Below are 56363 nucleotides of genomic sequence, written 5' to 3'. Positions count from 1 at the left end.
GGCTGCCGCCCGCCTTCGACACCCTCCTGGAGGTCTGACCCCGATGGCCCGCAAGACCGACCGCGGCCCGGTGCGGAACCGGCCCGACCCGCTGGACCTGGCGGGGGTGACGTACATCGACTACAAGGACACCGACCTGCTGCGGAAGTTCGTCTCCGACCGCGGCAGGATCCGCAGCCGGCGCGTCACCCGCGTCTCCGCCCGGCAGCAGCGGCTGCTGGCCAGGGCGATCAAGAACGCGCGGGAGATGGCCCTGCTGCCGTACGGGACCGCGCGACAGAGCGGCACGGCTCTCCGGTAGCGCGCGGCACAGCCCTCCGGTAGGGCGGCACAGCTCTCCGGAACGTCGACGAGGCCGGTGCGCGGGTCGTAGCACGACCATGCACCGGCCTCGGTCGTGCCGCTTCCCCGGTGTCGTCGACGTGCCCGTTCCCGCCTACGGCAGGCGGCGTACACCGTCCCTGCGGCGGTCCGGTCCGGATCCGGCCGAACTCGCTCACCGGACCATCACACGGACGCTGGAACACCAGGGCCGGGGTAAGCGTCTTCTCTCAGTACATGAAGGATTCGATCCGGGCGATCCCGCGCAGATGGCGGCGCGCGATCATGGACGGGGGCTGGCGGTCGCATGTCCTGCGGAGTCTGGGGCAGACGCTGGAACGGGTTGAGTAAAGCAGACGTCAAAGCTGTAACCGTAGGAACACCCCCCGTGCACGTGCATCTGCTCATGCATCTGCACGTGAACAAGGTTATGATCCGGGTCAGTTGACCGCTGCATCAATGGTCACATCAGCCAGTTAGTGCACCACCGGGGAGCGACCTGTGGACCTCGACGTTGACGGCGTGTACGGGGGGTTTGACGTGTACAACGGCATGGCTGCCACGCGGCTGGACGGAGTCGCCTGGCAGAAGAGCAGGCACAGCAACTCGCAGGGCTCCTGCGTGGAGTTCGCCCGGCTGCCGGGCGGCGACGTGGCGGTCCGCAACTCGCGCTTCCCGGACGGGCCGGCGCTCGTCTACACGCGGGCCGAGATCGAGGCGATGCTCCTCGGTGTCAAGGACGGCGAGTTCGACCACCTGATCACGAGCTGACGGCGGCCGTATCCGGAGCAACCCGGTGCGTTTGGCGCATAACCGGCGGGTAACGCGCGTAGAAACCCGGCGTCCGAAGACGCCGGGTCCATCACTCGGCGGCCTGCAGCCGGAACAGCGCCCACACGACCTTGCCGCTGAGGCTGCCCGCCAGCGGGTGCCAGCCCCAGCCGTCGCTGAACGAGTCGACCAGGAACAGCCCGCGGCCCGACTCCGCGGAGAAGTCGTCGGAGTCGCGCGGGACGGGCGTCTCGTGGCTGGGGTCGCGCACCGCGCACACCAGCCGTCCGGTCCACCGCATCAGGTGCAGCCGCACCGCCGGCGCCTGGGGCGGCGCGAGGCAGTCGGTCTCGCCGGGCACCGCGTGCCGCAGGGCGTTGGTGACGAGTTCCGAGACGACGAGGCAGATGTCGTCGAAGCGGTCGCCGACGTCCCACTGGCCGAGCGTTCTGCGGGTGAACTGGCGGGCTTCGCGCACGGCTTCGTAGCGGGCGGGCAGGGCGCACGAGGCGGCGCTGGACACGGCCGCGGGATCAAGCGGCGGAAGGCCCTGCCGTAATGGCTTGAGCATGGTTGATCCATTCGTCCCCATGCGAGGCACTCCCGGGAATTCGCGGTCGTTGCGATGCAGCGGTGGCGCGGGACCATGGTTTCGGATGCGTAGAGCAGATGCAAGGGCAGATGCACGTGCACGCGACCGAATTGGACCCTCCCGTACCGCTTGTTGGCCATTTTTTCCGCCAACTTCCCGCCCTTGGCTTACTACCTGCTTGCAAGTTCCTGTGCTTAAACTTTGGCCGCTTGCCGTTTCCGTAACCGGACGAGTACTGCTCGAAGTGTTTTAGTGGCAGACTGCGGGCCCTGAAGACGGTTGGGGAGGCTGGCGAACGTGAGCGCGGGAGAGCCCGGATCGGTGGTGCGGCGAATGCTGCTCGGTTCGCAACTCAGGCGGCTGCGCGAGGCCCGGGGGATCACCCGGGAAGCCGCGGGGTACTCGATCCGTGCGTCCGAGTCGAAGATCAGTCGCATGGAGCTGGGCCGGGTGAGCTTCAAGACCAGGGACGTGGAAGACCTGCTGACGCTGTACGGCATCACCGACGAGGCCGAGCGCGAACAGCTGCTCTCCCTCGCCCGGGAGGCCAACGTCGCCGGCTGGTGGCACAGTTACTCCGACGTCCTGCCGACCTGGTTCCCCACCTATGTCGGCCTGGAGGGCGCGGCGCACCTGATCCGCGCCTACGAGGTGCAGTTCATCCACGGCCTGCTGCAGACCGAGGAGTACGCGCGAGCGGTGGTGCGGCGCGGTATGCGGGGGGCCAGCGAGGCCGACGTCGAACGACGGGTCACGCTGCGCCTGGAGCGGCAGAAGTACCTGGTGGCCGAAAACGCCCCCGACTTCCACATCGTCCTCGACGAGGCCGCCCTGCGCCGCCCCTACGGCGACCGCGAGGTGATGCGCGGTCAGCTCCAGCATCTCGTCGAGATCTCCGAGCGGCCCAACGTACGGCTGCAGATCATGCCGTTCAGCTTCGGCGGGCACTCCGGGGAGGGCGGCTCGTTCACCATCCTGAGCTTCCCCGAGTCGGACCTGTCCGACGTGGTCTACCTGGAGCAGCTCACCAGCGCCCTCTACCTCGACAAGCGCGAGGACGTCGCCCAGTACGAGCTGGCGCTCAAGGAGCTACAGCAGGACAGCCCGGGACCGGACGAGAGCCGGGACCTGCTGCGCGGGCTGCTGCAGCTCTCCTAGGGCGCCTCCCTTTCCCGGGGCTCTCCCCAGAAGTTCGCTCTCCGTCCCCAACTCGCGTGTCACACAAGTACGATGACGTGTGATCAGACCGTGATGTTGATCATGGCTGCTAGTGATTTGGGGATCACATGTCGTCGTACTTCACTGACCTGGCCCAGCAGTACATCGACGGTGAGTGGCGCCCGGGGACCGGCTCCTGGGACATCATCGACTTCAACCCGTACGACGGTGAGAAGCTCGCGTCGATCACCATAGCCGCGGTCGAGGAGATAGATCAGGCCTACCGGGCCGCCGCGCGCGCCCAGAAGCAGTGGGCCGCCACCAATCCCTACGCCCGCCGTGCCGTCTTCGAGAAGGCACTGCGCCTGATCGAGGAGCGCGAGGCGGAGATCACCGAGGCGATCATCGCCGAGCTCGGCGGCACGCATCTGAAGGCCGCCTTCGAGCTGCACCTCGCCAAGGAGTTCCTGCGCGAGTCGATCCAGTGGGCGCTGCGCCCCGAGGGCAGAATCCTGCCCTCCCCGGTGGACGGCAAGGAGAACCGCGTCTACCGGGTGCCGGTCGGTGTGGTGGGTGTGATCAGCCCCTTCAACTTCCCCTTCCTGCTGTCGATCAAGTCGGTCGCCCCGGCGCTCGCGCTCGGCAACGCAGTGGTCCTCAAGCCGCACCAGAACACCCCGATCGTCGGCGGCACCCTGGTCGCGAAGCTCTTCGAGGACGCGGGCCTGCCCGGCGGCCTGCTCAACGTCGTCGTCACCGACATCGCGGAGATCGGCGACGCCTTCATCGAGCACCCGGTCCCCAAGGTCATCTCCTTCACCGGCTCCGACAAGGTCGGCCGGCACGTGGCCACCGTCTGCGCCTCGCTCTTCAAGCGCTCGGTGCTCGAACTCGGCGGCAACAGCGCCATCGTGGTCCTCGACGACGCCGACATCGACTACGCGGTCGACGCGGCGGTCTTCAGCCGGTACGTCCACCAGGGCCAGGTCTGCATGGCCGCCAACCGCGTCCTGGTCGACCGCTCGATCGCGGACGAGTTCACCGAGAAGTTCGTCGCCAAGGTGCGGACCCTCAAGGCCGGTGACCCGAGCGACCCGCAGACCGTGATCGGCCCGCTGATCAACTCCCAGCAGGCGGAGTCGGTTTCGGCCACTGTCGCGCAGGCCGTCGCCGAGGGCGCCACCGCCCTGCTGCGTGGCACGACCACCGACAACCTGGTCGAGCCCTCGGTCCTCACCGGCGTCCCGGCCGACTCCGACCTGCTCCGCCAGGAGGTCTTCGGCCCGGTCGCCTTCCTCATCCCGTTCGACGGCGAGGCGGAGGCCGTACGCCTGGTCAACGACACCCCCTACGGCCTCAGCGGCGCCGTCCACACCGGGAACGTCGAGCGGGGCGTGGCCTTCGCCAAGCAGATCGACACCGGGATGTTCCACGTCAACGACGGCACCGTGCACGACGAGCCCGTCGTGCCCTTCGGCGGCGAGAAGCACTCCGGGATCGGCCGCCTGAACGGCGAGACGACCGTGGAGTCCTTCACCACCCTGAAGTGGATCTCGGTGCAGCACGGCCGGAGCGGCTTCCCGTTCTAGACGCCCGCTGAAACAGCTCGGCGCCCCGGGCCCTTTAGGACGCGACCTGTCCTAAAGGGCCCGTAGCTTCGGTCGTGTCAGGGAGACACCACCCGAGGAAAGGCAGCCGTCATGGTCACTCACGTTCCCGCGGAAGCACAGGGCGACGAGCGCGGAGCACTGCTCTCCTTCATCGAGGAGCAGCGCGGCGGCATCCGCCGGGCGCTGCTCGGCCTCACCGACGAGCAGGCCGCGAGCAGGCCCAGCGCGAGCGAGCTGTCCCTGGCGGGCCTGCTCAAGCACTGCGCCGAGGTCGAGCAGAGCTGGATCGCCCGCGCCAGGCAGGAACCGCCGGCGATCCAGCGCGACCAGTCCAACTGGCACGAGACCTTCCAGCTGGTCGGCGACGAGACGGTGGCCTCGCAGCTGGCGTACTGGGAGGAGGTCGCAGCCGACACGGAGAAGTTCATCCGCTCGGTCCCCAGCCTCGACGACACCTTCCCGCTTCCCGAGGCCCCCTGGTTCCCGAAGGGCAGCGTCTCCATGCGCTGGGTCTGCCTCCACCTGATCCGCGAGACCGCCCGCCACGCGGGCCACGCCGACATCATCCGCGAGTCCCTGGACGGCAGGACGGCCTTCGAACTGGTTGCGCTGGAAAAACAGGGCGCGTAAGCGCCCCGAAAGGGGCGCGGGGCTGCATCACCATGCGGCTCCGCCGCGTGGGCGCGACCAGCCACGACGGCGCCGCGGACGACACACGGCGCGCGCCACCTCGCGGCCCGACCCGCGGCGCGGTCAGTGGTGGAAGCTGGTGGCCGCCTCCTTGTCGTGGGTCAGCGGGTGCGGCTGCCGGCGCAGTCCGGGCAGCAGCCGGGTCAGGTCGCCGACGAACAGGTCCGCCAGGTCCTTCGAGAAGCCGTTGCGGCACACCACCCGCAGCACGGACAGGTCCTCCCGGTTCGCCGGGAAGGTGTACGCGGGCACCAGCCAGCCGTTCTCGCGCAGCCGCCGGGACACGTCGAAGACGTCGTACGCCGTCACGTGGTCGGCGGTGGTGAACGCGAACACGGGCAGTTCGTCGCCCCGGGTGAGGAGCCGGAAGTCGCCGAGCGCCTCGATGCGTTCGGCGAGCCCGGTCGCCACGTCCCGGGACGCCTGCTGCACCGCGCGGTAGCCGTCCCGGCCCAGCCGCAGGAACGTGTAGTACTGCGCGACCACCTGGGCGCCGGGGCGGGAGAAGTTGAGCGCGAAGGTGGGCATGTCGCCGCCCAGGTAGTTGACCCGGAAGACCAGTTCCTCGGGCAGCGCCTCCTTGTCCCGCCACAGCGCCCAGCCGACGCCCGGGTAGACCAGCCCGTACTTGTGCCCCGAGGTGTTGATCGACGCCACGCGCGGAAGCCGGAAGTCCCACACCAGGTCCTCGTCGAGGAAGGGCGCGACCATCCCGCCGGACGCGCCGTCCACGTGCACCGGGACGTCGATCCCGGTGCGCTCCTGGAGGGCGTCCAGGGCCGCGCAGAGATCGGCGACCGGCTCGTAGGACCCGTCGAAGGTGGAGCCGAGGATGGCGACGACCCCGATGGTGTTCTCGTCGCAGAGGTCGGCGGCGGCCTGCGCGTCCAGGTGATAGCGGTCGCCCTCCATGGGCACGAACCGCGGCTCCACCTCCCAGAAGTTGCAGAACTTCTCCCAGCAGACCTGGACGTTGATGCCCATGATCAGGTTCGGGCGGGCGCTGCCCGGATAGCGGTCGGTGTTGCGCTGCGTCCAGCGCCGCTTGAGCGCCATCCCGGCCAGCATGCAGGCCTCGCTGGAGCCGGTCGTCGAACAGCCGATGGTGTTCGCCGGATCCGGCGCGTTCCACAGGTCGGCGAGCATCGCCACACAGCGCCGCTCCAGCTCGGCGGTGCGCGGGTACTCGTCCTTGTCGATCATGTTCTTGTCGTCGCACTCCGCCATCAGGATCCCCGCCTGGGGCTCCATCCAGGTGGTGACGAAAGTGGCCAGATTCAGCCGGGCGTTGCCGTCCAGCATCAGCTCGTCGTGCACCAGCTGGTAGGCGGTCGAGGGCGGCAGCGGGCCGTCCGGCAGCCGGTGCGTGGGCGGGGCCTCGGCCATGCCGGCGACCGGGTTCGCCTCACCGAAGAACGGGTTGACGGACATGGGTCGCTCTTGGTGCTTCTGGGGGCCTTTGTGCAACGGCATGAGGAGTGCCTCCTGGACGACGCGAGGAAATTCACAAGGATCAGCGCAGGGCCGTACCGTCCGCCCGCAACTGCATTCTCGGCCGCCCGGTCACCAGCAGCCACGCGGGCAGCGACGCGATGCACAGCAGCGCGACGACGCTCCCCGAGGCCACCAGCACCGCGGCCGTGAACAGGCTCACCCAGCCCTGCCGGGTGATCGCCAACAGCATGCCCAGCACACCCGCCGCCACGCCCACCGAGGGCTGGACCGCGGGCACCAGGGCGTGGGCGCACAGCCCGAGGGCGGAGCCGATGAACACCGACGGAAAGATCCGGCCACCGCGGAAACCGCAGGAGGCGGCCACCAGCAGCGCGGCCAGCTTGACGACCGCCATCAGGGCGAACTGCCCGGCCGACCAGCCCTCCGGGTCCTTCGCCAGCTCCGCGACCTCGTCCAGCCCCTTGAAGAGCGTCAGATGGCCGCCCAGCGCCCCCAGGAGGCCCAGTACGAGCCCGCCGACCGGAAGGGCGGCCATCGGGTGCCCGAGGCGCCGGAAGGCGCCGTGGACGGACGGGAGGGCACAGACGGCGCACATGCCGAGCAGCGCGGCCGAGGGGGCGATCACCAGCGCCGCCAGCAGATCGGGCCAGTGCGGGTGACTGAGCGCGGGCAGGCCGAGGTCCAGGGTCGGACGGGCCACCAGGGCGGTCGTCATCGAACCCGCACCCGCGGCCATCAGCGGCCCGAAGAGGTTGTCCCACAGCGCGCCCTTCAGCGGCTTCCCGGCCAGCGCCTCGGAGATCACCAGGGCCGCTGCCACCGGGGTCCCGAACAGTGCGCCCAGCGTCGCCGCGTCGGCCAGCGCGGGCCACAGCGAGCCCGGCAGCCGGGGCATCGCCAGCCGCCCCAGCCACAGCGCCAGTCCGACGTTGACGGCGATGAGGGGGTTCTCCGGGCCGAGGCTCGGCCCGCCCGCCAGCATCAGCACGGTCGCCAGCACCAGCCCCGGCAGCACGGCCGGCGGCAGTGCCACCGCCTCCAGGCCCAGGGTGGCCGGATCGGGCCCCGCGTGCCCCGGCACCTTCCACACCACCAGCCCCACCGCGATCCCGGTGGCCGTCAGCATCACCAGCATCCACAGCACCGAGTACCGTCCGACGCCCAGCGCGTCCGGCAGGTTGTTCCACAGCACGTGCTGCAGCCGTTCGGCCAGCGAGCTCACCAGCAGGAACAGCAGGCTGCTGCCGACGCCGACGACGAGGGCGGGCAGGATCAGCGGCAGCAGGGCGCGCGCCGGGGCCGAGGGCGGGGTGGGGAGCGCCTGCTGCGCGGTGTCCTGGGCCACGGGCCCACGATAAGCGGGCAAAACGGACACAACATCCTGAACTTCGCGGCGGACGGCGTCCGCGGGCCTCCCTCCGGGACGGGCTTGCACCTCACGTGGCGTGAGGGCCCAGGGTGGAGCACGGAAAGGAGCGGAAGTGGACTACTCCGTAGGACAGGCCGCCGGGTTCGCCGGCGTCACCGTGCGCACCCTGCACCACTACGACGAGATCGGCCTGCTGGTGCCGGGCGAGCGCAGCACCGCGGGACACCGGCGCTACGGCGACGCCGACCTCGACCGGCTGCAGAAGATCCTGTTCTACCGGGAGCTCGGCTTCCCGCTCGACGAGGTCGCCGCCCTGCTCGACGACCCGGACGCGGACCCGCGCGCGCAGCTGCGCCGCCAGCACGACCTGCTGACCGCCCGGATCGAGAAGCTGCAGCAGATGGCCGCGGCCGTGGAGCACGCCATGGAGGCACGCAGGATGGGCATCGACCTGACCCCCGAGGAACGCTTCGAGGTCTTCGGCGACAAGGACCCCGAGCAGTACGCAGAGGAGGCCGAGCAGCGCTGGGGCGGCACTGAGGCCTACGCCGAGTCCCAGCGCCGCGCGGCCCGCTACACCAAGGCCGACTGGCAGCGCATGAAGGCCGAGGTCGACGACTGGAGCACGCGTTACGCCGCCCTGGTGACCGCCGCCGAGCCGGCGGCCGGCGAACGGGCCATGGACATGGCGGAGGAACACCGGCAGCACGTCTCGGCCTGGTTCTACGACTGCCCGCCCGAGATGCACCGCTGCCTCGCCGCCATGTACGTCTCCGACGAGCGCTTCAAGGCCTTCTACGACGCGATGGCCCCGGGCCTGGCCGAGCACCTGAAGGAGGCGATCGAGGCGAACGCGGCCCGGCTCACCGGGTGACTAGGCGGCCTTCTCGATGATCACGGCGGTCCCGTAGGCGCACACCTCGGTCCCCGTGTCCGCCGCCTCGGTCACGTCGAACCGGAAGGCCAGCACGGCGTTGGCACCACGCGCGCGTGCCTGCTCGATCAGCCGCTCCATGGCCTGGTTGCGGGTCTGGACGAGCGTCTTCGTCAGCCCCTTCAGCTCGCCGCCGATCATCGATTTCAGACCGGCGCCGATCTGACTGCCCAGGTGCCGGGAGCGCACGGTCAGCCCGAAGACCTCGCCGATGACCTCCCGCACCCGGTACCCGGGAACGTCGTTCGTGGTGACGACCAGCACATCGGCCTGCGGTCCCTGACCGCCGCCGTATTCTTCGATACCCATGTCCACAGCCATTCCCCAGGCCGGGCACAGTCCATCCAGGTTCCACCGGTGGAACCTGGGGCGGACACTTGACGTTGATAGCTTTGTGCGCCCGCACAAGGAACCCGACGTGCCTTCCCCCCTCAGGAGCCCGGAACCGTGACGACCGGAACCGCGATGACGCTCGCCCTCGGCCCGAGCTGGATGGATCCGAACACCCTTCTCGACCAGTTCGGCATCTGGGGCCTGCTCCTGGTGGTCTTCGCCGAGTCCGGCCTCCTGATCGGCTTCTTCCTCCCGGGTGACTCCCTCCTCTTCACCTGCGGCCTGCTGATCACCTCGAACCAGCTGGACTTCCCGCTCTGGGGCGCCATCGCCCTGATCTGTCTCGCCGCGATCCTCGGCGACCAGGCGGGCTACATGTTCGGCAAGAAGGTCGGCCCGTCGCTCTTCAACCGTCCGGACTCCCGCATCTTCAAGCAGGAGAACGTCGCCAAGGCGCACGAGTTCTTCGAGAAGCACGGCCCCAAGTCCCTGATCCTGGCCCGCTTCGTGCCGGTGATCCGCACGTTCACGCCGATCATCGCCGGTGTCAGCGGCATGGCCTACCGCTCGTTCCTGACGTTCAACGTCATCGGCGGTGTCCTGTGGGGCGCCGGCGTCACCCTGCTCGGCTCCTGGCTCGGCAAGATCGGATTCGTCAAGGACAACATCGAGCTGATCCTGATCCTGATCGTCCTCGTCTCGGTGGTCCCGATCGTCATCGAGTTCCTGCGGGCCCGCGCGAAGGCGAAGAAGGAGGCCGCGGCGACCCCGCCCGAGCAGCCGTTCCAGCAGCACCCCGCGGCCGCGGGGTCCCCGATGACGGACGACGCCACGACCCAGCTCCGCAGGATCGAGCCGACCTACACCCCGCAGCAGCCCCAGCAGCAGTACGGCCAGCAGCCCCAGCGGCAGTACGGTCAGCAGCCTCAGCAGCAGTACGGCTACGGCCAGCAGCAGCCGTACTACGACCAGCAGCAGCCGTACTACGACCAGCAGCAGTACCCGTACAACGAGGAGCAGCAGTACCGCCCCTGAGGGGCGCTGGGGGTCCCCCGGCCGAAGGCTGGGGGAGGAACTGCGCGACAAGCCACGACGCACCCGCACCCGCCGACGTACCTCACCGGCTCCCGCGGATGGCGCTCAGAACCCCCTCGTCCGCTTCGCGGCCCGCCGCTTCCCCGCCGACCCCACCCGCAGGGTCAGCCGGGAGATCTCCGACCCCAGGTTGACCCCGATGGCGATGGCCATGGCGAGCGACGCCGCCTTGGCCAGCGACACCAGCCCCTTGTCGACCTCGTTCTGAGCCATCGACAGCAGCCCGAAATAGGTCGCCGACCCCGGCAGCAGAGGTCCGATCGCCGCCGTCGTGTACGGCAGCGCGGACGCGAACCGGTACCGCGAGAGCAGCTGCCCGAACAACCCGACCAGCCCCGCCGCCACCGCCGTGGAGGCGACCGGAGAGATCCCCCCGGCGTAGTGCATCGCACCGTAGACGCACCACGCGACACCCCCGTTGAGGGTCACGGCCGGCAGGGTGGACCGTTCCTGCTGGAGCAGGACGGCGAAGGTCAGCGACAGCACCATCGACGCGGCGATCTGCAGCAGCGGCCGCTGGGAGCCGACCAGCGCCGCGTCGGGGTTGAGGCGGCCGCCCAGTTTCACGCCGAAGTACAGGATCGTCAGCACCCCGATGACGATGCCGACGAAGAAGTACATGACCTCCAGCAGCCGTGCGGAGGCGGTGATGTAGAAGCCGGTGAGCCCGTCCTGGACGCCCGCGACGAGGGCCCGTCCGGGCAGCAGGGCGAAGAGTCCACCGGTGACGACGGCGGACGCCGCGACGTCGATGTGGGCGAGCGAGAAGGCGACCCCGATCGCGGCCGGCGGCATCGCGGCGATCATGAACTGGTAGAACTCCGGCAGCCCCCGCCCCGCGCACAGCCACGCCAGCCGGTCGCCGAGCATCGCGCCGACCGCGGCCGCCACGAACACCAGCAGGTCACCGCCGACCAGCACGGATGCGGCCCCGGCGAGCAGCCCGCCGGCGGCGGTCAGCGCCCAGCCGGGGTAGGGGTGCCGGTTGCGGCGGATCTCCGCGAGCCGCCGGTAGGCCTCCTCCAGCGAGACATGGGTCTCGGGGTCGGTGAGATCGTCCACGAGCCGGAAGACGGCGGACAGGCGCGTGTAGTCGGTCCCGCGCCGCCGTACCGTCCGGGACGCGGTCACCGGGTCGTCGACGAGCGAGGGCTGGTACGAGATCGCCAGCAGCGTGAAGGTGACACCCGGCTCGCACCGGTCCAGCCCGTACGACCGGCAGACCGCGAACATCGCCGCCTCCACGTCCTCCGCGCCCTCACCGCCCGCCAGCAGCAACTCCCCGATACGCAGGGTCAGGTCGAGCACGCGCGGGACGGCGGGAGCGCCCTCCTCGGACTTCTGCACCGGCTCCACGGCCGGCCGCTCGGCCACCGGCATGCGCAGCATGGTGCGCATCCGGTCCTGCCAGGGCGCGTCCTTGACGAGGCTGACCGCGGGGAACCCGGAGGCGGGCGTGAAGACGGGCGGGGCGTCCTGGGAGCTGTAGGTGCTCGGCAGGCTGAACGCCGACCCCTCCGGCTCGGCGGCCGCCGGCTGCGGCGCCGCGAGCCCCTCCGGCACCGCGAACTCGGACGTCGTCTCCGGCTCACCGCCGCCGCCCTCGGGGACCTCGATGCCCTGAGGGACGGCGAACTCGGACGTCAGTTCCGGGTCGTACCGCGCCTCGTCCGACCTGGGCTTGCGGTCCTCCGCCTCCGTCACCTTCGCAACGCTCCCTGAACGACAACCTCACCTGAGCCTCAGTATGCGCATGACCGCTCCGCGGACACGAAAAACGGGCCCCACGCGTGCGTGCGGCCCGTTTCCCGGTGCTGTCCCGGGGTGGTCTCAGTGACCGCCGGACTCCTTGAAGCGCTTGTACGACCGCTCGATCTCGATCTCGGCGTCGGTGCGGCCGACCCAGTTGGCGCCCTCGACGGACTTGCCGGGCTCCAGGTCCTTGTAGACCTCGAAGAAGTGCTGGATCTCCAGGCGGTCGAACTCCGACACGTGGTGGATGTCGCGCAGGTGCTCCACGCGCGGGTCGGTCGCCGGGACGCACAGCAGCTTGTCGTCGCCGCCGGCCTCGTCCGTCATCCGGAACATGCCGATCGCGCGGCACTTGATCAGGCAGCCCGGGAAGGTCGGCTCGTCCAGGATGACCAGCGCGTCCAGCGGGTCGCCGTCCTCGCCGAGGGTGTTCTCGACGAAGCCGTAGTCGGTCGGGTAGGCGGTCGAGGTGAAGAGACGACGGTCGAGGCGGATCCGACCGGTCTCGTGGTCCACCTCGTACTTGTTCCGCGAACCCTTCGGGATCTCGATCGTGACGTCGAACTCCACCGGTGGCTCCTCCATGATCAACACATAGTTCTGATGGTTAAGTGTCCCCCACGCAGGTGTGTGATCGCGAAAGGGGCTGGTGGTCGTGCCAGAGCTGAGGCCTTGGCAGTCCGCGAAACCGCGTGTGCGGAAGATCGCGGGCGCCGTGCGACCGCGTCTGGCACACCTGGTGACCGCCACGAAACCGCAGGTCGCACGGTTGTGGCGAGCGGTGGGGCCCAGGCTCGCACGCGTCGCGCGCATGACGGGACCCCGGCTTGCCACCCTGGTCCGCCCCCCTCGGCCTCGGTCCCGGACCCTCAGGACCTGGCAGTACACCGCGGGCGCCGCCACGGCCGGGCTCGCGCTGGCCGCCGGTGTGGTGACCGCGGCGGGCCCCTGGGACGCCGACGGTCAGCGTACGGCCGAGCGGGACCGGGCCGCCGCCCTGGAGCGGGCGGGTGGCGCAGATCACGGCTCCGGTGCGGACTCCGTCACAGCCGACGGCGCGCCCAGCCCGGCGCCCAGCGCCGGACCCGTCCTCACGGGGCTGGACGGCGCCACGAACACCGTGAAGTCGGCGCCCGCCGGAAAGTCCGTCGGCATCTCCGGAACGGCCGTCACGAGCCTCCTGGGGCCCCTCCTGAAGGACCCGGCGCTCGGCAGCACCCGTACCGCGGTGGTCGTCGACGTGGCCACCGGCAGCCGCCTGTACGGCTCCGGTGCCGACACCGGCCTGACCCCCGCCTCCACCACCAAGATCGCCACCGCCGTCGCCGCCCTCTCCGCCCTCGGCCCCGACCACCGCATCACCACGCGCGTGGCCCTCGAACCCGGCACCAGGGAGGTCGTCCTGGTCGGCGACGGCGACCCCACCCTGACCGCGCACAAGGACGCGGCCGGCTGGGCCAGCCTGCGCACCCTCGCCACCGAGACGGCCAAGTCACTGACCGCGCGGGGCATCAGGCAGATCACCCTCTCCTACGACACCACGCTCTACTCCGGCCCCGACCTGCACTCCATCGGCGTCAACGAGAACCTCGCGCGCGTGACCCCGCTGACGGCCGACGAGGGCCGGACCAACGACTCCACCGAGGGGCCGGTGCTCCGGGTGGCCGACCCGGCGGCCGACGCGGCACAGAAGTTCGCGGGCTTCCTGGCGGACGCCGGCATCAAGACCTCCTCACCCGGCACCTCCAAGGCGAGCAGCCGGGCCGAGACCCTCGCCACCGTCTCCTCGCCGCCGCTGTCCGCCATCGTCGAGCGCATGCTGACCAACAGCGACAACGACATCGCCGAGGCCCTGGCCCGCCAGACGGCGCTCGCCGGCGGCAAGGAGGCCAGCTTCGACGGGGGAGCGGCCGCGATCGACGCCCAGCTGACCAAGCTGGGCCTGCCGATGACCGGCGCCGCCTTCCACGACGGCAGCGGCCTGAACCGCGACGACCGGCTGACGGCGAACCTCCTCACCGCCCTCCTCGTCAAGGCCGCCGACGTGGACCGGCCGGGCCTGCGCGCCGTCCTCACCGGCCTCCCCGTCGCCCACTTCACGGGCACCCTCACCGGCCGCTACACGGACGGCGCGGCAGGCGTCGTGCGCGCCAAGACCGGCACCCTCACCGGCGTCAACACCCTCGCGGGCACGGTCGTCGACAAGGACGGCCGCCTCCTGGCCTTCGCCTTCCTCACCGCCAACACGACGAACCCGGTAGCAGCCCAGGCGGCCCTGGACGAAACGGCGTCGGCACTGGCGGGTCTGTGACCCCACGACCCGCCGCCCACGGCCAACACGGCCCACATCGCCAACACGTGCCTGCCGACGCAAGCCCCCCAACCCGACCCCACCACACAAGTCACGCCAACCACACCAACCCCCACGGCCTGCCCCAAGCGGTAGCGCTAACGTACGGTTGACGCATGACGAGCATCGGTGGCGCTGCTTCATCTGGGATGGTCGACTGGAATCTCGCGGTGGCGACCGCGACCCGCCTCGTACGGCCGGGGCCCGAGGTGAGCCGCGACGAGGCCCGGGTCATCGTCGCGGAACTGCGGCGGCACGCGAAGGCCTCGGAGGAACACGTCCGGGGCTTCACTCGTATGGGGACCGACGACATCCACGACACCCCCGTTCTGGTGGTCGACAGGCCCGGCTGGGTGAAGGCGAACGTCGCCGGTTTCCGCGAACTCCTCAAGCCGCTGCTCGAAAAGATGCAGGAGCGGCGCGCGGGCACCCCCGGCGGCGCGGTCCTCGGCGCGGTCGGCGGCAAGGTCACCGGCGTGGAACTCGGCATGCTGCTGTCGTTCCTGTCGTCCCGGGTCCTCGGGCAGTACGAGACCTTCGCCCCCTCCTCCCGCGACCTCCCGGCGGACGAGAACGGCGGCGGCCGACTGCTGCTCGTCGCCCCGAACATCGTCCACGTCGAGCGCGAACTCGACGTCCAGCCCCACGACTTCCGCCTGTGGGTGTGCCTGCACGAGGAGACGCACCGCACCCAGTTCACGGCGGTGCCCTGGCTGCGTGCCCACCTGGAGGGCGAGATCCAGTCGTTCCTGTCGGAGACCGACGTCGACCCGATGACCGTCCTCGAACGCGTCCGGGACGCCGCCCAGTCCCTCGCCGGGGGCCGTCCCGAGGCCGAGGAGGACGACGGCGGACGGTCGTTCGTCGAACTCGTGCAGACCCCGGCGCAGCGCGAGATCCTCGGCCGGCTCACCGCCGTCATGTCCCTTCTGGAGGGACACGCCGACTTCGTCATGGACGGCGTCGGACCCGCGGTCGTGCCGACCGTCGCCGAGATCCGCGAGAAGTTCCAGCAGCGGCGCGCCAAGGGCGCCTCCCGGCTCGACATGACGCTGCGCAAGCTGCTCGGCCTGGATGCCAAACTCCGTCAGTACCGGGACGGCGAGCGGTTCGTGCGGGCCGTCGTCGAGCAGGTCGGCATGGACGGCTTCAACCGGGTGTGGACCTCCCCGAACACCCTGCCGACCAAGGCGGAGATCGCCAAACCGGCGGACTGGGTCGCGCGGGTGCACCGCAAGGCCGAGTCGTGAACCGACGGATGTGTGGTGAACGGAAACCGGCCGACGACAGGTGAACGCCCCTCCAATCACCCGTCCGAGGGACCGTGAGCGATGGGTAGGCGTGCGATGCTCAGGGAACGGCCCGTTTCTGTCACCATCTACACACTCTGAGTGACCGATCTCGGGTTCACCCCCCGAAAACTTCATGAAGGGAACCGGACATGGGTCCCCATCCTGCGGTCGCGGCGATACGCCTGGCGGTCCGCCGCGTCCTCCACGACATCCTCACCGACGACAGCCGCCACACCCGCACCACCGGTGAGTGCACCGGCGGACGGATCGGCGTGCGCCTCGCGCGCCCCACCGGCAGCCTCCCCGAGATCCCGGAGATCCCGGAGCAGACACCGAACGAGCGGCCCCCCTCCCCGCTCGTCCTCGTCGCGTGCTCCGGCGGCGCCGACTCCATGGCGCTCGCCTCCGCCCTCGCCTTCGAGGCCCCCAAGCTCGGCATCCGCGCGGGTGGCATCACCGTCGACCACGGCCTGCAGCCCGGCTCCGACCTGCGCGCCGAGGAGGTCGTCCTCAGGCTGCGCGAACTCGGCCTCGACCCGGTCGAGTCCATCACCGTGACCGTCGGCCGCGACGGCGGACCCGAAGCCGCCGCCCGCGACGCCCGCTACGCCGCCCTGGACGCCGCGCTCGAACGGCACGCCGGCGCCGCGATCCTGCTCGGCCACACCAGAGACGACCAGGCCGAAACCGTCCTGCTCGGCCTCGCCCGCGGCTCCGGCATCCGCTCCCTGTCCGGAATGGCCGCGGTCTCGGGGGCCGGCGGCCGTTACCGCCGCCCGTTCCTCCAGCTGGACCGGCAGACCGCCCGCAAGGCCTGCATGGTCCAGTCCCTGCCGGTCTGGGACGACCCGCACAACACGGACCCGGCCTACACCCGCTCCCGGCTCCGCCACGAGGGCCTGCCCGCCCTGGAGAAGGCCCTCGGCAAGGGCGTCGTCGAGGCGCTCGCCCGCACCGCCCAGCTCTCCCGCGACGACGCCGACGCCCTCGACACCTGGGCCAGCCAGGCCGAGGCCTCCGTACGGGACGCCACGGGCCTGCTGGAGTGCGCCAAGCTCTACGCCCTGCCCCCCGCGGTACGCCGCCGGATCCTGCGCCGCGCGGCCATCGAGGCGGGCGCACCGGCAGGTTCCCTGTTCGCCCGGCACATCGAGGAAGTCGACCGCCTCATCACCGGCTGGCGCGGCCAGGGGGCCATCAATCTCCCCGGCAAAGTCGTCGCCCAGCGCCAGGGTGGCAGACTGGTGATTCGGCAAGGCTGAATCCCGACCTCGCGGAGAGCTCCCCGGAGCTCCTCCGAAGGGCCGGGTAGGCCGGTGGGACGACCGACCGAAAGTGATGCGGGTGGACGCGAAAGACATGGGTGCCGACCTCCAGCAGGTGCTCATCACCAAGGAAGAGATCGACGCGAAGCTGGCCGAGCTGGCCGCGAAGATCGACGCGGAGTACGCGGGCAAGGACCTGCTCATCGTCGGCGTCCTCAAGGGCGCCGTGATGGTCATGGCGGACCTCGCCCGGGCGCTGTCCACCCCCGTCACCATGGACTGGATGGCCGTGTCCTCGTACGGTGCGGGCACCCAGTCCTCCGGTGTGGTGCGGATCCTCAAGGACCTCGACACCGACATCAAGGGCAAGCACGTCCTGATCGTTGAGGACATCATCGACTCGGGCCTGACCCTGTCCTGGCTGATCAACAACCTCGGCTCCCGCGAGCCCGAGACCCTGAAGATCTGCACCCTGCTGCGCAAGCCGGACGCGGCCAAGGTCGCCATCGACGTCGAGTGGGTCGGCTTCGACATCCCCAACGAGTTCGTCGTCGGCTACGGCCTCGACTACGCCGAGAAGTACCGCAACCTCCCGTTCGTCGGTACGCTCGCGCCTCACGTCTACGGCGGCTGAACCCCGGCTGATACGCCGGAGGTCCAGTTACGTAAGACGATCGGGAACCCCAGCGGGTTTCGCGCCGTTGGAGCATGCAGAGACGGGTTTCACCAGCCGTCCGAGCGGCTTCGTGCGGCTTCGGGCCACAATGCTGGGGTACCGTCAGAAGAACTGTCTTATCAAACTCACTATGGCAGGAGGGACGGGGCGACACCGCTCCGTATGGATGGACGTGAAGCGATACTTCCGTGGGCCGGTCATGTGGATCGTGCTGGCCGTCCTTGCCGTGGTCGTGTTGATGCAGGTCGTCGGCTCGTCCGGCGGCTACAAGACGGTGGACACCGGCCAGGTCGTGGCGGCGATCAATGACAACAGGGTGGAATCGGCGAAGCTGACCACCGGTGACGAGCAGACCATCAAGGTCACGCTCAAGAACGGCGAGAAGGTCGACGGCAGCTCGAAGATCCAGGCGAGCTACATCGGCGACCAGGGCGTCACCATCGCCAGCCAGCTACAGACCAAGTACCAGGACAAGCAGATCCCCGACGGCTACACCGTCGCGCCGACCAAGCAGAACGCGTTCGTCAGCGTCCTGCTCTCCCTGCTGCCCTTCGTCCTCATCGTGGTCGTCTTCCTGTTCCTGATGAACCAGATGCAGGGCGGCGGCTCCCGGGTCATGAACTTCGGCAAGTCCAAGGCGAAGCTCATCACCAAGGACACCCCGAAGACGACCTTCTCGGACGTCGCGGGCTGCGACGAGGCCGTCGAGGAACTCCACGAGATCAAGGAGTTCCTGCAGGAGCCGGCCAAGTTCCAGGCCGTCGGCGCCAAGATCCCCAAGGGCGTGCTCCTCTACGGCCGTCCCGGCACCGGCAAGACGCTCCTCGCGCGCGCCGTCGCCGGCGAGGCAGGGGTCCCCTTCTACTCGATCTCCGGTTCCGACTTCGTCGAGATGTTCGTCGGTGTCGGTGCCTCCCGGGTCCGTGACCTCTTCGAGCAGGCCAAGGCGAACGCCCCGGCGATCGTCTTCGTCGACGAGATCGACGCGGTCGGCCGCCACCGTGGCGCCGGCCTCGGCGGCGGTCACGACGAGCGCGAGCAGACGCTGAACCAGCTGCTCGTCGAGATGGACGGCTTCGACGTCAAGGGCGGCGTGATCCTCATCGCCGCGACGAACCGGCCCGACATCCTCGACCCGGCGCTGCTGCGCCCCGGCCGTTTCGACCGGCAGATCGCGGTCGACCCGCCGGACCTGCAGGGTCGTCTGGAGATCCTCAAGGTCCACCAGAAGGGCAAGCCGGTCGCGCCCGACGTCGACCTCGCGGCGGTCGCCCGCCGCACCCCGGGCTTCACCGGCGCGGACCTGTCGAACGTGCTGAACGAGGCGGCGCTGCTCACGGCGCGCTCCGACCGCAAGCTCATCGACAACCAGATGCTCGACGAGGCGATCGACCGTGTGGTCGCGGGCCCGCAGAAGCGGACCCGGATCATGTCGGACAAGGAGAAGAAGATCACCGCGTACCACGAGGGCGGCCACGCCCTGGTCGCGGCGGCTTCCCCGAACTCCGACCCGGTCCACAAGATCACGATCCTGTCCCGCGGCCGCGCTCTCGGCTACACGATGGTCCTGCCGGACGAGGACAAGTACTCGACCACGCGCAACGAGATGCTCGACCAGCTCGCCTACATGCTGGGCGGCCGCGCGGCCGAGGAACTGGTCTTCCACGACCCGACCACCGGTGCAGCCAACGACATCGAGAAGGCCACGACCACCGCTCGCGCGATGGTCACGCAGTACGGCATGACCGAGCGTCTCGGCGCGATCAAGTTCGGCGGCGACAACACCGAGCCCTTCCTCGGCCGTGAGATGTCCCACCAGCGCGACTACTCGGAAGAGGTCGCCGCCCTGGTGGACGAGGAAGTCAAGAAGCTCATCGAGAACGCGCACAACGAAGCCTGGGAGATCCTGGTCGAGAACCGCGACGTCCTCGACAACCTGGTGCTCCAGCTCCTGGAGAAGGAGACCCTGGGCAAGGAGGAGATCGCCGAGATCTTCACGGCGATCCACAAGCGGCCCGCGCGCCCCGCGTGGACCGGCTCCTCCCGCCGTACGCCGTCGACCCGCCCGCCGGTGCTCTCCCCGAAGGAGCTCGCACTGACCAACGGGGCGAACGGCTCGACGCCGGCGATCAGCACCGCGAAGTCCACGGCCTCCGAGCCCGCCACGGCGGTCGAGAAGGCCCCGGAGGACCGACCCGAGAGCTGAGTCACACCGGCCTCACCTGGCTCGGAATGGATGCCGCGCCCCCCAGGATCTAGCCTGGGGGGCGCGGCATTTCCGTAATGCCTGTACATGAGGCGCGTGATCCACATGTGCTCACCCTGAGGAACGAGGCACCCCAGATGACCGACCCCGTGACCCTGGACGGCGAAGGCACCATCGGCGAGTTCGACGAGAAACGCGCCGAGAACGCCGTACGCGAACTCCTCATCGCGGTCGGCGAGGACCCGGACCGCGAGGGCCTGCGGGAGACTCCGGCGCGGGTGGCGAGGGCGTACCGCGAGCTTCTGGCGGGAAATCAGCAGTCGCCCGAGGAGGTGCTGACGACGACGTTCGACCTCGGTCATGACGAGATGGTCCTGGTCAAGGACATCGAAATCGTATCTCTGTGCGAACATCACATGCTGCCGTTCCATGGGGTGGCCCATGTCGGCTACATCCCGGCGGAGACCGGCAAGATCACGGGTCTGTCGAAGCTTGCGCGGCTGGTCGAGGTGTTCGCACGTCGATTGCAGGTACAGGAACGCCTCACCACTCAGATCGCGGACTCGCTCATGCGGATCCTCGAGGCTCGGGGGGTGATCGTCGTGGTCGAGGCCGAACACATGTGCATGTCGGTGCGGGGGATCCGTAAGCCGGGTGCCAAGACGACGACATCGGCGGTCCGTGGCCAGCTCAGGGATGCTACGACCCGCGCTGAGGCAATGAGCCTGATACTGGCGCGCTGAACTGATTGTCAGTGGTCACCCGTAATCTCCTCGATCGGTGCGTTGTGTGCCGATCGGGGAGGCCAGGGTGGGTTACGGGTTACCGAGCAAGCAGACCGTGAACGGCGTAGGCCGTCGACTGTGTGCGCGGGACGTCGAGGTGGGCTGCTCCGTGGGCGCTGGACGGGGATCGCACGGTCCACACCACCGTCACTCACGTGGGGACCGCAAAGGTCCGAGAGGTCGTGGACGTCGTGACGGACCATCTGACGTTCACCGTTGCCCCTGACCAACTGCTCAGCACGCCTGACGGCTGGGTCCATCCACCGGTGGGGACGCGCACCACATGCGGCAGAGGTTTCCGCGTGTCGTGCTCCAGGATCTGGAGACCTTCGAAGGTTTTCTGGAGGGGGTACACCGACGGCGACGGTTTCCGGTCCAAGACCTGGCGCGATCGCCTGTTGGTCAGCGCGAACGTGCCCTTTCTCGCGGAACTCGCGCAAGTGATCGGTGCACGATTCACGCCCTCGGACCAACGGGACGGCCTCGCACCTTGTCGTAGCCGACGGCTGGCTTTCCCGAGAGGTGTTCCGAGCCGAGAGGCACCCACTGCGGCTCGGGGAGTCCACGTGGGTCGAGGTCCGCGGGCTTCGTCCTCGCGCGGCCGGAAGCGGGTTTCTGGTCAACGGCCACCTGGCACGTCAGCCCTGGTGACCGGGTCAGGCCACCGGCTCGGCTCCGGTGTGGTCGTTGTCGTCGTCCTCGGGGAGCTTGCAGACCCGTTCCAGGAAGATGGCCGCCGCTATGACGGCGATGCCGGCGACGACCGAGAAGGCCGCGTAGAGGGCCTGGTCGCGGCGGGTGGGGAGGTCGAGGAGTTCCAGGAGGAAGACGCCGGTGCCGCCGTACATGCCGGCGACGAGGGCGGCGACGAGGGCGCTCGCCTGGCCGAAGACGACGGCGCGGGCCGCCATCAGGGGGTCGACGCCCTTGGCGCCGGGGCGGCGCTCGCGCTGGGCCTTGAGGCGGGCACGCAGCGAGAGCGCGGTGGAGAGCAGGACCACGGCGATCAGGGCGAGGACGATCGGGGCGGCCACCGGCACGCTGGGCAGCGTCCCCACCGCGTTCCAGAGGCGGGCGACCGCCCAGGACAGCACTCCGGCCACGACGAAGACGCCGGCCAGCACCCTGATCCGCAGCTCTTTCACTGTTTTCCTTCAGCTCCCCCGCAGCGATGTGGTCGTCTCGACCTTAACGACTACTCGGGCAGTCGGAGTTCCAGGTCCCCACGCGCTTCCACACCGTGCCGGGTGACGGCGGCCAGGAGGTCCGCGACCGTGCCGCGGCCGGGCAGCAGGGCCTCCGGGTCGACGTCGTACCAGGGCGCGAGCACGAAGGCGCGCTCGTGGGCGCGCGGGTGCGGGAGGGTGAGGTGCGGGTCGTCGGAGACGACGTCGGCGTAGGCGACGATGTCGACGTCGAGGGTGCGCGGGCCCCAGTGCTCGTCCCGCACCCGGTTGAACGCCTCCTCGACCGCGTGCGCCCGCTCCAGCAGGGAGGACGGCGGGAGGGTGGTCTTCAGCACCACGATCGCGTTGTAGTACGTCGGCTGGCTGCCGGGCTCGACGCCCCACGGCTCCGTCTCGTACACCGGCGACACGGCCTTGATGCGGACGCCCGGGGTGTCCTCCAGGGCGTCGATGGCACCCTGGAGGGTCTCCAGGCGGTTGCCGAGGTTGGAGCCGAGGGCGACCACGGCGCGCTTGGGGTTGGACAGGGTGGTGTCGGCGGCGTCGACCTGCTCGACGACGGAGGCGGGCACCGGCTGGACGGTCGGGTCGCTCGGACCCCGCAGGGAGGATGCGGTCATACTCGGCTCCGGGTGATGGTGACGGTGACGTCGTCGAAGGGGACGGTGATGGGCGCGTCGGGCTTGTGGACCTGGACCTCGACCTCTCTTACCCCCTCGTGCTTGAGGCAGACCTGGGCGATCCGCTCGGCGAGCGTCTCGATCAGGTTCACCGGTTCCCCCTCGACCACGGCGACGACCTCCTCGGCCACGATGCCGTAGTGCACGGTCTTCGTCAGGTCGTCGTCGGCCGCCGCCGGACGGGTGTCCAGGCCGAGGGCGAGGTCCACGATGAAGGTCTGGCCCTCCTCGCGCTCCTTCGGGAAGACACCGTGGTGCCCGCGGGCCCTCAGGCCGCGCAGCGCGACACGATCCACGCGAATCACTCCTGCAATCGTCGGTGGGGCGGCCGGGCCGCATCGGGTGCGGGCGATGGACCGGCCTCACACGAATCTACCTGCGGGCACTGACAGAGCCGGGGTACGGGGCGTGGGGTTCGCCGGGGTGCGGCAGGGTTCATCGGGTGTTTCCCCCGGAGAACCCGGTGGCTCACGGGCCGGTAGCCGTACCTACTCGCGAGTTCGTGATTCCGGCCACTTCTTGGTCCGCCAGGGGGTGTCCCGCGCTCAGGAGGGCGTGTCGTCCTCTTCGTCCTCGTCGGCCTCGGACAGCACCGGGGAGGCGTGGTGGGACCAGAGCTTCCAGCCGTCCCGGGTGCGCCGGAACACGTTCGTGGCGACGACCAGCTGTCCGACCAGCGGGCCGAGTTCCTGGCCGCCCTCGGGGGCCGGGCCGCCGCTGAGGATGTTCTCCGTGCAGGTCACCAGGGCGGTGTCGCCGGTGACGGAGACGTGTACGTCGGTGAGGAAGAACTGGATGTAGTCGGTGTTCGCCATGATCAGCGCGTACGACCGGAGGACCTCGCCGCGGCCGGTGAGCACCGGCCAGCCTGGATGCACGCAGGAGATCACGCCGCTGTCCGCGGGGTCGTGGTACTCCTCGTCGACGCCCAGGTCGGCAGGGGTGAGCCAGAGGGCGGAGACGGTTTCGAAGTCGCCGTTCTCCAGTGCCTCGTAGAAGGCGGTGTTGGCGGCCTCGACCTGCTCGACGTCGGTATGGGGGGCGCTCACCGGGCTCCTTCGCCCGGCGTGTGCGTTCCGGTGCGCGCTCCTTCTATTGCTCGCGCGACCCGTACCGCGTCGGCGGTGGCGTGCACCTCGTGGACGCGTACCGCCCAGGCGCCGGCGTGCGCCGCGAGGGCCGAGACGGCGGCGGTGGCCGCGTCGCGCTCCCGGGCCGGCGGGGGCGCTCCTTCGGGTCCGGCCAGGACGCGGCCGAGGAACCGCTTGCGGGAGGCGGCGACGAGGAGGGGGTGGCCCAGGGCGTGCAGCCGGTCGAGGCGGGCGAGCAGGGCCAGGTCGTGCTCGGAGTTCTTGGAGAAGCCGAGGCCGGGGTCGACGACGATCCGGTCGGGGGAGATGCCGCCGGCCAGGACGGCGTCCACACGCGCGTGCAGTTCGTCGAGGACCTCGCCGACGACGTCGTCGTACACGCCCTTGACGTTGCCGCCCTCCAGGAAGCCGCGCCAGTGCATGACGACGAAGGGGGCGCCGGAGTCGGCGACGACGGGGATCATGTCGGGGTCGGCGAGGCCGCCGCTGACGTCGTTGACGAGGGCGGCGCCGGCGGCGAGGGCCTGCCGGGCGACGGAGGCGCGCATGGTGTCGACCGAGACGACGACGCCTTCGGAGGACAGGCCGCGGACGACCGGGATGACCCGGCGCAGTTCCTCCGCCTCGTCGACGCGGGTGGCACCTGGCCGGGTGGACTCGCCGCCGACGTCGACCAGGTCGGCGCCCTGGGCGACCAGGTCGAGGCCGTGCTTGACGGCGGTCGTCGTGTCGAACCAGCGGCCGCCGTCGGAGAAGGAGTCGGGGGTGACGTTCACGACCCCCATGACCGCACACCGGTCCCATGCCGGAAGCCCTGCCACCTGGCCACGTCCGCTGTGGTTGCTCATACGTTCAGCGTAGGCCCAGGGCCGGGGGGCCAGCCCCCGTGGCCCGAGCGGCGCCCCCGGGCCGGAGGGGGAGGGGCGTCCGCTCGGGCCGGTCCCGGGGTCAGGCCGCTCGTACACCCTGTTCGGCGATGGCATGGGCGCACGGGCGGGGGGCGGGCGCCTGGCGGCGCAGGAAGCGGGGGAGCGGGAGGGCGAGGCTGACGAAGCCCTCGGCCTGCATGGCGGCGAGGCCGATGCGCGGGAGGTCGCCGGAGGCCCGGTAGACCACGAAGCGCGGCTCCCAGCGGGGCTGGAACTTGGCGTTGAACTTGTACAGGGACTCGATCTGGAACCAGCGGGAGAGGAACACCAGCAGTCCGCGCCAGGCGCGCAGCACCGGTCCGGCGCCGATCTTCTCGCCGCGGGCGAGTGCCGAGCGGAACATCGCGAAGTTGAGCGAGACCCTGGTGATGCCGAGCTTCGGGGCGGCCTGGAGGGCGGCCACGATGAGGAGTTCGTTCATGCCGGGGTCGGCGGAGCGGTCGCGGCGCATCAGGTCCAGGGAGACGCCGTCGGTGCCCCAGGGCACGAAGTGCAGGATCGCCTTGAGGTCGCCGTACTGGCCGGGCGTCTCGTCGGCCCACCCGTCTCCCGCCGCCGCCCTACCCGAGGCGCCTCGCGCCGCCCCTTCGATTCTGTGGGCGGTGGCGATCAGGCAGTCGCCGTCGGCGGGGTCGCCGATGCGGCCGAGCGCCATGGAGAAGCCGCGTTCGGTGTCGGTGCCGCGCCAGTCCTCGGCGGCCCGGCGGATGCGGTCCAGTTCGGCCTCGCCGAGGTCACGGATACGCCGTACCCGGGTTTCGTAGCCGGCCCGCTCGATGCGCTTGACCATCTGGCGCACGTTGCGCATCGCGCGTCCGGCGAGCGAGAAATCCGCCACGTCCACCACCGCCTCGTCGCCCAGTTCGAGGGCGTCCAGGCCGGTCTCGCGGGTCCACACCTCGCCGCCCGTCTCCGAGCAGCCCATGACGGCGGGGGTCCAGGAGTGGGCCTTGGCCTCGTCCATGAAGCGTTCGATGGCGCCGGGCCAGGCCTCGACGTCGCCGATCGGGTCGCCGCTGGCGAGCATCACGCCGGAGACGACGCGGTAGGTGACCGCCGCCTTGCCGCTGGGCGAGAAGACGACCGCCTTGTCGCGGCGGAGAGCGAAGTGGCCGAGGGAGTCGCGGGCGCCGTGCTTCTCCAGGAGGGCGCGCAGCTGGGCCTCGTCCTCCTCGGTGAGGTGGGCGGCGGGGTGTTCGGGGCGGAAGGCGAGGTAGATGGTGGTGACCGCGGTGATCAGGCCGAGGGCGCCGAGGGAGAAGGCGACCGTCCAGGAGGTGGAGCCCTCGTAGTCGACGGGGCCCTCGAAGCCGAACAGCCCGTACAGGACGTGGGTGATGCGGTCGGCCAGGCTGGGGTCGCCGATGGTGCGCTTGGGGTGGGCGCTGACGACGACCAGGCCGAGCGCGAGCGAACCGGCGCTCATGAGGACGAAGTTGGCGAGCGCGCGCCACCGGCTGCGCGGGTCGGGCAGCGCCTTGAACTCGTCGCGGTGCAGCACGAGCGGCACGAACAGGGCCAGTGAGATCAGCGCGCCGATGACCGAGTGCCGGTACACGAACTGCGAGACGGCGCCGGCCGGCAGCAGGGCGACCGCGGCCCGCCAGGCCCGGCGCTTGCGCCGCTTGAGCCCGTGCGCGAGCAGCAGCAACAGCACGCCGACGCTGAGCGAGAGCGCCGCGGCGAACGGGCCGAGCGAGCCCGGCAGTACCTCGGCCAGGGCGTGCATACGGCTGTGACGGAAGCGCGGGAACACGCCCGCGGCGATGTCCAGGACGCCCACGACCGCGCACGCCCTGCCGACCAGGGCGGGGACGGCCTCAGGGCGCGGGCCGCGGACTATGCGCCGCGCCCGGCCTGATCGGCTCGGAACCTCGCCCGACATTTCCCCATCTATCCTGACAGACATCGCATCCCGTAGTTCTGCGAGAGACCTTGAATCCGGGCCCGATTCGGGCATCCGGCGACATTGCGCCCTCTAGGACGGTGTCTCGGGGGGAGAGGTTCACTCCCCACCGGAAAGCCGGTTCAAAGGCCAGGGAAAGCCCGGGGCAAGCCTCGCTGAAACCAGCGGTGGTCACGGGGGAAAGCGCAGGCAGGAAGCACCTCATGGGTCTCACGAGCAATAAACTGCTGGCATTGGCGATCTTGTTCGCCATACTGCTGTTCGTCGGTACGGTGTGGCTGTGGCCCCGGCTGGGCCGCCGGAACTGGCGGGCCGTCAGCGGCCGCGTCGGTCTTCTGCTGGCCACCCAGCTGGCCCTCTTCGCGTGCGTCGGGATAGCGGTCAACCAGGCTTTCGGTTTCTACGCGAGCTGGGCCGACCTGCTCGGCACGGAGACCGACCAGGGCGTCGTCGTCGACCACGCGGCCGGCCCGGTCCAGGTGATGTCCACGTCCCAGGTGCACGGCATGGGCGGCTCGCTGCCGGCGACGGCCGGTCAGATCCAGCAGGTCGGCATAGTCGGCCGTACCACCCACATCGGCACGCCCGCGTACGTGTACCTGCCGCCGGAGTACTTCCAGCCGCAGTACCGCACGCGGACGTTCCCGGTGGTGGTCGTCCTCAGCGGTTATCCCGGCACCGCCCGTGCGCTGATCGACAAGCTGCACTACCCGCGCACGGTGCAGCACCTGGTCCGGGACGGGAGGATGCGGCCGACGATCCTGGTGATGCTGCGGCCCACGGTCGCGCCGCCCCGGGACACCGAGTGCGTGGACGTCCCGCACGGCCCGCAGACCGAGACCTTCTTCGCCAGGGACCTGCCCGACGCCGTGCGCGCGCACTACCGGGCCGCCGTGAAGCCGGGCGGCTGGGGCATCGTCGGCGACTCGACCGGCGGGTACTGCGCGCTCAAGCTCGCCGTGCACCACCCCGGTGTGTACGCGGCCGGGGCCGGGCTCTCCCCGTCGTACAAGGCGCCGCTCGACGCCACGACCGGCGACCTCTTCCAGGGCGACCGGAATCTGCAGAACCGAGCCGACCTCTGGTGGTTCCTGAAGCACGAGCCGGCCCCGGACACCTCCCTGCTGGTCACCAGCAGCAAAGCCGGGGAAACCAACTACAAGGCCACGCTGAAATTCATCGCGAGCGTGGAGGCCACGAAGCTGACCCGGATCTCGTCGATCATCCTCGACAGCGGCGGCCACAACTTCAACACCTGGCGCCGCGAGATCCCGGCGACGCTCCAGTGGATCAGCGGCCGATTGAGCGACCGCTGAGTCCCACCCCTGCCGATACCGTGTGAAGACTTCGTTGTCGCTGTGTTTTTACGGCCCGGGGCACCACGATTCGCCTACGCGCGGTAAGTTTCTGGCCATGCCACGTGGACGTCACCGTCATTCCCCGCCCTTGCACAGGCTGTTGCCTCCCTCGGCGATCGCCGGTGTCTCCCTCGTCTGCGCCCTCGGCCCCTGGCTGTTCACCGAACCGACGCTGCTGCGCACCCTGGCCGCGATAGCCGCGGCCACCGCGGCCGTCGGCGCCGCCGTCATGCGGCGGTGGGACAGCGAGGCGGGCAAGCAGGTGGCCGACCTCGCACGCGCGCGTGCGAGCGACGAGTGGCGCCACGAGGAGCGGATCGCCGAGCTGGAGACCGACCTGGAGGAGTCGCGGGAGCTGCGCGCCAAGCTGGAGCAGCGGCTGCGCGCGAAGCGGTCGGAGCTGGCGGGACTGCGCAACGAGCACGCGTCCCTGCTGCGCCGCTACGCCACGGCCGAGACCGAGCGCGCGAGCGCCCTGGAGGGCCGCCGCCTGCTGGAGATCGAGGCCGCCGAGCCGTCGAACGCGCTCCCGGCCCCCCGCGAGGCGGACGCGTCGGAGGAGTCCGCGGCGGCCGTCGAGGGGAAGACCGACGAAGAGACCGGCGAGCTGACGGTCGAGGAGACGGTTCCCGCGGTCTTCTCGCCAGAGGGTTCCAAGCTGTTCCTGCGGGCCAAGGTGGCATTGGCCCGGTTCGACGAGAAGGACACCGCCAAGGACATCGCGAAGGGCGGGACCGACGCGGGCACCGAGGCCGAGGGGACGGCGGAGACGGCCGCCGAGCCCGGGACCGCCGCGACGGGCGATACCGCACCGGAGGACGAGGCGCAGGGGCAGCCCGAGGCGGCCGACGGGCACGCGCGCGCGGCCGCCGCCATCCCGGCCGGGCCCGACGAGGACGCGGGCCCGGACACCGCCCCGGCGCCGGCGGAGCAGGACGCCCGCCCCACGCCGGCTCCGTCCGCGAACTCCGTCAAGCCCTCGGGCCACTTCACGGTGCCGACCGCGGTGGCGGTCCTGCCGGCCGCCCCGATCCCGCGCCCGCTGGTCACCGGCGGCTTCGACTTCTTCGGCACCCAGAAGGGCTCGCCCGCGGGCGGCCTGGACGCCATGCACAACGAGGACCTCGCGGACGTCGTCGGCCAGGAGGCGCTCGCGCTCCACAAGGCCGAGTCCGAGGCCGAGTTCAAGCCCGCGGACGCGCAGTCGCGGGGCGTCGGCCAGGTCATCGACCTGACCGCGCACGACGAGACGGAGCAGATCAACCTCGGCGGCCTGCGCAGCGCAGCGTCCTGAACACGCGGGCGGTCGGGTGCGGCGCCGTCGTGGCTGGTCGCGCAGTTCCCCGCGCCCCTGAAGGGGCGCTCACCGCAGCGACCTGCTTTTAGGGGCGCGGGGAACTGCGCGACCAGCCCCCACTCACCCGCACCCGACCACCGGCCGCCCCGGCCGTCACGCCATCCAGCGGTCCGGCCGCGCCGTCCGGCGCCCCGTCCGGGACCGCTCGGCCTGCTCCCGCAGCAGCGCCGCGGCCTCCTCGGCGCCCCGCAGCCGGGCCGTCACGGTCTTGTCGGCGCCCGTGTCCACATGGACGTCCGCGAGCCGCCACAGCCGCCTCCAGGGCCCCTGGGTGAGCCGTACGCTCTGCACCTTGGCGTGCGGGACGAGCGACAGCTTCCGGCGCAGCAGCCCGTGCCGCGCCGCGAACACCGCGTCCGTGACCGCGAGCCCGTACCCGCGCCACCACAGCGGCACGCACCACCGGGCCCGCCCGGGCGGGCGCAGCAGCTCACCGGGCACGGTCACGCCGGGCAGCACGCGCGCGACGACCGACTCGGCGACCGCGCGCGGGGCGACCGGGACCAGTACCGAGTTCGCCGACCCGGCGACGTCCAGCTCGACCCGTACCCAGCGCAGCGGCCGCCACATCAGCGGCTCCACGATCCGCACGGTCTGCACCCGTCCCGGCGGCACCGTCTCGTGGGTGCGGTCGAGGAGCCCGTGGTCGATGCGCAGTCCGTCCGGGGACTCGCCGACCGTCCAGTCGTACTCCCCGACGAACCGCCCCACGCTGGTGGTGGCCGCCGCGCCGAGCAGTGGCACGGCGGTCGCGAGGACCGTCCACACGCTGTGGGTGGCCAGCCACAGCAACGGCGGGGCCACGAGGGCGGCGGCCAGGGAGCCCCAGGTGGCGCCGGTCAGCACGATCGAGAGCGCGAGCTTGGCCGGGGGCACCCGCATCAGCTCGTGCGTCGGCGCCTCGCCGACCTCGTGCGCCGTCTCGGGCGCGAACCCGGCGGCGCGCGCGAGCAGCTCCGCGCGCAGCGCACGCGCCTCGCCCTGGCCGAGGAAGGCCAGTTCGTCCTTCTTGTCGGTGCCGACGACGTCTATCCGCAGCTTGGCGACGCCCGCCACGCGCGCGAGGAGCGGCTGGGTGACGTCGACGGCCTGGATCCGCTCCAGGCGGATGTGCGCGGTGCGCCGGAACAACAGGCCGGTGCGTATGCGCAGTTCGCTGTCGGTCACCGAGAAGTAGGTGAACCACCAGGTGAGGAAGCCGTACAGGGCACCCGCCGTGACCAGGGCGGCGAGCCCGCCCAGGACCATGGTCGTGGTCAGCTTCGTCAGCTGCTCCTGCGCCTGGTTCGGGTCGTGCACCGCCCAGCCGGTGAGCACCGCGACCGGCGCCCACGCCCGCCGGAACGGCGTCACCGGGTGCAGCCGCCGCTCGCCGACGGCCTTTCCCGCGCCTATGGCGCCCGCGGCGCCCGGCGCGGTCACAGTCCCGCCGATCGGGCCTCGCCGAGCTCGGTGAGCCGGTCGCGCAGCCGTTCCGCCTCGGCCGGGTCCAGGCCGGGGATCGTCGCGTCGGTGGCCGCGGCCGCGGTGTGCAGCTGCACGGTGGCGAGCCCGAAGTGCCGCTCGACGGGCCCCGAGGTCACCTCCACCAGCTGCATCCGCCCGTACGGCACCACGGTCTCCTCGCGCCACAGCACCCCGCGGGTGATCAGCAGGTCGTCGGCGCGCTCGGCGTACCGCCAGGAGCGCCAGTTGCGGCCCAGCAGCACCCAGCCCCAGGCCAGCGCGGCCAGCGGCAGCAGCGCGAAGGCCGCCCACACCGGGCCCGCGAGCAGGCCCGGCAGCAGTCCCAGGGCCAGGGCGAGCAGCCCCAGCCACACCACCAGCAGCAGCCGGCGCATCCGCAGCAGGCCTGGCGGCAGCCCCGTCCAGACCGGCTCGGTCCCCGTGGTCTCGGCGCCGGCGGCGCTCCCCGTCTCCATAGGGCCAGCGTACGTAGGGGAGACTGGGTCCATGACGCCTACGACGCAGACCACGGTCGGGATCGGCGGCGCCGCCGAGAGCACCGACATGGTGCTCAACATCGGCCCCCAGCACCCCTCCACGCACGGCGTGCTGCGGCTGCGGCTGGTGCTCGACGGCGAGCGGATCGTCTCCGCGGAGCCGGTGATCGGCTACATGCACCGGGGAGCGGAGAAGCTCTTCGAGGCCCGCGACTACCGGCAGATCATCATGCTCGCCAACCGCCACGACTGGCTGTCGGCGTTCTCCAACGAGCTGGGCGTGGTCCTCGCCGTCGAGCGCATGCTCGGCATGGAGGTGCCGGTCCGCGCGGTGTGGACGCGCACCCTGCTCGCCGAGCTGAACCGGGTCCTCAACCACCTGATGTTCCTCGGTTCCTATCCGCTGGAGCTGGGCGGGATCACCCCGGTCTTCTACGCGTTCCGCGAGCGCGAGGAGCTGCAGAACGTCATGGAGGAGGTCTCCGGCGGGCGCATGCACTACATGTTCAACCGCGTCGGCGGCCTCAAGGAGGACCTGCCGGCCGGCTGGACCGCACGCGCGCGTGGAGCCGTGACCGCCGTGCGCTCCCGCATGGACGTCTTCGACGACCTGGTCCTCGGCAACGAGATCTTCCGCGGCCGCACCCGGGGTGTGGGCGCCCTCGCGCCGGAGGCCGTGCACGCGTACGGCGTGAGCGGGCCCATCGCCCGCGCCTCGGGCGTCGACTTCGACCTGCGCCGCGACGAGCCCTACCTGGCCTACGACGAGCTCCAGGACACCCTGAAGGTCGTCACCCGGACCGAGGGCGACTGCCTGGCCCGCTTCGAGTGCCTCCTGGAGCAGACACACAACGCCCTCGACCTCGCCGACGCCTGCCTGGACCGGCTCGCCGGCCTGCCGCCGGGACCGATCAACCAGCGGCTCCCCAAGGTCCTCAAGGCGCCCGAGGGCCACACCTACGCCTGGACCGAGAACCCCCTCGGCATCAACGGCTATTACCTGGTCAGCAAGGGCGAGAAGACCCCGTACCGGCTGAAGCTGCGCTCGGCGTCGTACAACAACATCCAGGCCCTGACCGAACTGCTGCCGGGGACGCTGGTGGCGGACATGGTCGCGATCCTGGGGTCGCTGTTCTTCGTGGTCGGGGACATCGACAAGTAGAGCCCCATCAGGGGCGCGGGGAACTGCGCGACCAGCCACGACGGCGCCGCAGACGGCAGGCGGCAGACGGCAGATCGCGCCCCTTCCCGCGAAGCGCCTAGAGCAGCGCGTCCTCGATGCCCACCGGCTGGAGCAGCCAGAGGAAGTCGCCGAGGCCGCCGGGGGCGGTGAGTTCGCCGGCCTCGCCCACGGTCGCGAGGGCGCGCACGTATGCGGCGGGGTTCGTGGAGGCGAGGGTGAGCGGCGGGCGGCCGCCGACCAGGCCGAGGGCGCGCAGGGCGTCGCGTTGTGTGCACAGGAGCGCTTCGGGCAGCCTGAGCGCCGGGTCGAGCGCCGTGCACGCGTCCAGCGCCACATGCGCCGTGATGTCGCACGCCCCGTCCGGCACGGGGACCGTCGCCCGGCCCTCGCGGAAACCGGTGAGCGTCCCGAACGGGGGGCGCGTGTCCGCGGTGTGCGCGTAGTCCACGGCCACCGCGAGGCCCCGCTGGAGGCTGGTGACGGCGGACGCCCACGCCCGGTCCCGGGGCAGCCCGATCTCCGCGCGCAGTCCCGGTTCGGCGCCCAGCGGCCACCAGCGCGCGAGCCACTGCGCGTCCGTGCCCGACACGCGCTCGCCGAGCAGCTCGGTGCCGTCCCGCCGGACGTGCACCAGGCGGACCACCCCGGCCGGGTCCACCTCGGCCACCTCGACCGGCACGTTGTCCAGCCACTCGTTGGCGAAGAGCAGGCCCCGGACCGTGCGCGGGAGCTCGGTCAGCCAGGTGATCCGGTCGGGCAGGCCCGGCGGGCGGTCGGCGAGTTCGACGGCGTACGCACGCGTGCGTGCCGCCACGTCCGCGGGCAGGGCCGCGAGCACGCCGGTGACCAGTTCGCCCCGGCCCGCGCCCATGTCCACGAAGTCCAGCGCCTCGGGGCGGCCCAGGGCCTCGTCGACCCGGCACAGCAGTTCGGCCACGGCCTCGGCGAACAGCCGCGAGGCGTGCACCGACGTGCGGAAGTGCCCGGCCGGGCCCTCCGGGCGGTGGTAGAAGCCGCCGGGGCCGTACAGGGCCGCCTCGGTGGCCGCACGCCAGCCACGGGCGTCGTCGGCCGTCTCTCGCGTCGCCTCATCCGTCACCGGGCCAGACTAGGCGCACAGGTGATCACCTTCTCCACCTTGCGGAGTACGCGTGCGGAACAGGGATCGGCCCTTCGGTTGACCCCTGCACCTATCACGCTTCCCTACTCTGGGTTACGTGCAGCGCCTCTATGACTTCCTCCGCAGGCACCCGACATGGGTCGACAGCTTCTGGGCCGTCGTCCTGCTCGGGATCTCCGGCGCGAGCATCTGGAAGCTCGGCGAGGCCCAGGCGCACCACGGATCCGGGGCCGCCATGCTGGCCGTGTCCGTCGTGATGAGCGTCGTCGTCGCGCTGCGCCGCCGTTTCCCCGAGCCGATGCTGCTGCTGGCCGCGGCCACCGGCCTGGTCCAGCTGGTGCTGGACGTGGAGACGACCGTCGCCAACTTCGCCATGCTGGTGATCGTGTGCACCAACGCCGCCCTCGGCGCCCGCTGGGCGTCCCGGTTCGGCCTCTACGCGGGGCTGGCCGCCGCGCCCCTGGCGCAGATCCGGTGGCCGCAGCAGGAGGCGAGCTTCCCGGGGCAGGTCGCGATCGTGCTGTTCCAGACGGTGCCGTTCGTGCTCGCCTGGGTGCTCGGCGACTCCATGCGCACCCGCCGCGCCTACTTCGCGCAGCTGGAGGAGCGCGCCGCCCGGCTGGAGAAGGAGCGCGAGGCGCAGGCCAAGGTCGCGGTCGCCGCGGAGCGCGCCCGGATCGCACGCGAGCTGCACGACGTGGTCGCGCACAACGTCTCGGTGATGGTGGTCCAGGCCGACGGCGCCGCCTACGTCCTGGACGCCGCCCCCGACCAGGCGAAGAAGGCGCTGGAGACGATCTCCTCCACCGGCCGCCAGGCCCTCGCCGAGATGCGCCGCCTGCTGGGCGTGCTGCGCACCGGCGAGCACAAGGAGGTCGGCGAGTACGTCCCGCAGCCCGACGTGGAGCAGATCGACGACCTCATCGAGCAGTGCCGCACCTCGGGCCTGCCCGTCGACTTCAAGGTCGAGGGCACCCCGCGCCCGCTGCCCAGCGGCGTCGAGCTCACGGCGTACCGGATCGTGCAGGAGGCGCTCACCAACACCCGCAAGCACGGCGGCCCCAACGCGGGCGCCAGCGTGCGGCTGGTCTACTTCGACGACGGACTCGGCCTGCTGGTCGAGGACGACGGCAAGGGCGCCCCGCACGAGATGTACGAGGAGGGCGGCGCCGACGGCCAGGGGCACGGCCTGATCGGCATGCGCGAGCGCGTCGGCATGGTGGGTGGCACCCTCGACGCAGGCCCCCGCCCTGGCGGAGGATTCCGCATCAGTGCCCTGCTGCCGCTCAAACCGGCGCATTGACGCTGACGCACGCCCTCGGTTGACACCTGTCACGCCCCCCAAGGCCGAGCGGCCGCACAAGAACGAAGAACACGAAACGGAAGAGGACCCGATGACGATCCGCGTGATGCTCGTCGACGACCAGGTGCTGCTGCGCACCGGGTTCCGGATGGTGCTCGCGGCCCAGCCGGACATGGAGGTCGTCGCGGAGGCGGGCGACGGCGTCGAGGCCCTCCAGGTGCTCAGGTCCACCGCCGTGGACGTCGTCCTGATGGACGTGCGCATGCCCAAGCTGGACGGAGTGGAGGCCACCCGCCGCATCTGCGAGCAGCCCGACCCGCCCAAGGTGCTCATCCTGACCACCTTCGACCTCGACGAGTACGCCTTCTCGGGGCTGAAGGCGGGCGCCTCCGGCTTCATGCTCAAGGACGTGCCCCCGGGCGAGCTGCTGGCCGCCATCCGTTCCGTGCACAGCGGCGACGCCGTCGTCGCGCCCTCCACCACCCGGCGCCTCCTCGACCGGTTCGCGCCGATGCTGCCCGCCGTCGGCGGGGAGCCCCGGCACCAGGAACTGGACCGGCTCACCGAGCGCGAGCGCGAGGTGATGGTGCTGGTCGCGCAGGGCCTGTCGAACGGCGAGATCGCGAGCCGGCTGGTGCTGTCCGAGGCCACCGTGAAGACCCATGTGGGCCGCATCCTGACCAAGCTCGGGCTCCGGGACCGCGTGCAGGTGGTCGTGCTGGCCTACGAGACGGGGCTGGTGCGGGCGGGCGGCGGGTCCGCCTGAGGAACCGCCGTACCGGGCGGGCCGCCGGCGGGCCGCTAGCGGAGTATCCCTTCCAGGAAGTCGCTGCCAAGCCGGGCGACGACGGTCACGTCCAGCTGGTGCAGCACGTACCGCCCGCGGCGGCGGGTGGAGACCAGACCCGCCTTCTTGAGCACGCCGAGGTGGCGGGAGACCTCGGGTGCCGTCAGGCCGAGCACTTGTGCCAGCTCGCTGGTCGTGTACACGCTGCGCGCCAGATGCCGGCACAGCCGCATCCGGACCGGATGGGACAGCGCGGCCATCCGCAGGGCGAGCTGTTCCACCGACGGCGGTGAGGCCAGCTCCGGCGAACCGACGGGATAGTGCAGCACAGGCTGCCAGCCGTAGCGGTGCAGCACCATCAGGTGCGGCCAGCCCAGGCTCGTGGGTACCAGCAGGAGGCCGTCGGACGCGGTCACGCAGTGGCGGTCGGTGAGCTTGTCCACGGTGATCCGCGCGGCGGCCTCGTCGACGGTCACGGCGGGCGAGATCGAGGCCAGCGCCTCGGCCAGCCCCCTGCGCCGCAGCACATCGGTCTTGTGGCGGGCGTCCGCCGCCAGCTGGTGGCGCAGTCGCGACCATGCGTCGTCGAAGAACGCCTCCGCGCAGTCCTCCAGGAACCGGCGCAGCCACGCACGGACCACCGGAGGGTTGTCGAGGAGACGGCGGGCGAACCGGGTCTGCCGGGGCCCGCGCGAGGCGGCCACCTCGAGCGCCCGCTCGCGCACGGCCGGGTCCGACAGGATGTCCTGGGCCTGCCCGTCGTACGCGAAAACGCAGGTGAACTCCAGGGCCGCGTTCACGAACTGTTCGTCCGTCAGCTTGTCCAGCAGGTCGAGTTCCTCGGTGAGCGTGCCGCCCGGGGCGGCGCCCGGCAGTCCCGCGTACGGCAGGAACAGGTCCGAGAACGTCGCCCGCCACAGGAAGTCCGCCTCGCACATCCGGTCGGCCAGATGCGGCTCCAGGCGGGCGGTCACACCGGTCACCCAACCCTGGAGGCCGGGATGGTGTCCGGGCTCGGACAGCGCGTGCAGCGCCATGCAGAGCTCGGCCAGGGGCGAGGGCACGACGGCGACCCTCTCCGGCCGCAGCCCCGCGATGTCGATACGTACGCCCATGTCCCCATCGTGCACCCCGCCACCGACAACGCCCCCGTGGATTGACGGCCGCCGTCAATCCACGGGACTGCGGCACGGTGGCGGCGCAGGCTGAGGAGCCATGAGCATCGTTCAGCAGTATCTGCTCGACACGTACCGTGCCCGGCAGCACGGGGAGGCCGCGCCGCCGGCGCCGGGCGCGCACGTGGTGCGCGTGGTGCGCGAGTACCGGCGGTTCCGTGCCGTCGTTGCCGTGCGGTCGGCGCGGGGGCGGGTGTGGGGCGCGGTGGTGCGGGTTGCGTGCGGTGGTCGCTCGCGCAGATCCCCGCACCCCTGACGGGGCGCTCCGGTACCGGGCGTGCGCCCCCGGCGCGAGGTGACCGGGGCAACCGTCGGCGCGGGGCGCCTAGGGCAACCGTTCGACGAAGTCCGCGACCGCCGCTCGCACGTCCTCCGCCGTCCACTCCAGGCCCGCCTCCGTCACCGTCACCTCGGTCATCGACAGGCTCGGGCCCTTCGGCTCCCAGAAGCCGGGGAAGAGGTAGGTGCCGGTCTCCTCGGCCTGGCGCAGCGCCCTCTCCAGCAGTACGTCGGCGTCGTACGGCAGCCAGACCTGGAACTGGTGGGTGTGCGGTGGCTCGGGGTGGATGCGGGACCAGGGGACGCCCGCCTCGGTCAAGCCGTCCCGCAGGGCTGCGGCGACCACGCGCGCGTGGCGGACGTAGTCCGGGAGGCGGGGCAGTTCACGGTCCAGGCCGGCCAGGGCCGCCAGGGCGCTCGGGAACTGCTGGAAGACCAGGCCGCCGTAGCGGTGGCGCCAGGTCTTCGCCTCCTCGACCAGGGACTTCGGGCCGGCCAGCGCGGCACCGCCGAAGCCGTCGAGGGACTTGTAGAACGACACGTAGACGCTGTCCGCCAGGTCCGCGATCTCGGAGAGGGGGCGCCCGAAGTGGACGGTGGCCTCCCACAGGCGCGCGCCGTCGAAGTGCACCACGGCGTCGCGCTCCCGCGCCGCCTCCACCAGCTCCGTGAGCTCCTCCCAGGAGGGCAGCACGAAACCGGCGTCCCGCAGGGGCAGCTCCAGCATCAGCGCCCCGAAGGGCTCCGCGAAGTCGCGTATCTCCTGGGCGGTCGGGAGCCGGGGCTCGCCGGTGACGCGCACGGTGCGCAGGCCGGCCACCTCGCGGAGGGCGTTGCGCTCGTGCACCTCGGGGTGGGCGAGGGCGTGCAGGGCGACCGTGCGGTTGCCGGTGCGGGCCGCCCAGCAGCGCAGGGCGACCTGCTGGGCCATCGTGCCGGTCGGGAAGAACGCGGCGGCCTCCGTGCCCAGCAGGGCCGCGACGCGCCGCTCCAGGGCCTCGACGACGCCGTTGCCGTAGACGTCCGACGGTTCGTCCAGGTCGTACACCCCGGGAGCCGCCTCCAGGAGCCCCGCGAGCCGTTCGCGGAGCGAGGCCCGCACGCCCACGCGCGCCAGGACGCGGCTGGCGCCCCGGTAGGCGGCGGAGCGCCGCTCCCGCATCCGGTCCTCCGCCGACAGGGGTTCCTTCGGCTGCTCGTCCTGGGCCGTGGCCGTATCGCTCATGCCGTGGATGATGCCGTGGCACGGCGGCCGGGGGCCCGTCATTTTCCTCCGCGCCGCCGGTGTGATCCGTCACCCACAGCCTGTGGACGGCCGATCGGCCCCGGACCGGATAGCGTTAACATGACGAGAAATCGTCCGGTACCCAGAGCGGACTGGAACGGGAAGGCCACCCTCGCGTGAGTACAGTCCAACAGCCAGACCCCAGTGACCGCCCCGCGCGGCTCACCGTCGGCGTGGTCGGCGCCGGCCGGGTGGGCCCTGCGCTGGCCGCGTCCCTGCGGCTCGCCGGACACCGCCCGGTGGCCGTCTCCGGGGTCTCCGACGCCTCCCGGCGGCGCGCCGAGGCCATGCTGCCCGACGTCCCGCTGGTACCCCCCGCCGAGGTCCTCCAGCGCGCCGACCTGGTCCTGCTGACCGTCCCCGACGACGCCCTGCCCGGCCTGGTCGCCGGCCTCGCCGAGACCGGTGCCGTACGCCCCGGCCAGCTGCTCGTGCACACCTCCGGGCGGTACGGCGCGAAGGTCCTGGACCCGGCCCTGCGCGCGGGCGCGCTGCCGCTGGCCCTGCACCCCGCCATGACCTTCACCGGGACGCCGGTGGACGTGCAGCGGCTGGCGGGCTGCTCGTTCGGGGTGACCGCGCCCGAGGAGCTGCGGCTGGCCGCCGAGGCCCTGGTCATCGAGATGGGCGGCGAACCGGAGTGGATCTTCGAGGAGAACCGCCCGCTCTACCACGCGGCCCTCGCCCTCGGCGCCAACCACCTGGTCACCCTGGTCGCCCAGGCCATGGAGCTGCTGCGCACCGCCGGCGTGGAGGCCCCCGACCGGATGCTCGGCCCGCTGCTCGGCGCCGCCCTGGACAACGCCCTGCGCTCCGGTGACGCGGCGCTGACCGGGCCGGTCGCGCGCGGGGACGCGGGCACCGTCGCCGCGCACGTCGCGGAGTTGCGCAGGCACGCCCCGCAGGCCGTCGACGGCTACCTGGCGATGGCCCGCGCGACCGCAGACCGGGCGCTCGCGCACGGCCTGCTGAAGCCGGAGCTCGCCGAGGACCTGCTCGGCGTCCTCGCCCACAGTGCCGACGGCGGCAACGGCACGACCGGTACCGACGGCACCGAGGGGAACTCCCGATGAGCACCGCTCTGCTGCACACCGCCGACGAACTGCACGCGCGCGTGCGGCACGGCCGCCGTGCCGTCGTGATGACCATGGGCGCCCTGCACGAGGGCCACGCCACCCTGATCCGGACCGCGCGCCAGATCGCTGGCCCGGACGGCGAGGTCGTCGTCACGGTCTTCGTCAACCCGCTCCAGTTCGGGGCCGGCGAGGACCTCGAGCGCTACCCGCGCACCCTGGACGCCGACCTGAAGATCGCCGAACAGGCCGGTGCGGACGTGGTGTTCGCCCCCTCCGTCGACGAGGTCTACCCGGGCGGGGAGCCCCAGGTGCGGGTCACCGCCGGTCCCATGGGCACGGTCCTGGAGGGCGCCTCCCGCCCCGGGCACTTCGACGGCGTCCTCACCGTCGTCGCCAAGCTGCTGCACCTCACCCGGCCCGACGCGGCCCTGTTCGGGCAGAAGGACGCCCAGCAGCTGGCCGTGATCCGGCGCATGGTGCACGACCTGAACTTCGGCATCGAGATCGTCGGCGTGCCGACCGTGCGCGAGTCCGACGGGCTCGCGCTGTCCAGCCGCAACCGCTACCTGTCCGTCGACGACCGGCGCACGGCGCTCACGCTGTCCCGCGCGCTGTTCGCCGGCCGCGACCGGCACGCGGCACAGGAGGCGCTGCGCGCGCGGGCGTTCGAAGTGCCGTCCACGCGGGCGCGTGCCGAGGCGCTCAGCGCCATAGGCGAGTCCCGTGCGGCCGCGGACGCGCACGCCGTCGCCAAGGCCGTGCCGAACGCCGCCGCGGCGGTCCGCGCGGCCGCCCGCCAGGTCCTGGACGAGGCCGTCCACTTCGACCCGCCGCTCGAACTGGACTACCTGGCCCTGGTCGACCCGTCCGACTACACCGAGATCGACGACGACTTCACCGGAGAGGCCGTCCTCGCCGTCGCCGCCCGGGTCGGCACGACCCGGCTGATCGACAACCTTCCGCTCACCTTCGGAACCCTCGGAGCCGCCTCGTGACCAGCACAGGCACCAGCAGCACAGGCACCAGCACCGGCATACGACTGCACGCGCCCGCCCCCGGGTGGAGCATCTCGGCGGACGTGGTCGTCGTCGGGTCCGGGGTGGCCGGCCTGACCGCCGCCCTGCGCTGCCAGGCCGCCGGGCTCACCACGGTCGTCGTCACCAAGGCCCGCCTGGACGACGGCTCCACCCGCTGGGCGCAGGGCGGTATCGCCGCGGCCCTCGGCGAGGGCGACACCCCCGAACAGCACCTCGCGGACACCCTGGTGGCCGGCGTCGGCCTCTGCGACGAGGACGCGGTACGGATCCTCGTCACCGAGGGCCCCGGCGCGGTACGGCGGCTCATCGACACCGGCGCCATCTTCGACGAGTCCTCCGAGGGCGGCCTGGACCTCACCCGCGAGGGCGGCCACCACCGGCGCCGGATCGCGCACGCGGGCGGCGACGCCACCGGCGCCGAGGTCTCCCGGGCCCTGGTGGAGGCGGTACGCGCGCGTGGCCTGCGCACCTTCGAGAACGCGCTCGTCCTGGACCTGCTGACCGACGCCGAGGGCCGTACGGCCGGTGTCACCCTGCACGTCATGGGCGAGGGCCAGCACGACGGCGTGGGCGCCGTGCACGCCCCCGCGGTCGTCCTCGCCACCGGCGGCATGGGCCAGGTGTTCTCCGCGACCACCAACCCGTCGGTGTCGACCGGCGACGGCGTGGCGCTCGCCCTGCGGGCCGGCGCGGAGGTCAGCGACCTCGAATTCGTGCAGTTCCACCCGACCGTGCTCTTCCTCGGCCCGGACGCGGAGGGCCAGCAGCCGCTGGTCTCCGAGGCGGTGCGCGGCGAGGGCGCCCACCTGGTCGACGCCGACGGCGTGCGCTTCATGGTGGGGCAGCACGAACTGGCCGAGCTGGCGCCCCGGGACATCGTCGCCAAGGGGATCATGCGGCGCATGCAGGAGCGGGACGCCGAGCACATGTACCTGGACGCCCGGCACTTCGGCGCCGACATGTGGGAGCACCGCTTCCCGACCATCCTGGCCGCCTGCCGGGCCAACGGCATCGACCCGGTCACCGAGCCCATCCCGATAGCGCCCGCCGCCCACTACGCCTCCGGGGGCGTACGCACCGACGCGCGCGGGCGCACGACCGTCCCCGGGCTCTACGCGTGCGGCGAGGTCGCGTGCACCGGCGTGCACGGCGCGAACCGGCTCGCCTCCAACTCCCTCCTCGAAGGCCTCGTCTACGCCGAGCGCATCGCCGCCGACATCGCGGCGGCCCGCGCGGACCACGGCCTGCACGCGCGCGTGCCCGCACCGGTCGCGCACCCCGAGAAGCCCGCGCACCCGCTGCTCGCCGCCGAGACACGCTTCGCCATCCAGCGGACAATGACCGAGGGCGCCGGCGTGCTGCGCTCCGAGGAGTCCCTGGCCAGGGCCGCCGCACAGCTCCAACGGCTGCACACGGACGCCCGCGACGCCCTGGACGAGAACGGCAAGACCGCCGAGCCCGGCGTCGACACCTGGGAGGCCACCAACCTCCTGTGCGTCGCGCGCGCGCTCGTCGAGGCGGCCCGCCGCCGCGAGGAGACCCGCGGCTGCCACTGGCGCGAGGACCACGCCGACCGCGACGACGCCCGCTGGGCGCGGCACATCGTCGTACGGCTGAATCCGGACCGGACGCTGGCCGTCGGCACCACCGACACCGCAGACTTCCCCCCTACCCGGCCGCACCAGCCACACCAGGAGCAGTGACAGACGTGAGCACCAACGACCTTCCCCTCGCCGACGGCGGCGGCTGCGGCGACGGCTGTGCCTGTGGCGCCGAGGGCGACGAGGAGTACCTGGAGTGCGGGCTCGACCCCGCGCTCGCCGACCTGCTGGCCGCCGCCGGGCTCGATCCCATCGAGGTCGAGGACGTCGCCAACGTGGCCATCCAGGAGGACCTGGCGGGCGGCCTGGACGTGACGACCGTCGCGACCATCCCCGAGGAGGCGGTGGCGACCGGCGACTTCGTCGCGCGCGAGGCCGGCGTCGTCGCCGGCCTCCGGGTCGCCGAGGCCGTGGTCTCGGTGGTCTGCACCGACGAGTTCGAGGTGGAGCGGCACGTCGAGGACGGCGACCGGGTCGAGGCCGGGCAGCCGCTGCTGTCGATCACCACCCGCACCCGCGACCTGCTGACCGCCGAGCGCAGCGCGCTGAACGTCCTGTGCCGCCTCTCCGGCATCGCGACCGCCACGCGCGCGTGGGCGGACGAGCTGGAGGGCACGCAGGCACGCGTGCGTGACACCCGCAAGACCACCCCGGGGCTGCGCTCCCTGGAGAAGTTCGCGGTGCGCAGCGGCGGCGGCGTCAACCACCGGATGTCGCTGTCCGACGCGGCCCTGGTCAAGGACAACCACGTGGTCGCCGCGGGCGGCGTCGGACCGGCCTTCAAGGCCGTCCGGGAGGCGTTCCCGGACCTGGCGATCGAGGTCGAGGTCGACACCCTCCACCAGTTGCGCGAGGTCGTCGACGCGGGCGCCGACCTGATTCTTCTGGACAACTTCACGCCGGGGGAGTGCGAGGAGGCCGTCGCGATCGTCGGCGGCCGGGCATTCCTGGAGGCGTCCGGGCGGCTCACGCTGGACAACGCGCGGGCGTACGCCGAGACGGGCGTGGACTTCCTGTCCGTCGGTGCCCTCACCCACTCCTCGCCGATCCTGGACATCGGCCTGGACCTGCGCGAGGCGGAGTGACGCCATGCTCCTCACGATCGACGTCGGCAACACGCATACCGTCCTCGGGCTCTTCGACGGCGAGGACATCGTCGAGCACTGGCGCATCTCCACGGACGCGCGCCGTACCGCGGACGAGCTGGCGGTGCTCCTCCAGGGCCTGATGGGCATGCACCCGCTGCTCGGCGACGAGCTGGGCGACGGCATCGACGGGATCGCGATCTGCGCGACCGTGCCGAGCGTGCTGCACGAGCTGCGTGAGGTCACCCGGCGGTACTACGGCGACGTGCCGGCGGTGCTGGTGGAGCCCGGGGTGAAGACCGGGGTGCCGATCCTCACCGACAACCCCAAGGAGGTCGGGGCGGACCGCATCATCAACGCGGTCGCCGCCGTCGAGCTGTTCGGGGGACCGGCGATCGTCGTCGACTTCGGGACGGCGACGACCTTCGACGCGGTGTCCGCGCGCGGGGAGTACGTCGGGGGTGTGATCGCGCCCGGGATCGAGATCTCCGTGGAGGCGCTGGGCGTCAAGGGCGCGCAGCTGCGGAAGATCGAGGTGGCACGGCCGCGGAGTGTGATCGGCAAGAACACGGTGGAGGCCATGCAGGCGGGCATCGTGTACGGGTTCGCCGGGCAGGTCGACGGGGTGGTCGGGCGGATGGCGCGGGAGCTGGCGGACGATCCGGACGACGTGACGGTGATCGCCACCGGTGGGTTGGCACCGATGGTCCTTGGGGAGTCGTCGGTGATCGACGAGCACGAGCCGTGGCTGACGCTGGTGGGGCTGCGGCTGGTGTACGAGCGGAACGTGTCGCGGATGTGAGCGGGTGGTGGGGGCGGGCGTGGGTCTTCTCGCCCCCGCCGCCCCTACCCGTCCCGTCCTTCCAGGGGGTGGGCCCCCTTCGACCGCCCGGTTCGGGGGCTGCCGCCCCCGGACCCCCGCTTCGGCCTCCGGCCTCGTCCTCAAACGCCGGACGGGCTGGTGGGAGTGCGGATCGGCTTTCGTCCTCAAACGCCGGACGGGCTGGTGGGAGTGCGGATCGGCTTTCGTCCTCAAACGCCGGACGGGCTGGCAGGACCGGCGGCGGCCAGGTGGGTGGCCCTGTTGCGCCACACCCGGTCGCTATGTCGAGTTTGTCTGATTTACGCGTATCTTCGGTCCATGCCCACGCCATACGGATCCCGCGGCGGCATGGCGTTCGGTGCGGAGGAGCTGCGTGTGCTCCGCCGTGCCCTCGCCCTCGCCCTTCACCCCGGTCCCGTCTCCGCCGAGGACGTCAAGGACTGTCATCGGCTCGCCGAGTCGCTCGACGAGGCGATCGGCGAGGGGGCCCGGCTGCGTGCCTTCCTGGTGGCCGATCTGGCCCGGTACCGAGCCGCTCTGCCGGGGGCCGCCGCCGGTTACCTCGCCCTTCTGGAGGAGGCGCTGGCGGCCGGGCACCGGCCCACCCCGGACGACCTCGCCGCGCTGCGGGCGCTGCGCGGGAACTCCGGTGCCGCCGCCCTGCTGGGCCGCTGCCAGGAGCTCGCCGAGCACGATGTGCGGGCCCGGCTCGCCCAGGGGGCCCGGAAGGTACCGGCACCGGCCGTTCCGGTCTCCAGGGTCCGGCTGACGGCCCTGCCCGGCGGAGTGGCCGAGGAGTCGGAGAAGGAGCCCAAGGAGAAGCCCGCGGAGCGGCCCGCGCCGCGGCCCGCGGCTCCCGGGCCCGCCGCTCCGAAGCGGCCCATCCCCACGCCGGGCGAGGTCTTTCCGCGGCGCCGGCCCGCCGCGCCGCCGGCCGGCCCCCCGCAGCAACTCGCCGCGGGCTGAGAAAACGGCAGTTGGCGGGGGGTTGCGGCGTGGTTCGCCCACCCCGCCCCTTTCGCCCGGTCCGCCGTGGCTACCCTGGACCCATGGACTACGTCTCCGCGCTCGTGCCTCCGGTCGTGATGGCCGTCTTCTTCATCGGTCTGGTCCGGGTGATCGTGAAGACCCAGGGCGGCGCCGCCAAGGCCAAGGAGGACGCCGCCGTCGACGCGGCCTTCGCGGAGAACGCCCGCCAGGCCGCCGTCCCCAAGACCGACGGCGTCTGAGAGCCGGGCCGCGCCCACTGCGGCATACCGCACCTTCCGGGGTGTACGCCCCTTTTGTTCGCCTTTGTTGGTGAAAGTGCACGTCCGGCACGCCATTGGGGAGATCTCCCACTATTGTTCTGAGCTGTGCCTCGCCCATTGGGAGAACTCGAAGACGCGGTCATGACGCGGGTGTGGAAGTGGAACCGCCCGGTGACCGTTCGAGAAGTCCTGGAAGACCTTCAGCAGGAACGGTCCATCGCGTACACCACGGTGATGACCGTTTTGGACAATCTCCATCAGAAGGGCTGGGTCCGGCGGGAGGCCGAAGGGCGTGCCTATCGATATGAGGCCGTCTCCACCCGGGCCGCCTACGCCGCCGCCCTGATGAACGAAGCCTGGTCGCAGAGTGACAACCCGGCCGCCGCGCTCGTCGCCTTCTTCGGGATGATGAGCGACGAACAGCGGCAGGCCCTGCGGGACGCCGTACGCATCGTGCAGGGGCCGGATAGCGAGAGGGAAGACCGGGAGGCTCCGCAAGGGGAGAACCCCGGCTCGGTGGCGGACGCCGGCGGGCGATAGCGTCCGCTCATGTCAGCGACGCGCCCCGAAGTCACCGCAAAAGCCATCACCGTCCGGCGGGCCCGGACCAGCGATGTCCCGGCCGTGCGCCGCCTCCTCGACGTGTACGTTCGCGACCGCATCCTGCTCGACAAAGCCATGGTGACGCTTTACGAGGACATCCAGGAGTTCTGGGTCGCGGAACGCGACGACAACGCCGAGGTGGTCGGCTGTGGCGCACTGCACGTGATGTGGGAAGACCTCGCGGAAGTGCGCACTCTCGCGGTGAACCGCAGCCTCAAGGGTGCCGGTGTCGGTCATCAGTTGCTGGAGAAGTTGCTGGAGACCGCACGTTGGCTTGGTGTTCGCCGCGTTTTCTGTCTGACCTTCGAAGTCGAGTTCTTCGGGAAGCACGGCTTCGTGGAGATCGGGGAGACACCCGTGGACACCGATGTCTACGCGGAGCTGCTGCGTTCCTATGACGAGGGTGTTGCGGAGTTCCTCGGACTCGAACGAGTGAAACCGAACACCTTGGGCAACAGCCGGATGCTTCTGCATCTGTGATCGCCGAGAGGGATCGAGAGGGATCCCTCCGGATCGACGGGGATCCATCCGGATCCAGAGGGGTCCAGATCCCTCCGGATCCATCCGGAGGGATCGCGGCGGACAAGGGTCGCCGAGGCAGAGATGAGCAGAGATGGGGCGGAGATCGGCCCGCTATTCCGGGCACCCCTCCTTGCCCCGGTGCCCTATGTCCGAAACGCGCATGTTTCCGGGTGGGAGCGGGCCCCTCGGCCTCTCCCAGGGGTTTGTGTTTTTCCCGCAAAAGCGGTTTGCTTTCCGACGTACTGCAGTACTGCATATAACAGGGGGCGGCGAAACGGCGGGCGCCGTACACCCCGGTCCTGAAGTTATCGATGAAAGGAAATCCGGTGGCACAGAAGGTTCAGGTCCTTCTTGTCGACGACCTCGACGGCGGCGAGGCGGACGAGACCGTGACGTTCGCGTTGGACGGCAAGACCTACGAGATCGACCTCACGACCGCCAATGCGGACAAGCTGCGCGGTCTTCTCGACCCCTATGTCAAGGGCGGCCGGCGTACCGGTGGCCGTGCTTCGGGCGGACGCGGAAAGGCCCGTGCGGCTTCCGGCGGCAGCCAGGACACCGCGCAGATTCGCGCGTGGGCCAAGGAAAACGGTTACGACGTCAACGACCGCGGCCGTGTTCCGGCGACGATTCGCCAGGCCTACGAGGACGCGAACGCCTGACTGTCCTCCGGCCCGTGGCCCGCGCGCCGCAGCCGGACGCGGTGGCACTCCGTGGCCAGCGTGTTCACCAGTCGCACGAGATCGGGGGCGCCTCCGACGCCCCCCACGGCCGACAGCGTCGGCAGCGAGGCCTCGACCTCGCACCCCGACTCGGGGGGCCGCAACCAGACGGCGGCCCCCTGCCCGGGCCCGGCCGGGCCCTCGGCGGATCCGGACGGCGGCCGGATTCCGAAGACCGTAGGTCCGGGCCGGGCCGGGGCGTCCATCGCGCCCCCGGCGCCCAGCGCCCGCAGGCGGAGACCGAGGGCCGGTGCGCCCCACTCCAGCCACGCCAGCAGCCCCGGCAGCTCCTCCGCGCTGCCCGCCGCCACCAGCAGCCGCATCCGGCCGTCCTGAAGGGCCACCGGAGAGCCCGGCACCAGGTGCCCGAGCGCCCGCAGGCCCGCCCGCGCCGGCACCTCCAGCACGTCGAAGCGCACGCCCGTGACCAGCCGCAGCGGCTCTCCGGGCGCCGCGGGCACCGTTGCCCACCCCAGATCGTTCTCGTACCAGTGCCGGACGGCGCCCGTTTCGGAACCGGCGTCGCACCCGGAACCGGAAGCGGAATCGAACGGACGACGGGGGTGCGGGACCGTTGAAGCGGCCAGAGGTGCGGTGCCAGCCATGCCGGGTGCAACCGCCCCGGAGCCGCCCGAGTTACGCTGGGTGTGCGTGTGGCTGCACACAGTTCCGTGAACGGGGGCGTCCGGGGGGCCGTAGAGACGCAAGGTTGTTCGCCCGTAGCGGAGGGACCGGGGTCCCACGGCATGGACTGTCAGTAGCAGCGGGTAAGACATCCCTAGTGGGAGGGGGCGACACGCAGGCGAGGCCGTCTCACGTTCGCCATCGGCGTACTGGCGGAAGGGGTAACTGCCTGGCCTGCGGGAACATCGTCTCGCACCATCGGGTTGGAGCAGATGTCGGCGTTCGGGGTCAGGAGGCCATCGACGGTGTCGGCAGTTGGAATGAGCGGTCCCCGCTTGCGGGACTAAGCTGCGGAAGGACAGGGAGGGGAAGTTCCCCCCACTGCCTGACCGCTCTGAGGAGCGATTAACGATGTTCGAGAGGTTCACCGACCGCGCGCGGCGGGTTGTCGTCCTGGCTCAGGAAGAAGCCCGGATGCTCAACCACAACTACATCGGCACCGAGCACATCCTCCTGGGCCTGATCCACGAGGGTGAGGGTGTCGCCGCCAAGGCCCTTGAGAGCCTCGGGATTTCGCTCGAGGCGGTCCGCCAGCAGGTGGAGGAGATCATCGGCCAGGGCCAGCAGGCCCCGTCCGGGCACATCCCCTTCACCCCCCGTGCCAAGAAGGTCCTGGAGCTGTCGCTCCGGGAGGCCCTTCAGCTCGGCCACAACTACATCGGCACGGAGCACATCCTGCTCGGCCTGATCCGTGAGGGCGAGGGCGTCGCCGCCCAGGTCCTGGTCAAGCTGGGCGCTGATCTCAACCGGGTGCGGCAGCAGGTCATCCAGCTGCTCTCCGGTTACCAGGGCAAGGAGACCGCCACCGCCGGCGGCCCTGCCGAGGGCACCCCCTCGACGTCCCTGGTCCTCGACCAGTTCGGCCGGAACCTCACCCAGGCCGCTCGTGAGTCCAAGCTCGACCCGGTCATCGGGCGCGAGAAGGAGATCGAGCGGGTCATGCAGGTGCTGTCCCGCCGTACCAAGAACAACCCGGTCCTGATCGGTGAGCCCGGCGTTGGCAAGACCGCCGTCGTCGAGGGCCTCGCCCAGGCCATCGTCAAGGGCGAGGTGCCCGAGACCCTCAAGGACAAGCACCTCTACACCCTCGACCTCGGCGCCCTGGTCGCCGGCTCCCGCTACCGCGGTGACTTCGAGGAGCGCCTGAAGAAGGTGCTCAAGGAGATCCGCACCCGCGGCGACATCATCCTGTTCATCGACGAGCTGCACACGCTGGTCGGTGCGGGTGCCGCCGAGGGCGCCATCGACGCCGCTTCGATCCTGAAGCCGATGCTGGCCCGCGGTGAGCTGCAGACCATCGGTGCCACCACCCTGGACGAGTACCGCAAGCACCTGGAGAAGGACGCGGCCCTGGAGCGCCGCTTCCAGCCCATCCAGGTCGCCGAGCCGTCCCTGCCGCACACGATCGAGATCCTCAAGGGTCTGCGTGACCGGTACGAGGCCCACCACCGGGTCTCCATCACGGACGAGGCGCTGGTCCAGGCCGCCACCCTGGCCGACCGGTACATCTCGGACCGCTTCCTGCCGGACAAGGCGATCGACCTGATCGACGAGGCCGGTTCCCGGATGCGCATCCGCCGGATGACCGCGCCGCCGGACCTGCGCGAGTTCGACGAGAAGATCGCCGCCGTCCGCCGGGACAAGGAGTCCGCGATCGACTCGCAGGACTTCGAGAAGGCCGCCTCCCTCCGCGACAAGGAGAAGCAGCTCCTGGCCGCCAAGGCCAAGCGGGAGAAGGAGTGGAAGGCCGGCGACATGGACGTCGTCGCCGAGGTCGACGGCGAGCTGATCGCCGAGGTCCTCGCCACGGCCACCGGCATCCCGGTCTTCAAGCTGACCGAGGAGGAGTCCTCGCGTCTGCTGCGCATGGAGGACGAGCTCCACAAGCGGGTCATCGGCCAGGTCGACGCCGTCAAGGCGCTGTCGAAGGCGATCCGCCGTACGCGTGCCGGTCTGAAGGACCCGAAGCGCCCCGGTGGCTCGTTCATCTTCGCCGGCCCGTCCGGTGTCGGTAAGACCGAGCTGTCCAAGGCCCTCGCCGAGTTCCTCTTCGGCGACGAGGACGCGCTGATCTCCCTCGACATGTCGGAGTTCAGCGAGAAGCACACGGTGTCGCGTCTCTTCGGTTCGCCCCCCGGCTACGTGGGCTACGAGGAGGGCGGCCAGCTGACCGAGAAGGTCCGCCGCAAGCCGTTCTCCGTCGTCCTCTTCGACGAGGTCGAGAAGGCCCACCCGGACATCTTCAACAGCCTGCTGCAGATCCTGGAGGACGGTCGCCTGACCGACTCCCAGGGCCGGGTCGTGGACTTCAAGAACACGGTCATCATCATGACGACCAACCTCGGCACCCGGGACATCTCCAAGGGCTTCAACCTGGGCTTCGCGGCCACGGGTGACACGAAGTCGAACTACGAGCGCATGAAGAACAAGGTCCAGGACGAGCTCAAGCAGCACTTCCGGCCCGAGTTCCTCAACCGCGTCGACGACGTGGTCGTCTTCCCGCAGCTGACGCAGGAGGACATCCTGCGGATCGTCGACCTGATGATCGGCAAGGTGGACGAGCGCCTCAAGGACCGGGACATGGGCATCGAGCTCTCCCAGTCCGCGAAGGAGCTGCTGTCCAAGAAGGGCTACGACCCGGTGCTGGGCGCGCGTCCGCTGCGTCGCACGATCCAGCGCGAGATCGAGGACACGCTGTCGGAGAAGATCCTCTTCGGCGAGCTGCGCCCCGGTCACATCGTGGTCGTCGACACGGAGGGCGAGGGCGACACCAAGACCTTCACCTTCCGCGGCGAGGAGAAGTCGGCCCTGCCCGACGTCCCGCCGATCGAGCAGGCGGCCGGCGGTGCCGGTCCGAACCTGAGCAAGGAGGCGTAGCCCTCCGGGGTGAGCCGAGAACAGGGGCCGGTGCTTTTCGAAGCACCGGCCCCTGTCGTGTGTCGTCCCGGCGGGTTACGACAGCTGGCCGTTGTAGTCCGGCAGCTTGAACGTGGTGTCGGCGTGGCCGCCCGAGAGGTCGGTGGCGCTGTTGCCGATGTTCGCGATGATGTCGTAGCCCTTGTTCTCGATGTCGACGCGCTGGGCGGTCTTGTAGGCGGCGACGTCCTTGAAGAGGTCGAGGAAGCCGCGGACGTAGAGGCCGGAGACCTGGTAGCCGTCGTGTTCGAGGTTGTACTCGGTGGGCAGGTAGATGATGCCGGGGCGGGCGGTGACGAAGAACAGCGAGACGCCGTGCTCCTGGGCGTACCTGGCCACGTTCAGGACCGGCTTGTTGGCCGGCTGCGGGAAGCTGAAGCCGAAGTCGGTCTCCAGCGTGGTGTTGTCGATGTCGAAGACGATCGCCTGCTTCTCGCCCGGCTTGGCGGCGGCGATCCGCTGCTTCAGGTAGGGCAGGGCCTGGTCCATCACGGACTGGCAGTCCCGCTGCCAGGTGGCGTAGTCGACCGTGGTGGAGCTGCTCTCCGTCGCGGCCTGGGCCGGCGCGGCCATCGCGGCGAGCGCGGCCACGGAGACGGCGGTGACGGATATGCGGCGGGTCCAGGTGCCTGTGGTCATCGGTGTGGGGTGTCCTCTCACGTCAGGTCCCAGCTGTGCAGTTGTGTCAGGGGCATGGTGAGTGCGCCAGGTGGCGGGGAGGGAACGACGGGGTTACTGGCGGGTAGGCCGGGGGAGGTGTGCGTCACACGACGCCGTGCGTCCCCTTGATGACAGGCGGGACGGGGAGCTGGGCGCGGATGTGTTCCGGCAGGTCGGTGAGGCCCGGGGAGAGCACCGCGGTCACCCTGCGCAGGCTCGGGAACAGGGTGCGGATCCGCGAGAGGTCCTCGGCGCCCGTGAGGTTGTTCAGCTGCAGGCCGGTGATGCCGCGCAGGGGCGGGCCGTGCCAGCCGACGGCCTGCCAGTTGATGCGCAGCTCGTACAGGGCGGGAAGGCGGGCGATCTCCTCGTAGTCCTCGGCAGAGGGGCTCTCGAAGAGGTTGGCGAGGCTGAGCTGCCGCAGGGACGCGGTGCAGCCCGCGCAGGCCGGTCCACGGCGTCGGCGCGGGCGGCGGTGTGCCAGCGCGCGATGAACGCGGCGGTCTCGTCCTGCCCCATCGGGGTGAGCTCGAGTTCGGCGAACCCGTCGGCCGCCAGCCAGTCCTCGCGTACGGCGGACGGGCGGGAGGTGACCAGCCACTGGTTGCCCGGGTAGGTGTCCAGCAGTTCGCGCAGCCAGCGGCGGGTGCGTTCGCGCTCGCGCTCCGGGATCTCGTCCAGGCCGTCGACCAGGAGCAGCCCGCGGCGGGCGGTGAGCACCCGGTCCGCCCAGCCGGCCGGCTGGTTCGCGTGGAAGGGGACGCGTACGGCGGTCAGGAACGCCTCGGGTGCCGGGAGCCCCTCCGGGCGGCGGACGAGGGTGCGCAAGGGGAGGACGAAGGGGATGCGGTCACCGCGTTCGCCGCGGGCCGCCGTGACCGCGAGCCACTGCACGAGGGTGGTCTTGCCCGAGCCCGCGACCCCGCGCAGCAGCACCCGGTCGTGGTCGGTCAGAGCCTGGTCGGCGGGCCGGGAGCGGGCGGCCATGGGGGCTCCGCGGGAGTCCGCCGCCTCGGCGCCGTCGGCGGGGTCCAGCGCCCGCAGGCCGAGGTAGGCGGCGTCGAGGGGCCAGCGGTCCGGGGAGTCGACCAGGTCGATGCCGTAGATGGTGAGCCTGCCGTGCCTGGTGGGGACGGAGGCGAGATAGCGGCGCTCGAAGGCCGGGTCCGGGCCGTCGACGGGCGGGGTACGGGCGATCAGCTCGTCCATCTTCGCGATCAGCTCGGACTGGCGCCGGGTCTGCTCGACCAGCGTGCGGGCCACAAAGGTGGAGCGGCGGCTGAAGAAGTCGAGGACGTGCAGGCACGCGGCCTCGGTGAGCGAGTCCAGGAAGAGGGCCGCGTCGGCGGAGAGGCCGGACGCCGGAGCCCGGCGCCGCAGCTCGCGGGCCAGTTCCCGGTGGCCCAGCCGTACGGCCTGTACGTCGTCCATGTCGAGGTCGCCGAGGCCGAGCAGCCGGTCGGCGAGAGCGGCGGCGACGGCCTCCTCCTCGCCAGGCGGGGAGGGGCGCTCGCCGGGTGAGCCGGATGAGCCCGGTGAGCCGGGCGGGTCGAGGGCCCGCTCCACCAGCCGGTGCGCGAGCCGTCGCAGCTCCTTTTCGGCCAGCGTCCGCCGCTCGCCCCGGAAGGACACCAGCGCCGACAGCCGTACCGGCCGGTCCACCAGCCCGGCACCCGGCCCGTCCTGCGGGAACAGCTTCTTGACCAGCGGGACCATCAGGCTCGACGCCAGCTTCGTGCCGAGTACCGCCGGATCCATCCCCGCCCACCCCCGTAGTCGCGCGAACGCCCGTCAGCGTAGTGCCCGTCACTTTTGGGCGGGGTCGGATCACGGGAGCCGGTGACATAGCGCACGGGCGGAATCTCCCCTACTAGGACGGATAGTGGGGGTTCCCTCCGGCACGGGCGGGGCCTTTGCCTCGACGTTGCGAGTCGGGCGTCGGCGCCGGGACGGGCTTGCCTGCTCGTGGGGCTTCTGTCAAGAAAGGGTCAATTTTCGAAGCGAATACTACGAGATGCCGTAGAAGGAAGACTTGAGCGGTTTCCGCCCTCCGGGTTACCAAGGGATGCCCCGTTCGGCGGCCGCCCCTGTGGGCCGGAGCTGCCGGAGGGGGGTCCTGTCGTCTACCCCACGAGGTTCCGATGTCCCTGCGCGCCGCTCTCCGTTCCCCCCGCACGTCCTCGCTCCGCAGGCGGGCCGCCGTTCTGGCCGCCGGTGTCGGGGTCACGGCCGTGGTGGGGTCGGGGGTCGCGTCGGCCGCCACCTCCAGTGCCGCCGCCTGGGTCGACCCGGTGAAGAAGTACACGCTCTCCGCGACCTTCAACCAGGCCGGCGGCATGTGGTCCGCCAGGCACAGCGGTCAGGACTTCGCGGTGCCGAGCGGCACCGACGTCGTCGCGGCGCACGGCGGCACCGTCGTCAAGGCCGGCGGCAACGGCGCCGGCGACGGCCCCGCGTACGGCAACGCCATCGTCGTCAAGCACGGCAACGGGCAGTACTCGCAGTACGCCCACCTGTCCCGCATCGACGTCAGGGTCGGCCAGATCGTCAGGACCGGTCAGCACATCGCCCGCTCCGGCAACACCGGCAACTCCTCCGGCCCGCACCTGCACTTCGAGATCCGTACGACCCCGAACTACGGCTCCGCGGTCGACCCCGTCGCCTTCCTGCGTGCCAAGGGCGTGACCCTCTAAGGGGCGGTCACGCGGGGTGCGAGCCCCGGTGGGCCTGGGTCACCAGGTCCACGGCGACCTCCAGGACGGCCTCGCGCTTCTCCCGGGGGTCGCCCTCGATGTCCTGCATCACGAACATGCCGGCGTGCAGGGTGAAGAGCGCGCTGATGCAGCGGATCTGGTCGGGCAGGGCCGCGTCCGGGTCGATGATGATGTTCCGCAGGCCGCGCATCCGGTCCTTGAAGGTGTCGCCGATCTTCAGTTCCCGGACCGTCGCCTGGTTCTCCTGCATGAACCGGAACAGCGGCTCGGCGTCGCCCAGCGCCCGGTGGTAGCGCCGTACGATCTCCTGCTTGGTCTCCAGGGTGTGCGGCTGGCCCTTGCCCCACTCGATCAGGTCGCCGATCGGCCGCGTCAGGTCCTCGAAGACGCTGACCAGGATCTCTTCCTTGGTCTTGAAGTGGTAGTACAGGGCCGCCTTGGTCACGTCGAGGTGCTCGGCGATCTCCCGCAGGGAGGTCTTCTCGTAGCCCTGCTCGGCGAAGAGTTCGAGTGCGACGTCCTGGATGCGCTGGCGGGTGTTCCCGCGGCGCTGCTGCTTGGTGCCGTCCATGGTGACGCTCATCCTCTTACTCCTCGCACTCCCGCGAAAACTTGCTTGCCGCCCGGCTAGTAAACTTACTTGACGCCCGGCTAGCAACGGGTCTAACTTCCGAGTGTACTGAACTAGCCGGGCGGCAAGTAAGTAGCTGTCGCCAGGGGGAGTGGGAGAGATGGCGGACACCCAGGCGGCCGAGACCGGCCAGGAAACACCGGAGGCACCGGCAGCGGTCGCGGTGCCGGCGAAGGAGCCCAAGAGCGTACGGGTCGTGATGCTCGCGCTCATGGTCGCGATGATGCTCGCGATGCTCGACAACATGATCGTGGGCACCGCGATGCCGACCATCGTCGGCGAGCTGGGCGGTCTTGAGCACCTGTCGTGGGTCGTGACCGCGTACACCCTCGCGACCGCGGCCTCCACCCCGCTGTGGGGCAAGCTCGGCGACATGTACGGGCGCAAGGGCGCCTTCATGACCTCCATAGTCATCTTCCTGATCGGCTCCGCGCTCAGCGGCATGGCCCAGGACATGGGCCAGCTGATCGGCTTCCGGGCCATCCAGGGCCTCGGCGCCGGCGGTCTGATGGTCGGCGTCATGGCGATCATCGGCGACCTCGTGCCGCCCCGTGAGCGCGGCAAGTACCAGGGCATGATGGCCGGCGTCATGGCGCTCGCCATGATCGGCGGCCCGCTGGTCGGCGGCACCATCACCGACAACTGGGGCTGGCGCTGGGCCTTCTACATCAACCTGCCGCTCGGCGTGGTCGCGCTGGCCGCCATCAGCGCCGTCCTGCACCTGCCGAAGAAGCGGAACAAGACGCGCATCGACTACCTCGGCGCCGGTCTGCTGACCCTCGGCATCACCTCGATCGTGCTGGTCACCACCTGGGGCGGCTCGCAGTACGCCTGGACGTCCGCGCGGATCATGGAACTGATCGCCATCGGCGTCGTCGCCCTGATCGGCTTCGTCTTCTGGCAGACCAAGGCCGCCGAGCCGGTCCTGCCGCTGCACATCTTCCGCAGCCGCAATTTCACCCTGATGTCGATCATCGGCTTCATCGTGGGCTTCGTGATGTTCGGCGCCACGCTGTTCCTGCCGCTGTACCAGCAGTCCGTGCAGGGCGCGTCCGCGACCAACTCCGGTCTGCTGCTGCTCCCGATGCTCGGCGCGATGCTGGTGACCTCGATGGTCGCCGGCCGGGTCACCACCAACACCGGCCGCTACAAGATCTTCCCCCTCGCGGGCGGCGTGCTGCTCACCGTCGGCCTGTACCTGCTGTCCACCATGGACACCGACACCACTCGGTTCATGTCCGGCGTGTACATGGCCGTGGTCGGCCTCGGCATGGGCTGCCTGATGCAGATCACCATGCTGGTCGCGCAGAACAGCGTGGAGATGAAGGACATGGGCGTCGCGTCCTCGTCCACCACCCTGTTCCGGACGCTCGGCTCGTCCTTCGGTGTGGCCATCATGGGCGCGATCTTCAACGACCGGGTCAAGGACGTCATGGCCGAGCGGGCCGGCTCGCTCGGCTCCAAGATCACGGAGCAGTCGGCGCAGCTGGATGCGAAGAGCCTGGCGAAGCTGCCGGCGGCGGCGCGCGAGGCGTACCAGCACGCGGTGTCGGCCGGTACCCACTCGGCGTTCCTGCTCGGTGCCGTGATCGCGGTGCTGGTGCTGGTGGCGGCGGTCTTCGTGAAGGAGGTCCCGCTGCGGGGCGGGCCGCAGAAGGCGGACGAGGCGGCGCCGATGCCGGCGGTCGAGGCGATCTGAGACCGGGTGCGGGGGGCGGGGGGGGGGGGGGGGGCCCCCCCCCCCCCCCCCCCGCCCCCGGGGCCCCGGCCCCCCCCCCCCGCCGCCCCGGCGGGCGGGCGCC

At 71.1% G+C, this 56363-nt stretch carries 53 protein-coding genes and 1 pseudogene (1 of these 54 running past the window's edge); 33 read left to right on the top strand and 21 right to left on the bottom strand.

Annotated features, from left to right (window positions below):
- From ACIQVL_RS45195 to ACIQVL_RS45185, 3 genes are all read left to right on the top strand, one after another.
- Positions 1 to 38, top strand: the 3' portion of a protein-coding gene (locus tag ACIQVL_RS45195) for a CobW family GTP-binding protein (protein WP_403478429.1). Its footprint begins 1177 nt before the window's first position; only the last 38 of its 1215 coding nucleotides appear in the window; its start codon lies off the left edge, out of view; the stop codon is at positions 36 to 38.
- 5 nt (positions 39 to 43) lie between these two features.
- The gene (gene rpsR / locus ACIQVL_RS45190) at positions 44 to 301 is read left to right on the top strand and encodes a 30S ribosomal protein S18 (RefSeq protein WP_403478428.1); all 258 of its coding nucleotides are present in this window, start codon (positions 44 to 46) and stop codon (positions 299 to 301) included.
- Between the two features lie 521 nt (positions 302 to 822).
- The gene (locus ACIQVL_RS45185) at positions 823 to 1092 is read left to right on the top strand and encodes a DUF397 domain-containing protein (RefSeq protein ID WP_403442057.1); all 270 of its coding nucleotides are present in this window, start codon (positions 823 to 825) and stop codon (positions 1090 to 1092) included.
- Positions 1093 to 1183: 91 nt separating this feature from the next.
- Here ACIQVL_RS45185 and ACIQVL_RS45180 read toward each other — a convergent pair whose 3' ends face one another.
- Positions 1184 to 1684 (bottom strand): ATP-binding protein, encoded by a 501-nt coding sequence (locus ACIQVL_RS45180; protein ID WP_403442054.1) that lies wholly within the window; start codon positions 1682 to 1684, stop codon positions 1184 to 1186.
- 333 nt (positions 1685 to 2017) lie between these two features.
- Between ACIQVL_RS45180 and ACIQVL_RS45175 the strand changes: the two genes are divergently transcribed.
- From ACIQVL_RS45175 to ACIQVL_RS45165, 3 genes are all read left to right on the top strand, one after another.
- Positions 2018 to 2842 (top strand): helix-turn-helix domain-containing protein, encoded by an 825-nt coding sequence (locus ACIQVL_RS45175; RefSeq protein WP_403442208.1) that lies wholly within the window; start codon positions 2018 to 2020, stop codon positions 2840 to 2842.
- A gap of 128 nt (positions 2843 to 2970) precedes the next feature.
- Positions 2971 to 4431, top strand: coding sequence for an aldehyde dehydrogenase family protein (locus tag ACIQVL_RS45170; protein ID WP_403442053.1), 1461 nt, complete (start codon positions 2971 to 2973; stop codon positions 4429 to 4431).
- A 111-nt stretch (positions 4432 to 4542) separates the two neighbouring features.
- Positions 4543 to 5082 (top strand): DinB family protein, encoded by a 540-nt coding sequence (locus ACIQVL_RS45165; RefSeq protein ID WP_403478427.1) that lies wholly within the window; start codon positions 4543 to 4545, stop codon positions 5080 to 5082.
- 123 nt (positions 5083 to 5205) lie between these two features.
- On the opposite strand, the gene ACIQVL_RS45160 is transcribed toward ACIQVL_RS45165, so the two are convergent.
- Both ACIQVL_RS45160 and ACIQVL_RS45155 read right to left on the bottom strand, forming a co-directional pair.
- On the bottom strand, positions 5206 to 6615 hold the full coding sequence (locus ACIQVL_RS45160; protein WP_403442048.1) for a glutamate decarboxylase: 1410 nt from the start codon (positions 6613 to 6615) through the stop codon (positions 5206 to 5208).
- A gap of 40 nt (positions 6616 to 6655) precedes the next feature.
- Positions 6656 to 7942 (bottom strand): ion channel protein, encoded by a 1287-nt coding sequence (locus ACIQVL_RS45155; RefSeq protein WP_403478426.1) that lies wholly within the window; start codon positions 7940 to 7942, stop codon positions 6656 to 6658.
- 136 nt (positions 7943 to 8078) lie between these two features.
- On the opposite strand from ACIQVL_RS45155, the gene ACIQVL_RS45150 reads away from it, so the two are divergent.
- The gene (locus ACIQVL_RS45150) at positions 8079 to 8840 is read left to right on the top strand and encodes a MerR family transcriptional regulator (RefSeq protein ID WP_403442043.1); all 762 of its coding nucleotides are present in this window, start codon (positions 8079 to 8081) and stop codon (positions 8838 to 8840) included.
- Here the strand turns inward: ACIQVL_RS45150 and ACIQVL_RS45145 are convergent, their stop codons facing one another.
- Complete coding sequence (locus ACIQVL_RS45145) at positions 8841 to 9209, bottom strand: YbjQ family protein (RefSeq protein ID WP_403442041.1); 369 nt, start codon at positions 9207 to 9209, stop codon at positions 8841 to 8843.
- Positions 9210 to 9365: 156 nt separating this feature from the next.
- Here ACIQVL_RS45145 and ACIQVL_RS45140 point away from each other — a divergent pair, with 156 nt between their 5' ends.
- Positions 9366 to 10268: a DedA family protein gene (locus ACIQVL_RS45140; protein ID WP_403478458.1), complete on the top strand. Its 903-nt coding sequence runs from the start codon at positions 9366 to 9368 to the stop codon at positions 10266 to 10268.
- A gap of 105 nt (positions 10269 to 10373) precedes the next feature.
- On the opposite strand, the gene ACIQVL_RS45135 is transcribed toward ACIQVL_RS45140, so the two are convergent.
- Together ACIQVL_RS45135 and ACIQVL_RS45130 are read right to left on the bottom strand one after the other, a co-directional pair.
- Complete coding sequence (locus ACIQVL_RS45135) at positions 10374 to 12032, bottom strand: threonine/serine exporter ThrE family protein (protein ID WP_403442038.1); 1659 nt, start codon at positions 12030 to 12032, stop codon at positions 10374 to 10376.
- A 126-nt stretch (positions 12033 to 12158) separates the two neighbouring features.
- The gene (locus ACIQVL_RS45130; protein WP_217556031.1) at positions 12159 to 12650 is read right to left on the bottom strand and encodes an inorganic diphosphatase; all 492 of its coding nucleotides are present in this window, start codon (positions 12648 to 12650) and stop codon (positions 12159 to 12161) included.
- A gap of 79 nt (positions 12651 to 12729) precedes the next feature.
- On the opposite strand from ACIQVL_RS45130, the gene dacB reads away from it, so the two are divergent.
- The 6 genes from dacB (at position 12730) to folE (ending at position 20612) form a co-directional block, all read left to right on the top strand.
- Entirely contained in the window at positions 12730 to 14391 is a 1662-nt protein-coding gene (gene dacB, locus ACIQVL_RS45125) for a D-alanyl-D-alanine carboxypeptidase/D-alanyl-D-alanine-endopeptidase (protein WP_403478425.1), read from the top strand.
- A gap of 155 nt (positions 14392 to 14546) precedes the next feature.
- Positions 14547 to 15680 (top strand): zinc-dependent metalloprotease, encoded by a 1134-nt coding sequence (locus ACIQVL_RS45120; protein ID WP_403442033.1) that lies wholly within the window; start codon positions 14547 to 14549, stop codon positions 15678 to 15680.
- 191 nt (positions 15681 to 15871) lie between these two features.
- Positions 15872 to 16984 carry a tRNA lysidine(34) synthetase TilS gene (gene tilS, locus ACIQVL_RS45115; RefSeq protein WP_403442031.1) on the top strand — a complete coding sequence of 371 codons (1113 nt, stop codon included), beginning with the start codon at positions 15872 to 15874 and terminating at the stop codon, positions 16982 to 16984.
- Between the two features lie 76 nt (positions 16985 to 17060).
- Positions 17061 to 17621 carry a hypoxanthine phosphoribosyltransferase gene (gene hpt, locus ACIQVL_RS45110; protein ID WP_046730905.1) on the top strand — a complete coding sequence of 187 codons (561 nt, stop codon included), beginning with the start codon at positions 17061 to 17063 and terminating at the stop codon, positions 17619 to 17621.
- A 208-nt stretch (positions 17622 to 17829) separates the two neighbouring features.
- Positions 17830 to 19869: an ATP-dependent zinc metalloprotease FtsH gene (gene ftsH / locus ACIQVL_RS45105; protein WP_403442028.1), complete on the top strand. Its 2040-nt coding sequence runs from the start codon at positions 17830 to 17832 to the stop codon at positions 19867 to 19869.
- 137 nt (positions 19870 to 20006) lie between these two features.
- A complete protein-coding gene (gene folE / locus ACIQVL_RS45100) occupies positions 20007 to 20612 on the top strand; it encodes a GTP cyclohydrolase I FolE (RefSeq protein WP_351499950.1) in 606 nt (201 codons plus the stop codon).
- Positions 20613 to 21310: 698 nt separating this feature from the next.
- On the opposite strand, the gene ACIQVL_RS45095 is transcribed toward folE, so the two are convergent.
- From ACIQVL_RS45095 to ACIQVL_RS45070, 6 genes are all read right to left on the bottom strand, one after another.
- Positions 21311 to 21799 (bottom strand): DUF3180 domain-containing protein, encoded by a 489-nt coding sequence (locus ACIQVL_RS45095; protein ID WP_403442025.1) that lies wholly within the window; start codon positions 21797 to 21799, stop codon positions 21311 to 21313.
- A 50-nt stretch (positions 21800 to 21849) separates the two neighbouring features.
- Positions 21850 to 22461, bottom strand: coding sequence for a 2-amino-4-hydroxy-6-hydroxymethyldihydropteridine diphosphokinase (gene folK, locus ACIQVL_RS45090; protein WP_403442022.1), 612 nt, complete (start codon positions 22459 to 22461; stop codon positions 21850 to 21852).
- A complete protein-coding gene (gene folB, locus ACIQVL_RS45085) occupies positions 22458 to 22817 on the bottom strand; it encodes a dihydroneopterin aldolase (RefSeq protein ID WP_093500050.1) in 360 nt (119 codons plus the stop codon). The genes folK and folB overlap by 4 nt, the downstream gene beginning before the upstream one ends.
- Positions 22818 to 23066: 249 nt before the next feature.
- Positions 23067 to 23570 (bottom strand): nuclear transport factor 2 family protein, encoded by a 504-nt coding sequence (locus tag ACIQVL_RS45080; protein WP_403442019.1) that lies wholly within the window; start codon positions 23568 to 23570, stop codon positions 23067 to 23069.
- Positions 23567 to 24460: a dihydropteroate synthase gene (gene folP, locus ACIQVL_RS45075; RefSeq protein ID WP_403478424.1), complete on the bottom strand. Its 894-nt coding sequence runs from the start codon at positions 24458 to 24460 to the stop codon at positions 23567 to 23569. The genes ACIQVL_RS45080 and folP overlap by 4 nt, the downstream gene beginning before the upstream one ends.
- Before the next feature lie 100 nt (positions 24461 to 24560).
- Positions 24561 to 26426, bottom strand: a complete 1866-nt coding sequence (locus ACIQVL_RS45070) for a phosphatidylglycerol lysyltransferase domain-containing protein (protein ID WP_403478423.1) — start codon at positions 26424 to 26426, stop codon at positions 24561 to 24563.
- Positions 26427 to 26650: 224 nt separating this feature from the next.
- Here ACIQVL_RS45070 and ACIQVL_RS45065 point away from each other — a divergent pair, with 224 nt between their 5' ends.
- The gene (locus ACIQVL_RS45065) at positions 26651 to 27763 is read left to right on the top strand and encodes an alpha/beta hydrolase (RefSeq protein ID WP_403478422.1); all 1113 of its coding nucleotides are present in this window, start codon (positions 26651 to 26653) and stop codon (positions 27761 to 27763) included.
- 97 nt (positions 27764 to 27860) lie between these two features.
- On the top strand, positions 27861 to 29099 hold the full coding sequence (locus tag ACIQVL_RS45060; protein ID WP_403478421.1) for a hypothetical protein: 1239 nt from the start codon (positions 27861 to 27863) through the stop codon (positions 29097 to 29099).
- 156 nt (positions 29100 to 29255) lie between these two features.
- Here the strand turns inward: ACIQVL_RS45060 and ACIQVL_RS45055 are convergent, their stop codons facing one another.
- Both ACIQVL_RS45055 and ACIQVL_RS45050 read right to left on the bottom strand, forming a co-directional pair.
- A complete protein-coding gene (locus tag ACIQVL_RS45055; RefSeq protein ID WP_403478420.1) occupies positions 29256 to 30584 on the bottom strand; it encodes a PH domain-containing protein in 1329 nt (442 codons plus the stop codon).
- On the bottom strand, positions 30581 to 31084 hold the full coding sequence (locus tag ACIQVL_RS45050; RefSeq protein WP_351960919.1) for a PH domain-containing protein: 504 nt from the start codon (positions 31082 to 31084) through the stop codon (positions 30581 to 30583). The genes ACIQVL_RS45055 and ACIQVL_RS45050 overlap by 4 nt, the downstream gene beginning before the upstream one ends.
- 31 nt (positions 31085 to 31115) lie before the next feature.
- Between ACIQVL_RS45050 and ACIQVL_RS45045 the strand changes: the two genes are divergently transcribed.
- Positions 31116 to 32267 (top strand): NADH-quinone oxidoreductase subunit D, encoded by a 1152-nt coding sequence (locus ACIQVL_RS45045; RefSeq protein WP_403478419.1) that lies wholly within the window; start codon positions 31116 to 31118, stop codon positions 32265 to 32267.
- Between the two features lie 97 nt (positions 32268 to 32364).
- On the opposite strand, the gene ACIQVL_RS45040 is transcribed toward ACIQVL_RS45045, so the two are convergent.
- Positions 32365 to 33387 (bottom strand): SAM-dependent methyltransferase, encoded by a 1023-nt coding sequence (locus tag ACIQVL_RS45040; RefSeq protein ID WP_403442000.1) that lies wholly within the window; start codon positions 33385 to 33387, stop codon positions 32365 to 32367.
- A gap of 118 nt (positions 33388 to 33505) precedes the next feature.
- Here ACIQVL_RS45040 and ACIQVL_RS45035 point away from each other — a divergent pair, with 118 nt between their 5' ends.
- Together ACIQVL_RS45035 and ACIQVL_RS45030 are read left to right on the top strand one after the other, a co-directional pair.
- Complete coding sequence (locus ACIQVL_RS45035) at positions 33506 to 34711, top strand: sensor histidine kinase (RefSeq protein ID WP_403441998.1); 1206 nt, start codon at positions 33506 to 33508, stop codon at positions 34709 to 34711.
- Between the two features lie 91 nt (positions 34712 to 34802).
- Positions 34803 to 35477, top strand: coding sequence for a response regulator (locus ACIQVL_RS45030; protein WP_403441996.1), 675 nt, complete (start codon positions 34803 to 34805; stop codon positions 35475 to 35477).
- 35 nt (positions 35478 to 35512) lie between these two features.
- Here the strand turns inward: ACIQVL_RS45030 and ACIQVL_RS45025 are convergent, their stop codons facing one another.
- Entirely contained in the window at positions 35513 to 36613 is a 1101-nt protein-coding gene (locus tag ACIQVL_RS45025; protein ID WP_403478418.1) for a DUF5937 family protein, read from the bottom strand.
- Positions 36614 to 36713: 100 nt separating this feature from the next.
- Between ACIQVL_RS45025 and ACIQVL_RS45020 the strand changes: the two genes are divergently transcribed.
- Positions 36714 to 36929, top strand: a complete 216-nt coding sequence (locus tag ACIQVL_RS45020) for a hypothetical protein (RefSeq protein WP_403478417.1) — start codon at positions 36714 to 36716, stop codon at positions 36927 to 36929.
- 69 nt (positions 36930 to 36998) lie between these two features.
- On the opposite strand, the gene ACIQVL_RS45015 is transcribed toward ACIQVL_RS45020, so the two are convergent.
- Positions 36999 to 38177, bottom strand: coding sequence for a threonine aldolase family protein (locus ACIQVL_RS45015; RefSeq protein WP_403478416.1), 1179 nt, complete (start codon positions 38175 to 38177; stop codon positions 36999 to 37001).
- 176 nt (positions 38178 to 38353) lie between these two features.
- Here ACIQVL_RS45015 and ACIQVL_RS45010 point away from each other — a divergent pair, with 176 nt between their 5' ends.
- The 10 genes from ACIQVL_RS45010 (at position 38354) to ACIQVL_RS44965 (ending at position 46896) form a co-directional block, all read left to right on the top strand.
- Complete coding sequence (locus ACIQVL_RS45010; protein ID WP_403478415.1) at positions 38354 to 39310, top strand: Rossmann-like and DUF2520 domain-containing protein; 957 nt, start codon at positions 38354 to 38356, stop codon at positions 39308 to 39310.
- On the top strand, positions 39307 to 40308 hold the full coding sequence (panC, locus tag ACIQVL_RS45005) for a pantoate--beta-alanine ligase (RefSeq protein WP_403478414.1): 1002 nt from the start codon (positions 39307 to 39309) through the stop codon (positions 40306 to 40308). Before ACIQVL_RS45010 ends, panC begins: the two co-directional genes overlap by 4 nt.
- Entirely contained in the window at positions 40305 to 42053 is a 1749-nt protein-coding gene (locus ACIQVL_RS45000) for an L-aspartate oxidase (RefSeq protein WP_403441979.1), read from the top strand. Before panC ends, ACIQVL_RS45000 begins: the two co-directional genes overlap by 4 nt.
- 5 nt (positions 42054 to 42058) lie before the next feature.
- Positions 42059 to 43036, top strand: a complete 978-nt coding sequence (nadC, locus tag ACIQVL_RS44995) for a carboxylating nicotinate-nucleotide diphosphorylase (RefSeq protein WP_403441977.1) — start codon at positions 42059 to 42061, stop codon at positions 43034 to 43036.
- 4 nt (positions 43037 to 43040) lie between these two features.
- Entirely contained in the window at positions 43041 to 43838 is a 798-nt protein-coding gene (locus ACIQVL_RS44990) for a type III pantothenate kinase (protein ID WP_089099902.1), read from the top strand.
- A gap of 369 nt (positions 43839 to 44207) precedes the next feature.
- Positions 44208 to 44825, top strand: coding sequence for a hypothetical protein (locus tag ACIQVL_RS44985; RefSeq protein WP_403478457.1), 618 nt, complete (start codon positions 44208 to 44210; stop codon positions 44823 to 44825).
- Positions 44826 to 44908: 83 nt separating this feature from the next.
- A complete protein-coding gene (locus ACIQVL_RS44980; RefSeq protein ID WP_403445479.1) occupies positions 44909 to 45088 on the top strand; it encodes a hypothetical protein in 180 nt (59 codons plus the stop codon).
- Positions 45089 to 45250: 162 nt separating this feature from the next.
- Positions 45251 to 45649 carry a BlaI/MecI/CopY family transcriptional regulator gene (locus ACIQVL_RS44975; protein WP_403445482.1) on the top strand — a complete coding sequence of 133 codons (399 nt, stop codon included), beginning with the start codon at positions 45251 to 45253 and terminating at the stop codon, positions 45647 to 45649.
- A gap of 9 nt (positions 45650 to 45658) precedes the next feature.
- Positions 45659 to 46192, top strand: a complete 534-nt coding sequence (locus tag ACIQVL_RS44970; RefSeq protein ID WP_351960932.1) for an amino-acid N-acetyltransferase — start codon at positions 45659 to 45661, stop codon at positions 46190 to 46192.
- A gap of 368 nt (positions 46193 to 46560) precedes the next feature.
- Positions 46561 to 46896: an Lsr2 family protein gene (locus ACIQVL_RS44965; RefSeq protein WP_093500012.1), complete on the top strand. Its 336-nt coding sequence runs from the start codon at positions 46561 to 46563 to the stop codon at positions 46894 to 46896.
- Here the strand turns inward: ACIQVL_RS44965 and ACIQVL_RS44960 are convergent.
- The gene (locus tag ACIQVL_RS44960; RefSeq protein ID WP_403445488.1) at positions 46875 to 47561 is read right to left on the bottom strand and encodes an SCO3374 family protein; all 687 of its coding nucleotides are present in this window, start codon (positions 47559 to 47561) and stop codon (positions 46875 to 46877) included. The two genes, ACIQVL_RS44965 and ACIQVL_RS44960, sit on opposite strands and share 22 nt — an antisense overlap.
- A 430-nt stretch (positions 47562 to 47991) precedes the next feature.
- On the opposite strand from ACIQVL_RS44960, the gene ACIQVL_RS44955 reads away from it, so the two are divergent.
- Positions 47992 to 50517 carry an ATP-dependent Clp protease ATP-binding subunit gene (locus tag ACIQVL_RS44955; protein WP_403445490.1) on the top strand — a complete coding sequence of 842 codons (2526 nt, stop codon included), beginning with the start codon at positions 47992 to 47994 and terminating at the stop codon, positions 50515 to 50517.
- A gap of 75 nt (positions 50518 to 50592) precedes the next feature.
- Here ACIQVL_RS44955 and ACIQVL_RS44950 read toward each other — a convergent pair whose 3' ends face one another.
- Positions 50593 to 51195 (bottom strand): HAD family acid phosphatase, encoded by a 603-nt coding sequence (locus ACIQVL_RS44950; RefSeq protein ID WP_403445492.1) that lies wholly within the window; start codon positions 51193 to 51195, stop codon positions 50593 to 50595.
- 477 nt (positions 51196 to 51672) lie between these two features.
- Positions 51673 to 52974: pseudogene (locus tag ACIQVL_RS44945) on the bottom strand (NACHT domain-containing protein); the annotation flags it as partial.
- A gap of 383 nt (positions 52975 to 53357) precedes the next feature.
- Here ACIQVL_RS44945 and ACIQVL_RS44940 point away from each other — a divergent pair.
- Positions 53358 to 53909 (top strand): M23 family metallopeptidase, encoded by a 552-nt coding sequence (locus ACIQVL_RS44940; protein WP_403445495.1) that lies wholly within the window; start codon positions 53358 to 53360, stop codon positions 53907 to 53909.
- 7 nt (positions 53910 to 53916) lie between these two features.
- Here ACIQVL_RS44940 and ACIQVL_RS44935 read toward each other — a convergent pair whose 3' ends face one another.
- Positions 53917 to 54513: a TetR/AcrR family transcriptional regulator gene (locus ACIQVL_RS44935; RefSeq protein WP_403445497.1), complete on the bottom strand. Its 597-nt coding sequence runs from the start codon at positions 54511 to 54513 to the stop codon at positions 53917 to 53919.
- Between the two features lie 148 nt (positions 54514 to 54661).
- On the opposite strand from ACIQVL_RS44935, the gene ACIQVL_RS44930 reads away from it, so the two are divergent.
- Positions 54662 to 56260: an MDR family MFS transporter gene (locus ACIQVL_RS44930; protein WP_403478413.1), complete on the top strand. Its 1599-nt coding sequence runs from the start codon at positions 54662 to 54664 to the stop codon at positions 56258 to 56260.
- Positions 56261 to 56363 lie beyond the last annotated feature (103 nt).

This window comes from Streptomyces sp. NPDC090499 (assembly GCF_044769305.1).
Classification (GTDB): Bacteria; Actinomycetota; Actinomycetes; order Streptomycetales; family Streptomycetaceae; genus Streptomyces.
Note: the sequence above shows the minus strand (reverse complement) of the source record. Positions and strands in the feature narration are given on the sequence as shown.

Coding starts and splice junctions, on each gene's coding strand:
- ACIQVL_RS45175 (WP_403442208.1), top strand. CDS start 2,018: ATGCTGCTCGGTTCGCAACTCAGGCGGCTGCGCGAGGCCCGGGGGATC.
- ACIQVL_RS44990 (WP_089099902.1), top strand. CDS start 43,041: ATGCTCCTCACGATCGACGTCGGCAACACGCATACCGTCCTCGGGCTC.
- ACIQVL_RS44950 (WP_403445492.1), bottom strand. CDS start 51,195: ATGACCACAGGCACCTGGACCCGCCGCATATCCGTCACCGCCGTCTCC.
- rpsR (WP_403478428.1), top strand. CDS start 44: ATGGCCCGCAAGACCGACCGCGGCCCGGTGCGGAACCGGCCCGACCCG.
- ACIQVL_RS45065 (WP_403478422.1), top strand. CDS start 26,651: ATGGGTCTCACGAGCAATAAACTGCTGGCATTGGCGATCTTGTTCGCC.
- ACIQVL_RS45030 (WP_403441996.1), top strand. CDS start 34,803: ATGACGATCCGCGTGATGCTCGTCGACGACCAGGTGCTGCTGCGCACC.
- hpt (WP_046730905.1), top strand. CDS start 17,061: ATGCGGGTGGACGCGAAAGACATGGGTGCCGACCTCCAGCAGGTGCTC.
- ACIQVL_RS45025 (WP_403478418.1), bottom strand. CDS start 36,613: ATGGGCGTACGTATCGACATCGCGGGGCTGCGGCCGGAGAGGGTCGCC.
- ACIQVL_RS45045 (WP_403478419.1), top strand. CDS start 31,116: ATGACGCCTACGACGCAGACCACGGTCGGGATCGGCGGCGCCGCCGAG.
- ACIQVL_RS44935 (WP_403445497.1), bottom strand. CDS start 54,513: ATGAGCGTCACCATGGACGGCACCAAGCAGCAGCGCCGCGGGAACACC.
- ACIQVL_RS45015 (WP_403478416.1), bottom strand. CDS start 38,177: ATGAGCGATACGGCCACGGCCCAGGACGAGCAGCCGAAGGAACCCCTG.
- ACIQVL_RS44985 (WP_403478457.1), top strand. CDS start 44,208: ATGGCGTTCGGTGCGGAGGAGCTGCGTGTGCTCCGCCGTGCCCTCGCC.
- ACIQVL_RS45140 (WP_403478458.1), top strand. CDS start 9,366: ATGACGCTCGCCCTCGGCCCGAGCTGGATGGATCCGAACACCCTTCTC.
- folK (WP_403442022.1), bottom strand. CDS start 22,461: ATGACCGCATCCTCCCTGCGGGGTCCGAGCGACCCGACCGTCCAGCCG.
- ACIQVL_RS44980 (WP_403445479.1), top strand. CDS start 44,909: ATGGACTACGTCTCCGCGCTCGTGCCTCCGGTCGTGATGGCCGTCTTC.
- ACIQVL_RS44955 (WP_403445490.1), top strand. CDS start 47,992: ATGTTCGAGAGGTTCACCGACCGCGCGCGGCGGGTTGTCGTCCTGGCT.
- ACIQVL_RS45160 (WP_403442048.1), bottom strand. CDS start 6,615: ATGCCGTTGCACAAAGGCCCCCAGAAGCACCAAGAGCGACCCATGTCC.
- ACIQVL_RS44970 (WP_351960932.1), top strand. CDS start 45,659: ATGTCAGCGACGCGCCCCGAAGTCACCGCAAAAGCCATCACCGTCCGG.
- ACIQVL_RS45020 (WP_403478417.1), top strand. CDS start 36,714: ATGAGCATCGTTCAGCAGTATCTGCTCGACACGTACCGTGCCCGGCAG.
- ACIQVL_RS44940 (WP_403445495.1), top strand. CDS start 53,358: ATGTCCCTGCGCGCCGCTCTCCGTTCCCCCCGCACGTCCTCGCTCCGC.
- ACIQVL_RS44975 (WP_403445482.1), top strand. CDS start 45,251: ATGACGCGGGTGTGGAAGTGGAACCGCCCGGTGACCGTTCGAGAAGTC.
- ACIQVL_RS45170 (WP_403442053.1), top strand. CDS start 2,971: ATGTCGTCGTACTTCACTGACCTGGCCCAGCAGTACATCGACGGTGAG.
- tilS (WP_403442031.1), top strand. CDS start 15,872: ATGGGTCCCCATCCTGCGGTCGCGGCGATACGCCTGGCGGTCCGCCGC.
- folE (WP_351499950.1), top strand. CDS start 20,007: ATGACCGACCCCGTGACCCTGGACGGCGAAGGCACCATCGGCGAGTTC.
- ftsH (WP_403442028.1), top strand. CDS start 17,830: ATGGACGTGAAGCGATACTTCCGTGGGCCGGTCATGTGGATCGTGCTG.
- ACIQVL_RS45180 (WP_403442054.1), bottom strand. CDS start 1,684: ATGGGGACGAATGGATCAACCATGCTCAAGCCATTACGGCAGGGCCTT.
- panC (WP_403478414.1), top strand. CDS start 39,307: ATGAGCACCGCTCTGCTGCACACCGCCGACGAACTGCACGCGCGCGTG.
- ACIQVL_RS45070 (WP_403478423.1), bottom strand. CDS start 26,426: ATGTCGGGCGAGGTTCCGAGCCGATCAGGCCGGGCGCGGCGCATAGTC.
- folP (WP_403478424.1), bottom strand. CDS start 24,460: ATGAGCAACCACAGCGGACGTGGCCAGGTGGCAGGGCTTCCGGCATGG.
- ACIQVL_RS44960 (WP_403445488.1), bottom strand. CDS start 47,561: ATGGCTGGCACCGCACCTCTGGCCGCTTCAACGGTCCCGCACCCCCGT.
- ACIQVL_RS45145 (WP_403442041.1), bottom strand. CDS start 9,209: ATGGGTATCGAAGAATACGGCGGCGGTCAGGGACCGCAGGCCGATGTG.
- ACIQVL_RS45165 (WP_403478427.1), top strand. CDS start 4,543: ATGGTCACTCACGTTCCCGCGGAAGCACAGGGCGACGAGCGCGGAGCA.
- ACIQVL_RS44930 (WP_403478413.1), top strand. CDS start 54,662: ATGGCGGACACCCAGGCGGCCGAGACCGGCCAGGAAACACCGGAGGCA.
- ACIQVL_RS45120 (WP_403442033.1), top strand. CDS start 14,547: ATGACGAGCATCGGTGGCGCTGCTTCATCTGGGATGGTCGACTGGAAT.
- ACIQVL_RS45060 (WP_403478421.1), top strand. CDS start 27,861: ATGCCACGTGGACGTCACCGTCATTCCCCGCCCTTGCACAGGCTGTTG.
- ACIQVL_RS45050 (WP_351960919.1), bottom strand. CDS start 31,084: ATGGAGACGGGGAGCGCCGCCGGCGCCGAGACCACGGGGACCGAGCCG.